This is a genomic window from Pseudomonas sp. JL3 (assembly GCF_031570575.1).
Lineage (GTDB): Bacteria > Pseudomonadota > Gammaproteobacteria > Pseudomonadales > Pseudomonadaceae > Aquipseudomonas > Aquipseudomonas cucumis.
The window spans coordinates 57,672-114,644 of the sequence record NZ_JAKWJK010000009.1 but is presented as its reverse complement, the minus strand read 5'-3'; the positions used below and the strand labels follow the sequence as shown (position 1 = coordinate 114,644).

The following is a 56,973-nucleotide window of genomic DNA, read 5'->3' as shown; positions in this document are numbered from 1 at the left end:
ATCGGCCGCTTCAGCGCTAGAAGCAACATTGGCGGCGACTTCGATGTGCAAACCATCAAGTGTCAGTGCCGGGGTGTGAGCCTGAGCCTGTTGCAGGGCGCGACGTTGTTTATGATCGAGTTGCGCCTGATGCACTTCGGCCAGGCGCGCGGCGTTGGGCGTCAGTTCGAGACGTCCGCCGTCGGCATCCAGCACTACCGCTTGACCTTGCTCCTGATCCAGCAGCGTCGAACCCAGCGCAACCATGCACGGCAAGCCTTTACCGCGGGCGAGAATCGCCACATGGGAAGTCGCGCCGCCCTCGGCCATGCACAACCCGGCCACACTTTGCTGGCTCAGTTGCAACAGGTCGGACGGGGTCAGTTCATGGGCCGCGACGATGGCGCCGGCCGGCACGTCGTACTGCCAGGTTTCACCGAGCAGAGCGCGTAGCACACGTTGTTTGAGATCGCGCAGGTCGTTGGCGCGTTCGGCCAGCAACGGGCTGCCGAGTTGCTGAAGCACCTCGCATTGCACGTCGATGGATTGGCTCCAGGCGTGAGTCGCCGCGATGCCCTGGTCGATGGACTGATGAGCCGCATCGAGCAACGCCGGGTCTTCGAGCAGCGCCAGATGCGCGGCGAAGATGGCTTCTTCGTCAGTATTCTTGTGCTTCTTCGCTTGGGCCAGCGTGGTGTCGATTTCACCCCGGACCTGGGTCCGCGCGGCGTCGAGAGCATGCCGTTGTTGCACCGGCTCATGATTGCCGACATCCATCGGCAGACTGATCGAGTTCAAACGAAACAACGGCCCAGCCACCAAACCGGAAGCGGCGCACACGCCATGCAACACGCCCGCTTCGGCAGGGCGATTGCGTTGGACGATCGGGGCTGGCACAGCGGCGTGGTTGTCTTCGGCCAGGGCTGTGGATAACGCCGCCAACAGAGCTTGCAGCGCGGCCTCGGCGTCCGGTCCCTGGCAGCTGACCCTGATTTCATCCTGCTCACCGACGGCCAGTCCCATCAGGCCGATCAAACTGTCGCAGGCCGCCGATTTGCCAGCGAAGTGCAGCCAGGATTTGCTCGTGAACTGTTGAGCGGTCTGGCGGATCAGCGCGGCAGGCCGGGCGTGCAGGCCGCCGCGATGGGCGACATGAATATGCCCCTGAACCTCGATGCCAACGACCTCAATGTCAATCTGCACACCGTTAGCCAGTTTCGGCACGATGTGCAGCAATGGATCGCCGACCTTCACCGATTTCAGCGTAATCGGCCGCGCCTGAAAGTCTTGGCTGTTAGTCAGGATCATCAGGCTGACCAGGCTTTTGCACTGCTGCGCGACCTGGTCAAGGTCATAACGCAGCAGCGGTTGACCGTTACTGACGCGCGCCCCTTCCTTGACCAGCATCGAGAAACCGACGCCCTGCAACTCGACCGTATCGAGGCCCAGGTGCAGCAGCAACTCGGCACCGTTATCGGCGCGCAAGGTGATGGCGTGGCCAGTGCGGGCGACGTGGGTCACCACAGCTTCACAGGGCGAGTACAAGGTGTCGTTCAGCGGATCGATGGCGATCCCGTCGCCCATGGCGCCGCTTGCGAACACCGGGTCCGGGACTTTGGCGAGTGTGAGCACCGGGCCGCTGAGCGGGGCGCTGAGGGTCAGCTCTTTATTGTTGTTGTGCATGGCTCGGTCTCATTTATAAAAAACGACGGTTCGGAGCAACTCAGGGTTGTTCGCTTGCCGTTCGACTAGTGCGTGCGCGTCACTTTGCTCAAATGACGCGGCTGGTCCGGGTCCATGCCTCGGGCGACGGCCAAGCCTGCAGCCATGACGTAGAAACTCTGGATCGCCAGAATCGGGTCCAGGGCCGGGTGTTCCGCGCGGCTCAGGGTCAGGTCGCGTTCGGCGACGTCATCAGGCGCGGCCAGTAGCACGCGGGCGCCGCGCTGGCGCATGTCAGCGGCCAGGCTCAGTAACCCGGCCTGCTCGGCGCCGCGCGGGGCGAAGATCAACAGCGGATAGTTCTCATCGATCAACGCCATCGGGCCGTGCCGGACTTCGGCGCTGCTGAAGGCTTCGGCCTGGATCGCCGAGGTTTCCTTGAATTTGAGGGCCGCTTCCTGGGCGATGGCGAAACCGGCGCCACGGCCGATTACCATCAAGCGTTGGCAATCGCGCAACGTATCGATGGCCAGGCTCCAGTCCTGTTTTGCCGCTTCGCGCAGACCTTCCGGCAGGGCAAGGCCTGCTTCCAGCAATTCCACGTCTTCTTTCCAGTGGGCGATCAGGCGGGCGCTGGCGGTGAGGGTGGCGATAAAACTCTTGGTCGCGGCGACGCTGCTTTCGGTGCCGGCGCACAGCGGCAGGCTGAATTCGCAGGCTGCTTCCAAAGGCGAGTTCTCAGCGTTGACCATGGAGATACTCAGGGCACCGCGCTTGCGCAACAGACGCAGGCTGTTCACCAGATCCGGGCTTTGCCCCGACTGCGAGAAGGCGAACGCGACCTGGCCACTGACCTTCAACGGTGCTTGCTGCATGGTCACCACCGACATCGGTAGCGATGCCACCGGAATGCCCAGTTGCTGCATGGTCAGGTAGGCAAAGTAGCTCGCCGCATGGTCGGAGCTGCCGCGAGCGACAGTCATCGCCACTTGCGGCGGCTGACGACGCAGGCGTCCGGCGATCTCGATCATCTGCGGGTCGAGTTGCTGCAATTGGGCTTGCACGGCCTCGAAGGAGGACAGCGCCTCTTCAAGCATTTTTGAAGTCAATGTCTTCTCCTTCGACCATGACGGCGGTCAGTGTGAGTGAGCGATCCAGCCGCACGCAGTCGGCCCAGGCGCCCGGTTGCAGGCGCCCGCGTTCTTGAAGGCCGAGGTAGTCGGCGGGGAATTGCGAAAGACGTTGCGAGGCTTCGCTGATCGGCAGACCGATCTTCACCAGGTTGCGCAGCGCCTGATCCATGGTCAGGGTGCTGCCAGCCAGCGTGCCGTCAGGCAGGCGCACGCCACCCAGACATTTGGTCACGGTGTGGCTGCCAAGCTTGTATTCGCCGTCCGGCATGCCGGCCGCGGCGGTGGAATCGGTGACGCAATACAGGCACGGGATCGAGCGCAGGGCCACGCGGATGGCGCCGGGATGCACGTGCAGCAGATCCGGAATCAGCTCGGCGTACTTGGCGTGGGCCAGCGCCGCGCCGACGATGCCCGGCTCGCGGTGGTGCAGCGGGCTCATGGCGTTGTAGAGGTGGGTGAAGCTGCTGGCACCGGCCGCAAGCGCAGCGACGCCTTCCTCGTAGCTGCCCAGCGTGTGGCCGATTTGCATGCGCACGCCGCGAGCGCTGAGGGCGCGGATCAAACCGTCGTGACCGGCGATTTCCGGGGCGATGGTGATCACCCGGATCGGCGCCAGCGCCAGGTATTCTTCGACTTCGACCATCAACGCGGTGTGGGCGAAATTCGGCTGAGCGCCGAGTTTGCCGGGGTTGATGTACGGGCCTTCGAGGTGCACGCCGAGGACTCGGGCGCTGCCTTTGGGCCGCTGCTCGCAGAACTCGCCGAGGTCCTTGAGCACTCGCGAGATTTCTTCGTTCGGTGCAGTCATGGTGGTCGCCAGCAGCGACGTAGTGCCAAACCGCACGTGGGTTTTAGTGATGGTTTCGAAGGCGGGCGCGCCTTCCATGATGTCTTTGCCACCGCCGCCGTGAACGTGCAGGTCGATGAAACCCGGCAGCAGGTAAGGCAAGTCGTTGTCCGCCGGATCGCACGGCTGGCCTTCGATGGACACGACCTTGCCGTGTTCGTGGATCAGCCGGCCGCGAACCCAGCCGTGAGCGGTGAGGATGTTGTCTTCGGACATGATCGGTTCTCTGGTTTAGCGGCGAAGCTCTGCGACAAAGTCGTAGTAGTCGTTGCGGCAATAGGTGTCGGTGACTTCGATCGGCGTGTTGTCTTCCATGTAGCCGACCCGGGTCATCAGCAGCATGGCGGTGCCAGGGGCGATGCCCACCAGCGCGGCGAATTCGTCCGAGGCGTTGATTGCCTGAATGTGTTGCAGGGCGCGGACCACCGGTTTGCCGATGCCGTCGAGGTATTCGTAGAGGGAGTCGCCCACCGCTTGCGGCTTGGGAATGATCGAGGCGGGCAGGGTGCTCATCTCGATCGCCATCACTGTGTCGTCGGCTTTGCGCAAGCGTTTGAGTCGCGCGACCTTGTCGTTGGGCGACAGGCCGAGACGGATCAATTCTTCGTGGGTCGGCGGGGTGATTTCCCGTTCCAGCCATTGCGAACCGGGGACGAAACCCTTGAGCCGGAGCATTTCGCTGAAGCCCGAGAGGCGCGACAGCGGTTGTTCCAGACGTGGCGTGATGAATGTGCCGGAGCCCTGATTTCGACGGATCAGGCCTTGCTCGAACAGCACTTCCAGCGCTTTACGCGCGGTGACGCGAGAGATGCCCAGCCGTTCGCTGAGATTGCGCTCCGACGGCATCGCCTGTTCGGCTTTCCACTGGCCGGCATGGATCGCCGCTTCCAGATTGCGCGCCAGTTGCAAGTACAGCGGCGTGGGCTGGGTGTCGTCAGGACGTAGGGCCTGGAGGTCATTCATGTAGGTTTGGTCCGATGCGGATGTAGGATTGTTGTCGCTCGGTGATGCGGCGAAACTAATACCACTTAAATACCATGTCAATGCCAGTACTTTGCTGTGGGCGCGTTAAAGCCTGCCCTGATTGATAGGGCTTAGAGGGTTTGTTTTTAAGTGGTATTAGAGGTTGGGGATTTGAAAGCAAAGATCGCAGTCTGCGGCAGCTCCTACAGGTGGCAATGGTATCTACCCTGTAGGAGCTGCCGCAGGCTGCGATCTTTTGAATTTATTTTTCGATACCGACCGAAGGTAGTCACTTGATCGTTCCCACGCTCTGCGTGGGAATGCCTCTACGGACGCTCCGCGTTCGGCTCTGGAGGGGGCGCGGAGCGTCCCGGGCTGCATTCCCACGCGGAGCGTGGGAACGATCATTACGGGGGGAGGTTACGGACGAATCTCAATCATCGTTCCATCCGGCACCAAGCCCCAAACCTCACGCATGTCCATATTACGCATGGCGATGCAGCCGTCGGTCCAGTCCAGCGTATGGAACAGGTCTTCCGGATTGTCTTCGGTGTCCGGGGTGCCGTGGATCATGATCATGCCGCCAGGCTCGACGCCTTCGCGCCGGGCACGGGCGGCGTCGCTGATGTTGGGGTAGGAGATGTGCATCGACAGGTTGAAACGGTCGCTGATCTTGCGCCAGTCCACCCAATAAAAGCCTTCGGGGGTGCGTTTGTCACCCTCCATCAGTTTTGGCCCCGTTGGGCGTTTGCCCAGGGAAATGCGATAGGTCTTGATCGGCTTGCCGTCATTGATTAATTGCAATTGATGGGCGGATTTGAGAACCAGAACTTTTTCGATGACTTTGCCGTCCAGCGTTTCCGTGGAGGAAGCCTGGCTGACAGCGACGAACGACAAGCAAAAAACGGCAAGCAACCAGCGCATTGAAACGATATCCCTAAGAGGTGTCGCGATTATTTATTTTATAGATGCTTTTACGTGTAGGCGCATTAAATGATGGCAGGCTGGACCAGCGGGGGGATCGATTCGGACCGCACGGGGTAGACCTCGGTCCGCCGGTCAGCGAAGAAGTATTCTAAGGTACGCCCCACCGTGCGGAAAGCCAGTTCGTCCCAAGGGATGTCGGCTTCTTCGAACAGTTGCACTTCCAGGCTCTCGGGACCCGCGGAAAAATCCAGGTCCACCAGCTCGGCGCGAAAGAACACATGCACCTGGCTGATGTGCGGCACGTCGATCAGCGTATAGATACTCAGGTTGCGCACCCGGGCACAGGCTTCTTCGGCGGTTTCGCGAATGGCGGCCTGTTCGATGGTCTCACCGTTTTCCATGAAGCCGGCGGGCAGGGTCCAGTAACCGAGCCGTGGCTCGATGGCGCGACGGCACAGCAACACCTTCGAACCCCAGATCGGCACGCAACCGGCGACGATATTGGGGTTCTGGTAATGGATGGTATGACAGCTGTCGCAGACAAAACGCAGGCGCGAATCGCCTTCGGGAATGCGCTGGGTTACCGGGTTGCCGCATTGGCTGCAAAATTTCATGCTTGGGTTCCTGAATGCTGCGCCTATCTTGGCGTGCAGCGGTGTCGGTCGGCAAGTTGTCGTTTCGCGACATGAGGCTGTTCGGGGCTTGGGCGGCCGGTGCGATTGGTGCATGATGCAGGGTAAGGCACAGATCGAGAAGACTCATGCTGGACGAGCTACTGCACCGGGTAAGCAATCACACGCCGCGTACGCTGGAAACCGACCTGCGTTTCCCCGAAGCCGCGGTATTGGTGCCTATCACGCGCAGTGACGAACCGGAATTGGTGCTAACCCTTCGCGCCAGCGGGCTCTCGACCCATGGCGGCGAAGTCGCCTTCCCCGGCGGTCGACGCGACCCCGAAGACCCTGACCTGATTTTTACCGCCCTGCGCGAAGCCGAAGAAGAAATCGGCCTGCCGCCGGGGCTGGTCGAAGTGATCGGCCCGCTGAGCCCACTGATCTCTCTGCACGGCATCAAGGTCACGCCCTATGTCGGCGTGATTCCGGATTTCGTCGAATACCTGGCCAACGATGCCGAGATTGCTGCCGTGTTCAGCGTGCCGCTGGAGTTCTTCCGCAAGGACCCGCGAGAGCACACTCACCGCATCGACTATCAGGGCCACAGTTGGTACGTGCCAAGCTACCGTTATGGCGAGTACAAGATCTGGGGGCTGACGGCGATCATGATTGTTGAGTTGATCAACCTGCTCTATGACGCGAAAATCAGCCTGCATCAACCCCCCAAGAATTTTATCAAAACCTGAAGCCATCGCGCGTATGGCGTGAACCCGTGAACCCGCGGCAGTCTGAGCCTTGAGGAAAACAAGATGAAATACCGCTTGGGCGACGCCCGCGTCGACACCCATCCGCAGAGTTGGGTCGCCCCCAATGCCGTGCTGGTGGGCAAGGTCAAACTGGAAGAGGGCGCCAACGTCTGGTTCAACGCCGTGTTGCGCGGCGACAACGAATTGATCCTGATCGGCAAGAACAGCAACGTGCAGGACGGCACCGTGATGCACACCGACATGGGCTACCCGCTGACCATTGGCACCGGCGTGACCATCGGCCACAACGCCATGCTCCACGGCTGCACGGTGGGCGATTACAGCCTGATCGGTATTAATGCGGTGATTCTCAATGGCGCGAAAATCGGCAAGAACTGCATCATCGGGGCCAATTCTCTGATCGGTGAGGGCAAGGAAATTCCGGACGGCTCATTGGTCATGGGCTCACCGGGCAAGGTCGTACGCGAATTGACCGAGCCGCAAAAGAAGATGCTCGAAGCCAGTGCGGCTCACTATGTGCACAACTCGCAGCGTTATGCCCGCGATCTGATCGAGCAGGAAGAATGAGCACCATTGAACGACCGGTTCCATCGCCGTGCGTGAACATTTGTGCGCTGGATGAGGATGACATTTGCACTGGGTGTCAGCGCACGGTGGAAGAAATCACCCGCTGGAGCCGGATGGACAACGCAGAGCGGCGCAAGGTGTTGGGGTTGTGTCATGAGCGGGCGAAGTCGAGCGGGTTGATCTGGATGTTGGGCAAAACGCCCGACCTGTAGCAGCTGCGATCTTTTGATTTATGCCGCTGCGTGACTGAAGTACCCTGTGCACCAAATTGACAGGTATCTCCCCGTCCCATGTTCTTCCTGATTGCCTACATCAGCAGCGTCGTGCTGATCAATTATGCCTTTTCCAGCGCCCCGCACCTGGACATCATCTGGTCGGCCTGGGGTGGGCTGGTGTTCGTGCTGCGGGACATGGTGCAAACCCGCTTCGGTCACGGCGCGATCGCGGCGATGCTGGTGGCGCTGGTGCTGTCCTATGTCACTTCCGATCCGTCCATTGCCCTGGCCAGCGCCATCGCATTCGCCGTGTCCGAGGGCATCGACTGGTTGGTGTTCAGCGCCACCAAGCGTCCATTGCACGATCGCCTGTGGATAAGTTCGGCGCTGAGCATCCCGCTGGACACCTTCATCTTCTTCGGCATGATCGATGCCTTCACTCCGGCCGTGATCCTCACCGCCATGGGCTCGAAGTTCGCAGGTGTGACGGTTGTATGGCTGATCATGGCCTGGCGCTTGCGTAATCAGGCCGTCGTCAGCTGAAGCCAAACCCTCAGGTTCATGTAAAATGCCGCGCTTTCTCCCCATGGGAAGCGTGCCAGGCACCGCATCCCTCGATGATCCGCTTCTTGAGGACCTGAGATGACCCGTATCGGAACTCCATTGTCGCCAACCGCGACCCGCGTATTGCTGTGTGGCTGTGGTGAGTTGGGCAAGGAAGTGGTGATCGAGCTGCAACGCTTGGGCGTTGAGGTGATTGCCGTCGATCGCTACGCCAATGCACCTGCCATGCAAGTCGCCCATCGCAGCCATGTGATCAACATGCTCGACGGCGCCGCCCTGCGTGCAGTGATCGAAGCCGAGAAGCCGGATTTCATCGTGCCGGAAATCGAAGCCATCGCCACCGCGACCCTGGTGGAGCTGGAGTCCGAAGGCTTCACTGTGATCCCGACCGCTCGCGCCGCGCAGTTGACCATGAACCGCGAAGGTATCCGTCGCCTGGCCGCCGAAGAGCTGGGCCTGCCGACGTCGCCGTACTACTTCGCCGACACCTTCGAAGACTACAGCAAGGCTGTCGAAGATTTGGGTTTCCCATGCGTGGTCAAGCCGGTCATGAGTTCCTCGGGCAAAGGCCAGAGCCTGCTGCGCAGCGTCGATGACGTACAGAAGGCCTGGGATTACGCTCAAGAAGGTGGCCGCGCCGGTAAAGGCCGCGTGATTATCGAAGGCTTTATCGACTTCGATTACGAAATCACCTTGCTGACCGTGCGTCACGTTGGCGGCACTACATTCTGTGCGCCAGTGGGTCACCGTCAGGAGAAGGGCGACTATCAGGAATCCTGGCAGCCACAAGCCATGAGCCCGGTTGCTCTGGCAGAATCCGAGCGCGTTGCCAAAGCAGTGACCGAAGCCTTGGGTGGCCGTGGTCTGTTTGGCGTCGAGCTGTTCATCAAGGGTGATCAGGTCTGGTTCAGCGAAGTCTCGCCGCGCCCGCATGACACCGGTCTGGTGACCCTGATTTCCCAGGACCTGTCGCAGTTCGCCCTGCACGCACGGGCGATCCTGGGCCTGCCGATTCCATTGATCCGTCAGTTCGGGCCTTCGGCTTCGGCGGTGATTCTGGTGGAAGGGCAGTCGACTCAGACCGCATTCGCCAATTTGGGCGCTGCGTTGAGTGAGCCGGATACGGCGTTGCGTCTGTTCGGCAAGCCTGAAGTCAATGGCCAGCGCCGGATGGGGGTGGCGTTGGCGCGTGATGAATCGATCGAGGCCGCACGGGCAAAAGCGACCCGTGCTTCCCAGGCTGTTGTGGTAGAGCTGTAACCGAGTCGCGGCTATCGCGGGCAAGCCCGCTCCCACAGGGTTTTCGGTTGATCACAAATTTTGTGTACACCTGAAATCCTGTGGGAGCGGGCTTGCCCGCGAAGGCGGTCTATCAGGCCACCCGATTCAAATCGTTATGCCGCGTCTCTTTCAGGCACAGCACCGCAATCAAACTCAACACCGCGGCCCCCGATACATACCCACCGACATAACTCAAACCGCCCATCGCCACCAGTTTTTGCGCAAAGAACGGCGCCGCCGAGGCTCCGACAATACCGCCCAGGTTGTAGGCGGCCGACGCGCCGGTGTAGCGCACGTGGGTCGGAAACAGCTCTGGCAGCAGTGCGCCCATCGGTGCAAACGTCACGCCCATCAGAAACAGTTCGATGCACAGGAACAGCGCCACGCCCCAGGTCGAACCTTGGGTCAGTAGCGGTTCCATCAGGAATCCGGACAGAATCGCCAGCACGCCACCGATGATCAGCACCGGTTTACGTCCGTAACGATCGCTTGCCCAAGCCGACAGCGGTGTTGCGGCCGCCATGAACAGCACCGCGAAACACAGCAGGGCGAGGAAGGTTTCGCGGGTGTAGCCGAGCGTCGACACGCCATAGCTCAGCGAAAACACCGTCGAGATGTAGAACAGCGCGTAACACACCACCATCGACCCGGCGCCCAGCAGCATCGGCGCCCAGTATTGGCTGAACAGCTCGACCAGCGGGATCTTCACCCGCTCCTGGCGAGCCATGGCATTGGCGAACACCGGGGTTTCGTGGAGCTTGAGGCGCACATACAGGCCGACCATCACCAGCGCGGCACTGAGCAGGAACGGAATCCGCCAGCCCCACGAACGGAACTGCTCGTCGTTCAGGCTCATGGCCAGGGTCAGGAACAGGCCGTTGGCCGCCAGAAACCCGATCGATGGACCGAGTTGCGGGAACATGCCGTACCAGGCGCGCTTGCCTTTGGGCGCGTTCTCCGTGGCCAGCAATGCGGCGCCGCCCCATTCACCGCCCAGCCCCAGGCCCTGGCCGAAGCGCAGCACACAAAGCAGGATCGGCGCCCAGGCGCCAATGCTGTCGTAACCCGGTAGCACGCCAATCAACGTGGTACACACGCCCATGAGCAGTAGGGAGGCGACCAGTGTCGATTTACGTCCGATGCGGTCACCGAAGTGGCCGAACAGCGCTGAACCCAGTGGCCGCGCAAGGAAGGCGATACCGAAAGTGAGGAACGCCGACAGCATCTGGGCGGTGCCGGAGGTCTGCGGAAAAAACACCGGCCCGATCACCAGCGCTGCTGCGGTGGCATAGACGTAAAAGTCGTAGAACTCGATGGCCGTGCCGATGAAACTCGCAGTGGCTACTCGAGTGGCGGAGTTGGTTGGTTGGACAGACGCTGCGTCGTTGAACGTTGTGCTGGTCGTCATGCGGTAATCCCTGACTGTCATGTGCCCCAGTGGAGCGAATTATTATGGTCGAATACCCAGGGATATGGGTTGAGATACGGTCGCTGTTCAAGGTAGGAACAGTCGTCGCAGTGATGCGGATATTGTCGATGATCTGGCCGGAACCTGCTGCGTGCGGGGTAAGCACGTGGTTCGGCGGGGGCTTGGGTAAGCGGCTCGATTATAGGAAGGCGGCTAACGATCTAACAAGAGGCCAAGCCCCCTCGCCACAGGGGATGGTGTCAGATTTTGGAAAGGGCAGGCACTGAGCTGGTATGCCAGATCAACACGCGCGTGACGCGATTGTCTTCCGTTTCCAGAATCTCCAGCCGATAACGCCCGATCTTCAGGCAAACCGCACTGTCTGGAATCGTTTCCAGCGCCTCGGTCACCAGTCCATTGAGCGTTTTCGGACCATCGCTGGGCAAGTGCCAGCCAAGGCTCTTGTTCAGTTCGCGAATCGACGCCGCACCTTCGATGACCAGGCGCCCATCGGTCTGGGGGTGGATGTGCGGGTTATCCAGGCTGTGCTGGCTTTCGAATTCACCGACGATTTCTTCGAGAATGTCTTCCAGGGTCACGATGCCCAGCACTTCGCCGTACTCGTCGACCACCATGCCCAAACGCCGCTGCTGCTTGTGGAAGTTCAGCAATTGCAGCTGCAGCGGGGTGCTTTCCGGTACGAAGTATGGTTCGTGACTGGCTGCCAGCAGCGCTTCCATGGTCAGGCTTGAATCCGGCAGCAGATGACGGATCTGCCGGGTGTTGAGCACCGCTTCGACCTGGTTGATGTCGCTGTGGAATACCGGCAGGCGGGTGCGTCTGTTGTGGCGCAATTGCTCGATGATTTCTTCGAGGGGGTCGTCCAGATTGATTCCGTCGACGTCACTGCGCGGCACAAGAATATCGTTGACCGTGATGTTATCCAGCGCGTGGATACCTGATAGCGGATGCGGGCGACTGGCGGCGTGTTCGTGATCGTCATGCCGATCGGCTGGCGCTTCGTCTTCGCTTTGTTGCACCACGTTGATTTTGCGAGCGAATGGCCGCGTCAGCAGCTGGCTGATGCCATTGAGTAGCCAGGCAGCCGGGTAGACGATTTTCAAGGGTATCCCGAGCAGCGTGTTGCCCAGGGCCAGAACGGCATCCGGATAGCGCACGGCAAGGGAGCGCGGCAGGTAATCGGCGAACACCAGCAGCAACGCGCTGGCGCCGAGGCAAGCAATCCATGGGCCGTTTTGCGCCCAGGTGAAAATCGCCAGCAGGGTGCTGATGACCACCACCAGCGCGCGGCACAGGGTGTTGCACAGGATCAGACTGTTGAGTGGAAAACTCAGCTTCGCCACGGGTTTGTCGCTGGAGCGCGAGGCCGTGCGTTGGGCCAGCAATTGCTGTTGTGCAGCTTCGATGGCGGTAAACAACCCCGACCATAAAATCAGCAGGGCCAGTACCGCGAGCATCGGCCCTATGGGCAAATCGTCCATTAATGCCGCCCGTCAGATATGCAGAATGTATTCGCGGACCAGCTTGCTGCCGAAATACGCCAGCATCAGCAGGCAAAAACCGGCAAGGGTCCAGCGGATGGCTTTGTGTCCGCGCCAGCCGAGGCGGTTGCGCCCCCATAGCAGCACGCTGAACACGATCCAGGCCAGGCACGCCAGCAGGGTTTTATGCACCAGGTGCTGGGCGAACAGGTTCTCGACGAACAGCCAGCCGGAGATCAGCGACAACGACAGCAGGCTCCAGCCGGCCCAGAGGAAACCAAACAGCAGGCTTTCCATGGTTTGCAGCGGCGGGAAATTCTTGATCAGCCCGGACGGATGCTTGTGTTTGAGCTGATGGTCCTGAACCAGCAGCAGCAAAGCCTGGAACACCGCGATGGTGAACATGCCGTAAGCGAGGATCGACAAGAGGATGTGGGCGAGAATGCCTGGCTCTTCGTCAATGATCTGCACCGTACCGGCGGGGGCGAACTGTGCCAGCAGCACGGTGGCGGCGCCCAGCGGGAACAGCAATAGCAGCAGGTTTTCCACCGGAATCCGCGAGCAGGCCAGCAGGGTCAGGGCAATAACCGCGGCGGCGATCAGGCTGGCGGCGCTGAAGAAGTCCAGGGCCAGGCCGATCGGTGTCAGCAGATAGGTGATCAGGCTGACACTGTGAGCCAGCACGGCCAGCACTCCGAGCGTGACCAACAGGCGCTTGTTCGCCTTGGCGCCGGTGGCCAGACGAGTGCCCTGATAGAGGGTCGCAGCGGCATATAAGCAGGCGGCGGCGAGGGTGGTAAGCAAACTGGGTGACAAGGGGAGCATAAATCCTGTTAGGCAAGCCCGAAAGGCGCTGAGTTTGGCATAGAACCCCCACGGCACGAAAGACCATGCAACCTGACGGCGAGGTGTCCGCCAGACGCAGTCTTCGCTATAATCCGCGACCTGCCCACGCCGCAGGCTCGCCGAGCACATGTTTATTCCGGTCTGGGCCGCCATTATCCCGGTCTACACAGGGCCTGAAAGGATCGCGCAATGTTTGAAAACTTAACCGACCGTCTCTCACAGACGCTGCGCCATGTCACCGGCAAGGCCAAGCTGACCGAAGACAACATCAAAGACACCCTGCGCGAAGTGCGCATGGCGTTGCTCGAAGCCGACGTCGCCTTGCCGGTGGTCAAAGACTTCGTCAACTCGGTCAAGGAGCGCGCTGTTGGCACCGAGGTGTCGCGCAGCCTGACGCCGGGCCAGGCCTTCGTGAAAATCGTCCAGGCCGAACTCGAAAGCCTGATGGGCGCGGCCAACGAAGACTTGAACCTGAGCGCCGTTCCTCCTGCCGTCGTGTTGATGGCGGGTTTGCAGGGCGCGGGTAAAACCACCACCGCCGGCAAACTCGCGCGCTTCCTTAAAGAGCGCAAGAAGAAGTCGGTCATGGTCGTGTCCGCGGACGTTTACCGTCCGGCGGCGATCAAGCAGCTTGAAATGCTTGCGGGTGAAGTTGGCGTAACCTTCTTCCCGTCCGACCTGAGCCAGAAGCCGGTCGACATCGCGCAAGCAGCTATAAAAGAAGCAAAGCTTAAGTTTATTGATGTGGTCATCGTCGATACCGCCGGTCGACTGCACATCGACGAAGAGATGATGAGCGAGATCAAGGCGCTGCATGCCGCGATCAACCCCGTTGAAACCCTGTTCGTGGTCGATGCCATGACCGGCCAGGACGCCGCCAACACGGCCAAGGCCTTCGGCGATGCGCTACCGCTGACCGGTGTGATCCTGACCAAGGTCGACGGCGATGCCCGTGGCGGTGCGGCGCTGTCGGTACGTGCCATCACCGGCAAGCCGATCAAGTTCATCGGTATGGGCGAGAAGAGCGAAGCGCTCGAACCGTTCCATCCTGAGCGTATTGCGTCGCGCATCCTCGGCATGGGCGACGTGCTCAGCCTGATCGAGCAGGCCGAGCAGACCCTCGACAAAGACAAGGCCGACAAACTGGCCAAGAAGCTGAAGAAGGGCAAGGGGTTCGACCTCGAAGACTTCCGCGATCAGCTGCAACAGATGAAAAACATGGGCGGCCTCGGCGGCCTCATGGACAAACTGCCGAACATGGGTGGTGTGAACCTGGCGCAAATGGGCAATGCCCAGGGCGCGGCAGAGAAACAGTTCAAGCAGATGGAAGCCATCATCAACTCCATGACCCCGGCCGAGCGCCGCGACCCTGAGCTGATCAGCGGTTCGCGCAAGCGTCGGATTGCCATGGGTTCCGGCACTCAGGTGCAGGACATCGGTCGCTTGATCAAGCAGCACAAGCAGATGCAGAAGATGATGAAGAAGTTCTCCGCGAAAGGCGGAATGGCCAAAATGATGCGCGGCATGGGCGGTATGTTGCCCGGCGGCGGCATGCCGAAAATGTAAAAGATTCGCGCCGGCAGTCATGTCGGCGCTACCCACATGGACGTGGGATCTCCAGCAAACCCGCACTTGGCGGGAGCTGACTGGCCGTTTTCAACGACGGCTCTATAGCAAATCTGGATGGCGGCTGGTAGAGCGCCGGAAAAAGACATTTGCAAAAGTCCGGATATTCCTTAGAATATGCGGCCTTTCGGGCACCTATGCCCGCTGTGCCTTTAGATTTGCAGCACCGACTACAGGAACGATGTTCACATGCTAACAATCCGTCTTGCCCTTGGCGGCTCCAAAAAGCGCCCGTTTTACCACTTGACCGTAACCGACAGCCGCAACCCGCGCGACGGTTCGCACAAGGAACAGGTTGGTTTCTTCAACCCTGTTGCTCGTGGTCAAGAAGTTCGTCTGTCCGTGAACCAAGAGCGCGTAGCCTACTGGCTGAGCGTTGGTGCACAACCTTCTGAGCGCGTTGCTCAGTTGTTGAAGGAATCTGCTAAGGCTGCGGCCTGAGCTATATGAGCGCGACGCCAGCTGTTGCCGATGATTTGATCGTTATTGGCAAAATTTATTCTGTTCATGGCGTTCGCGGCGAAGTGAAGGTGTATTCCTTTACTGATCCGACTGAAAACCTGTTGCAGTACAAAACCTGGACGCTCAAGCGCGAAGGCAATGTGAAGCAGGTCGAGCTGGTCAGCGGACGAGGGAGCGACAAGTTCCTGGTCGCAAAGCTCAAGGGTCTTGATGATCGTGAAGAAGCGCGTCTTCTGGCTGGTTATGAGATCTGTGTGCCGCGCAACCTGTTCCCTGAATTGACCGACGGCGAGTACTACTGGTACCAGCTGGAAGGTCTGAAGGTTATTGATCAACTCGGGCAATTGCTCGGGAAAATCGATCATCTTCTGGAAACCGGCGCCAATGATGTAATGGTGGTCAAGCCTTGCGCTGGCAGCCTGGATGATCGCGAACGCCTGTTGCCCTATACGGAGCAATGCGTGTTGGCTGTCGACCTTGCCGCAGGCGAGATGAAGGTGGAATGGGATGCGGACTTCTAAACGTGGCTAACCTGCGCGTAGAAGTGATCAGTTTGTTTCCCGAGATGTTCTCCGCCATCAGCGAGTACGGCATCACCAGTCGGGCGGTGAAGCAGGGGCTGTTGCAGCTCACCTGTTGGAATCCGCGAGACTACACGACGGATCGACATCACACTGTGGATGATCGCCCATTTGGCGGTGGTCCGGGCATGGTGATGAAGATCAAGCCCCTGGAAGATGCTCTGGTTCAGGCCAAGGCTGCAGCCGGGGAGGCGGCGAAGGTAATTTACCTGTCCCCCCAAGGCCGTCAACTGAATCAGTCGGCGGTACGCGAGTTGGCGAATCTGGATGCATTGATCCTGATTGCCGGCCGCTATGAAGGCATTGACGAGCGTTTTATTGATGCTCATGTCGATGAAGAGTGGTCGATTGGCGACTATGTACTGTCTGGCGGCGAGCTGCCGGCGATGGTCCTGATCGATGCGGTTACACGACTGCTGCCTGGAGCTTTAGGGCATGCGGACTCCGCCGAGGAAGATTCCTTTACGGATGGTTTGCTGGATTGCCCGCACTACACCCGACCGGAGGTGTATGCGGATCAGCGTGTTCCCGACGTATTGCTAAGTGGCAATCACGCGCACATCCGGCGTTGGCGTTTACAGCAGTCCCTTGGTAGGACCTTTGAACGACGCGCCGATCTTCTGGAAAGCCGCTCGCTTTCTGGAGAAGAGAAGAAGCTGCTCGAGGAATACATCCGCGAGCGGGACGATAGTTAACAACGTATCGATGGTAGATCCGACGATTTACCTTAGGAGCACAGCATGACTAACAAAATCATCCTTGCACTCGAAGCAGAGCAGATGACCAAAGAGATCCCTACCTTTGCCCCGGGCGACACCATTGTCGTTCAGGTGAAAGTGAAGGAAGGTGATCGTTCGCGTCTGCAAGCGTTCGAAGGCGTCGTTATCGCCAAGCGTAACCGCGGCGTAAACAGTGCTTTCACCGTTCGTAAAATCTCCAACGGTGTTGGCGTAGAGCGTACTTTCCAGACCTACAGCCCGCAAATCGACAGCATGGCCGTTAAGCGTCGCGGTGACGTACGTAAAGCCAAGCTGTACTACCTGCGTGACCTGTCCGGTAAAGCAGCTCGCATCAAGGAAAAACTGGCTTAAGTCCAGCTTCCGATGCCGAAACGCCAGCCTGTTCAGGCTGGCGATTCAAGAAAATGCCTCGTATCGAAAGATACGGGGCATTTTTCGTTATGGCATATAGGTTAAGGTGCGGAGCCTGTGGGGAGGCGGGCTTGCCCTCGAAGTCGGCATTGATGTTGTCTGGTACGCCGCCTTCGCGGGCAAGCCCGCTCCCACAGGGGGTTGCGACGTTGGGGGGGGGATTTTTTCTGTGCAAAAAAAACGCCCCGAACAAGTCGGGGCGTTTTCTTGAGTTGCTTTTGCGTTTAGCGCTTCAGCGAAGCTGGCAGGTGCGGCTGGATCGCCGTCAATACTGCCTTGAAGCACTTGGTGTTGCCGGCAACGATGTGGCCTTTCTCAAGGAAGTCATGACCGCCGGTGAAATCGCTCACCAAGCCGCCAGCTTCCTGGATCAGCAGGGCGCCTGCAGCCATGTCCCACTCGGACAGGCCTGACTCCCAGAACGCATCGAAACGGCCGGCGGCCACGTAGGCCAGGTCCAGACTCGCTGCGCCAGCGCGGCGGATGCCGGCGGTCTGGCCAACCAGGGCGCGGAACATGCCCAGGTAGTTGTCGAGGTTGTCCATTTGGTCGTCGCGGAACGGGAAGCCGGTACCCAGCAGGGCGCCGTCCAGGCTGGTGCGGCCGCTGACGCGCAGGCGACGACCGTTCAGTTGGGCGCCGCGACCACGGCTGGCGGTGAATTCTTCCTGGCGAACCGGGTCCAGAACAACAGCGTGCTCCAGGCGACCGCGGTATTTGCAGGCAATGCTGACAGCGAAGTGAGGAATGCCGCGCAGGAAGTTGGTGGTGCCGTCCAGTGGATCGATGATCCACAGGTACTCTTCGCCTTCGATGCCGCTACCGGCGTGCATGCCGGTTTCTTCACCCATGATCGAGTGATTAGGGTAAGCCTTGCGCAGCGCGTCGATGATTTTCTGTTCGGCGGCGCGATCCACCTCGGATACGTAATCCTTGGCGTCTTTTTCGTCGACCTTGATGGTATCCAGGCGCTCGATGGAGCGGAAAATCAATTCACTGGCGCTGCGGGCGGCGCGCAGCGCGATATTCAGCATGGGCTGCATGGATGTGTCACCTAAGGTTGTTAAAGAAAGCCGGGCATTCTATCAGAAAGTTTCTACAGGTGAAGGTCGGCGTTCGCTTTCATGGCTTAACGGTAGGATGGGATGTAAGATTCGGCTCCCCTTTTATGTTCGAGAGCGCCTCCCTTGCTGCAAAACATTCGTGTCGTCCTGGTCAATACCAGTCACCCCGGTAATATCGGCGGGGCTGCGCGTGCCATGAAGAACATGGGCCTGTCGCGGCTGGTGCTGGTCGAACCGCGGTTGTTCCCGCATCACGAAGCTGATGCGCGTGCGTCCGGCGCCGGTGACATCCTTGAAAATGCTCAGGTCGTCGCCACTCTGGAAGATGCCTTGGTCGGCTGCAATCTGGTGCTCGGTACCAGTGCTCGCGATCGTCGTATTCCCTGGCCGTTGCTCGATCCCCGCGAATGCGGTGTGAAGGTGGTTGAGGAAGCGGGGCAGGGGGCCGAGATTGCATTAGTGTTCGGTCGTGAAGATTCCGGCCTGACCAATGAAGAGCTACAGCGATGTCATTATCACGTGCACATCCCATCAGACCCCGAGTTCAGCTCGCTGAACCTTGGGGCGGCGGTGCAGGTGTTGAGCTATGAAGTGCGTATGTCCTGGTTGGCGGCCGCAGGTCAGCCGAGCAAGGTCGAGAAGGATGAAGTGGCGTCCACCAAGAGTGGTGAGCTGGCGACCATGGATGAGCTGGAGCGATTCTATGAGCACCTGGAGCAAACGCTGGTGGCCATCGAATTCCTCGACCCGGAAAAACCACGGCACTTGATGGCGCGTCTGCGCCGGTTGTACGGACGCAGCTCGGTCAGCCGGGCGGAAATGAATATATTGCGTGGCATCCTCACGGAAACCCAGAAAGCGGCCCGTGGCGAGCTTCTAAAGCGGAAGGATTAATGATGTTCGAGCGTTTGCGTGAAGATATCCAGAGTGTTTTCCATCGTGACCCGGCGGCGCGTAATGCTTTTGAGGTTCTGACGTGCTATCCGGGCATGCATGCCATCTGGATCCATCGCCTGTCGTCAGCGTTGTGGGGCATGGGCTGGAAATGGCTGGCGCGGCTGGTGTCGAATTTCGGTCGCTGGTTGACCGGGATCGAGATTCATCCGGGCGCCAAGGTTGGTCGTCGCTTCTTTATCGACCATGGCATGGGCATCGTTATCGGTGAGACCGCCGAGATCGGCAACGACGTCACCCTGTACCAAGGCGTGACCCTTGGCGGCACCAGCTGGAACAAGGGTAAGCGTCACCCGACGCTGGAAGACGGCGTAGTGGTCGGGGCGGGCGCCAAGGTGCTCGGCCCGTTTACTGTGGGTGCCGGGGCCAAGGTGGGTTCCAATGCCGTGGTCACCAAGGCGGTTCCGCCTGGGGCGACAGTGGTAGGGATTCCGGGGCGGATCATCGTCAAGTCCGATGAAGAGCAGGACGCCAAGCGCAAGGCCATGGCCGAGAAGATTGGTTTTGATGCCTACGGTGTCGGTGAAGACATGCCGGACCCGGTGGCTCGAGCCATTAACCAGTTGCTCGATCATCTGCAGGCGGTAGATGGTCGACTTGAAGGGATGTGCGGGGCGCTGAAGGACCTGGGTAGCAATTACTGTGCGAAAGATCTGCCTGAACTGCGCGAAGAAGACTTTGCCTGTGTGAAGGACAAGGATCAGAGCCAGGCCAGCTAAACCGAGTCAGTTTCTTCGCGGGCAAGCCTCGCTCCTGCATGGCTTGCGCGAATCCTGTAGGAGCGAGGCTTGCCCGTGATGAACGATAACGCGCAATTGCTGGCTGTGCGCCGCCAGCCTTTGCTATGATGCGCGCGCTCTTTTGCGGGTAAACCTGACTAAAGTACTAGGTCTTATAGTTGACTTAAATACTCGGGAATTGCATACTCGCCCCATTCCGAACTCCGTGGTAATTGTCCATGCGACTGACTACAAAAGGCCGATACGCCGTGACCGCCATGCTAGACCTGGCGTTGCACGCGCAGCACGGGCCGGTGTCCCTGGCCGATATCTCCGAGCGCCAAGGCATCTCCCTGTCCTACCTCGAGCAGCTTTTTGCCAAATTGCGCCGCAGCAATCTGGTTTCCAGCGTTCGTGGTCCGGGCGGTGGCTACCAATTGTCCCGCGACATGCAGGGCATCCAGGTCGCCCAGGTAATCGATGCGGTTAACGAATCGGTCGATGCAACCAAATGCCAGGGGCAAGGTGATTGCCATCAAGGCGACACCTGCTTGACCCACCACTTGTGGTGCGATCTGAGCCTGCAGATTCACGAATTTCTGAGCGGTATCAGCTTGGCTGACCTTGTAACTCGCCGTGAGGTGCAAGAAGTAGCCCAGCGTCAGGACCAGCGTCGTTGCAACAGCAAGGCGCCACGCCTGGACAAGATTGAAGCGTCCGCCGTCGAATAACAGCCAAAGAGCTAGCGGCACGCCAGCCAGCCTGATTTAGGAGATAGTCCATGAAATTGCCGATTTACCTTGATTACTCTGCGACGACCCCGGTTGATCCACGTGTCGCGCAAAAGATGAGTGAATGCCTGCTGGTCGACGGAAACTTCGGTAACCCGGCGTCCCGTTCCCACGTGTTCGGCTGGAAAGCTGAAGAGTCCGTCGAGAACGCTCGCCGTCAGGTGGCTGACCTGGTCAACGCCGACCCGCGTGAAATCGTCTGGACCTCCGGTGCCACCGAGTCCGACAACCTGGCAATCAAGGGTGCGGCGCATTTCTACTCCACCAAAGGCAAACACCTGATCACCACCAAGATTGAGCACAAGGCTGTCCTCGACACCATGCGCCAACTGGAGCGTGAAGGTTTCGAAGTGACTTACCTCGATCCTCGCGAAGATGGTCTGGTAACTCCAGAGATGGTTGAGGCAGCCCTGCGTGACGACACCATCCTGGTGTCGATCATGCACGTGAACAACGAAATCGGCACCATCAATGACATCGCAGCCATCGGCGAACTGACCCGCTCCAAGGGGATCCTGTTCCACGTCGACGCCGCTCAGTCCACCGGTAAGGTCGAGATCGACCTGTCGAAGCTGAAAGTCGACCTGATGTCGTTCTCTGCCCACAAAACCTACGGTCCTAAAGGCATCGGTGCACTGTACGTCAGCCGCAAGCCGCGTGTTCGCATCGAAGCGACCATGCACGGTGGCGGTCACGAGCGTGGCATGCGTTCCGGTACCCTGGCGACTCACCAGATCGTCGGCATGGGCGAAGCGTTCCGTGTGGCCAAGGAAGACATGGCTGCCGAGAATTCACGCATCAAAGCCCTGAGCGACCGTTTCTTCAAGCAGGTCGAAGGCCTGGAAGAGCTGTACGTCAATGGCAGCATGACCGCCCGCGTACCGCACAACCTGAACCTGAGCTTCAACTACGTTGAAGGCGAGTCGCTGATCATGGCGCTCAAGGATCTGGCGGTTTCGTCGGGTTCGGCCTGCACCTCGGCATCGCTTGAACCTTCGTACGTGCTGCGCGCCCTGGGCCGCAACGACGAACTGGCACACAGCTCGATTCGCTTCACCTTCGGCCGTTTCACCACCGAAGAAGAAATCGACTACGCCGCGCAGAAAGTCTGCGAGGCCGTTACCAAGCTGCGCACCTTGTCGCCGCTGTGGGACATGTACAAAGATGGCGTCGACATTTCGAAAATCGAGTGGGCGGCACACTGATATTCAAGTCGCCGCAACCGGGCCCTGCGAATCCACGATTTGCAGGGGTTCAAGAGCGACTCCTGATGAGTGAGGATTAAGAATCATGGCTTACAGCGAAAAGGTCATCGACCACTACGAGAACCCGCGCAACGTCGGCAAGATGGACGCGGAAGATCCTGATGTCGGCACCGGCATGGTCGGCGCTCCGGCGTGCGGCGACGTGATGCGTCTGCAGATCAAGGTCAACGAACAAGGCATCATCGAAGACGCCAAGTTCAAGACTTACGGTTGCGGTTCGGCGATCGCCTCCAGCTCCCTGGCGACCGAGTGGATGAAAGGCAAGACTCTGGATGAAGCAGAGACCATCAAGAACACTCAACTGGCCGAAGAACTGGCCCTGCCGCCAGTGAAAATTCACTGCTCCGTACTTGCTGAAGACGCTATCAAAGCGGCCGTTCGCGACTACAAGCAGAAGAAAGGCTTGATCTGACTTTCAAGATTTGGCGACGAGTAAGGAGTCACCGATGGCTATCAGCATGACAGAAGCGGCTGCTCAACACGTGCGACGCTCCCTCAACGGGCGCGGCAAAGGTGAAGGGATTCGTCTGGGTGTTCGCACCACAGGCTGTTCCGGCCTTGCCTACGTGCTGGAGTTTGTCGACGAGGTGGTGGCAGAGGATCAAGTGTTCGAAAGTCACGGCGAGAAAGTGATCATCGACCCGAAAAGCCTCGCCTACCTGGACGGCACCGAACTCGATTTCGTCAAGGAAGGGTTGAACGAAGGCTTCAAGTTCAACAACCCAAACGTACGCGGTGAATGTGGCTGCGGCGAAAGCTTCAACATCTGAGGCTGCGCGTGGGTACTCCTTGTCATTTCGCTTTATTTGAGCTGAAACCGAGCTTCCGTCTGGATCTCGATCAGTTGGCCACGCGCTACCGTGAGTTGGCGCGCGGTGTTCATCCGGACCGCTTTGCCGACGCTTCCGAGCGTGAGCAGCGGCTGGCGCTCGAGCAATCCGCGAGCCTCAACGAGGCCTACCAGACGCTCAAAAGTCCCCCCAAGCGCGCGCGCTACTTGCTCGCCATGGGCGGTCGTGAGCTGCCGCTGGAGGTCACGGTGCATGATCCGGAGTTTCTTCTGCAGCAGATGGAGTTGCGTGAGGAACTCGAAGACCTGCAAGACAGCGCCGACCTGGCGGGTGTTGCAGTGTTCAAGCGTCGCCTGAAGACCGCGCAGGATGAACTGAACGAAAGCTTCGCAGCCTGTTGGGATGATGCAGCGCAACGTGAACAGGCCGAACGCCTGATGCGGCGCATGCAGTTCCTCGACAAGCTCACCTACGAAGTGCGCCAGTTAGAAGAGCGCCTCGACGATTAACCCAGTGCCGCTCCGGTCGCACGCCTGATATACAGATAAGTCCTGATAACGATGGCCCTACTGCAGATCGCCGAACCCGGCCAAAGTCCTCAACCGCACCAGCGTCGTCTGGCTGTGGGGATCGACTTGGGCACTACCAATTCGCTGGTCGCTGCGTTGCGCAGTGGTCTTTCCGAGCCTCTGGCCGACGCGCAAGGGCAGGTCATCCTGCCGTCTGCCGTGCGCTATCACGCCGATCGCGTCGAAGTCGGCGAATCGGCCAAACTGGCCGCCGCGTCCGATCCTTTGAACACTGTGCTGTCGGTCAAGCGCTTGATGGGTCGTGGTTTGTCCGACGTCAAGCAATTGGGCGATCAGTTGCCGTACCGTTTTGTCGACGGCGAGTCGCACATGCCGTTCATCGACACGATTCAGGGCCCGAAAAGCCCGGTCGAAGTCTCCGCCGATATCCTCAAGGTGCTGCGTCAGCGCGCTGAAGAGACCTTGGGTGGTGAGCTGGTGGGGGCGGTGATCACCGTTCCGGCCTACTTCGACGATGCTCAGCGTCAAGCCACCAAGGATGCGGCCAAACTGGCCGGTCTGAACGTGCTGCGTTTGCTCAATGAGCCAACCGCCGCCGCTGTGGCTTACGGTCTGGATCAGCACGCTGAAGGCCTGGTCGCGATTTATGACCTGGGCGGCGGTACTTTCGATATATCGATTCTGCGCCTGACCGGCGGTGTCTTCGAAGTGCTGGCTACCGGCGGCGACAGTGCCCTGGGTGGCGATGACTTCGATCACGCCATTGCGGGCTGGATTATCGAGGGCGCCGGTCTGTCCGCCGACCTCGATCCGGGTACGCAACGTAATCTGCTGCAAACCGCGTGCGCAGCCAAAGAAGCCCTGACCCATTGCTCGTCCGTCGAAGTCGCTTATGGCAACTGGAAGGCCGAGTTGACCCGTGAAGCCTTCAATGCGCTGATCGAGCCGATGGTTGCTCGCAGCCTGAAAGCCTGCCGCCGCGCGGTGCGTGATTCCGGTATCGAGCTGGAAGACGTTCACGCTGTGGTCATGGTCGGCGGCTCGACGCGCGTGCCTCGCGTCCGCGAAGCCGTTGCGCACGCCTTCGGTCGCGAACCACTGACCGAAATCGATCCGGATCAAGTCGTCGCCATCGGTGCCGCGATCCAGGCCGATACCCTGGCCGGCAACAAGCGTGACGGCGGCGAACTGCTGTTGCTCGACGTGATTCCGCTGTCCCTGGGGCTGGAAACCATGGGCGGCCTGATGGAGAAGGTGATTCCGCGCAACACCACCATCCCCGTCGCCCGGGCTCAGGACTTCACCACGTATAAAGATGGCCAGTCGGCCATGGCGATCCACGTATTGCAGGGTGAGCGCGAGCTGATCAGCGACTGCCGCTCCCTGGCGCGCTTCGAATTGCGCGGTATTCCGGCGATGGTGGCCGGTGCGGCGAAGATTCGCGTGACCTTCCAGGTCGATGCCGACGGTCTGCTCAGTGTCTCGGCCCGCGAGTTGGGTTCGGGCGTCGAAGCCAGCATCCAGGTCAAGCCGTCCTATGGCCTGACCGACGGCGAAATCGCCAAAATGCTCAAGGATTCGTTCCAGCACGCCAACGACGACAAGGTCGCCCGGGTATTGCGTGAGCAGCAGGTCGATGCCCAACGCCTGATTGAGGCGGTGCAGGGCGCCCTGGATGTCGACGGTGAACGCCTGCTCGACGCCGAAGAGCGCATGGTCATCGAATTGCAGATGCAGGAGCTGACCGAATTGATGAAAGGCACCGATGGCTACGCCATCGAGCAGCAGACCAAGCGTCTGTCGCAAGTGACCGATGCCTTTGCTGCCCGCCGCCTGGACTCGACGGTGAAAGCCGCTCTGGCGGGGCGCAATCTGAATGAAATCGAGGAATAATTGATGCCGCAGGTCATTTTTCTGCCACACGAGAAGTTCTGCCCGGAAGGCATGGTTGTAGAGGCTGAGCCTGGCATATCCATTCTCGAACTGGCCCATGAACACCATATCGAGATGGAAAGCGCCTGTGGCGGCGTCTGCGCGTGCACCACTTGTCACTGCATCATTCGTGAGGGTTTCGACTCGCTGGAAGAGGCTGATGAGCTGGAGGAAGACTATCTTGATAAGGCTTGGGGGCTGGAAGCCCAGTCACGTCTGGCCTGTCAGGCAAAAGTCGGCACTGAAGACCTGACCGTCGAAATTCCGAAATACTCGCTCAACCATGCCGCCGAAGCGCCGCACTGATTCAAGGAACCGACATGAGTCTGAAATGGGTTGATGTGCTGGAAATCGCGATCCAGCTGGCTGAGTCAAAGCCGGATGTGGACCCGCGTTACGTGAACTTCGTCGATCTGCACAAATGGGTGCTGGCATTGCCGGAGTTCAGTGATGATCCGACCCGCGGTGGCGAGAAGGTGCTTGAAGCCATTCAGGCCGCCTGGATCGAAGAAGCAGACTGAGTCTGCACCGTACGCAGTTAGGCAATACCCAAGAACCCGCGTATAATTCGCGGGTTTAATTTTTCGCAAATTACCGTTTCTGGAGTTACACCATGGCTGTTCAACGTACTTTCTCCATCATCAAGCCTGACGCCGTTGCTAAAAACGTGATCGGCAAGATCGTTTCCCGTTTCGAAGACGCTGGCCTGCGCGTTGTAGCTTCGAAAATGAAGCAACTGTCCAAAGCCGAAGCTGAAGGCTTCTACGCTGAGCACAGCGCTCGTGGTTTCTTCAACGACCTGGTTGCTTTCATGATCTCCGGTCCGGTTGTCGTTCAGGTTCTGGAAGGCGAAAACGCTATCGCTCTGAACCGTGAGCTGATGGGCGCTACCAACCCTAAAGAAGCTGCTGCCGGCACCATCCGTGCTGACTTCGCTGATTCCATCGACGCCAACGCCGTACACGGTTCGGACTCCGAAGCCGCTGCTGCTCGCGAAATCTCGTACTTCTTCGCAGCTACTGAAGTAACCACTCGCTAAGCATTGGCTTAAGAGTGAAGGTGAATCCATGACTACATCGACTGTAAAAACCAACCTGCTGGGTCTGACTCAACAGGAAATGGAAAAATTCTTCGACTCGATCGGGGAGAAGCGTTTCCGTGCCGGTCAGGTAATGAAATGGATTCACCACCTTGGCGTCGATGATTTCGACGCCATGACGAACGTCAGCAAGGCCTTGCGCGACAAGCTCAAGGCTATTGCCGAAGTTCGTGGTCCTGAAGTGGTCAGCGAGGACATCTCCACCGACGGCACCCGTAAGTGGGTAGTGCGCGTGGCGTCCGGCAGCTGCGTCGAGACCGTCTACATTCCCCAGGGCAAACGTGGCACGTTGTGCGTTTCGTCCCAGGCAGGCTGTGCCCTGGATTGCAGTTTCTGCTCCACCGGCAAGCAAGGTTTCAACAGCAACCTCACCGCCGCCGAAGTCATCGGCCAGGTGTGGATTGCCAATAAATCATTCGGCAGCATCCCGGCGACCGCCGACCGTGCCATCACCAACGTGGTGATGATGGGCATGGGCGAGCCGCTGCTAAACTTCGACAACGTCGTGGCCGCCATGCATCTGATGATGGATGACTTGGGCTACGGGATCTCCAAGCGCCGCGTAACCCTGTCTACTTCGGGCGTGGTGCCGATGATCGATGAGCTGTCCAAGCACATCGACGTGTCCCTCGCGTTGTCGCTGCACGCACCAAACGACGCATTGCGTAACCAATTGGTGCCGATCAACAAGAAATATCCGCTTAAGATGCTGCTCGAGTCGTGCCAGCGCTACATGTCGTCCCTGGGCGAAAAACGCGTGCTGACCATCGAGTACACCTTGCTCAAGGACATCAACGACAAGGTTGAACATGCCGTTGAAATGATCGAATTGCTCAAGAACATCCCGTGCAAGATCAACCTGATTCCATTCAATCCGTTCCCGCATTCCGGTTACGAGCGCCCGAGCAACAACGCGATTCGCCGGTTCCAGGATCAGCTTCACCATGCAGGCTTCAATGTCACCGTACGCACCACCCGCGGTGAAGACATCGATGCCGCGTGTGGCCAATTGGTAGGGCAGGTGCTGGATCGCACCCGTCGCAGCGAACGTTATATCGCCGTACGCGAGTTGAGCGCCGAAAACGATATCGCAACAAACGCCGCGAACAATAATTAAGAGAGGATCTCTATGTCCCTGCGCTTCGCGCTGCTTGTGCTGTTGGCCAGTCTTTGTGCTGGTTGTGTCCTGTCGGGCGATTTCAACCCGATGAAGACCAGCAAGGGCCGTGATGAAGCGCGTGCCGCCTACGTGCAGCTGGGCCTGGGGTATCTGCAGCAAGGCATGAACGAACGTGCCAAAGTCCCGTTGAAGAAGGCTTTGGACCTGGACAGCTCGGATCCTGACGCCAACGCGGCACTGGGGCTGGTGTTCCACGCCGAGATGGAGCCGGAACTGGCCGATCAGCACTTTCGCAAGGCGCTGTCTTCCCGTCCCGCCGATGCGCGAATCCTGAACAACTACGGCAGCTTTCTTTTCGAAGAGAAACGTTACAAAGAGGCGTACGAGCGCTTCGAACAGGCCGCCGCCGATACCCTGTATCCTGAGCGTTCACGGGTTTTCGAAAACCTGGGCATGACCGCTTCAAAGCTTGGTCAGCGTGATCTGGCTCGCCAGCAACTGCAAAAAGCACTGCGTTTGAATCGCCAACAGCCACGTGCATTGCTGGAAATGGCTGAGTTGTCTTACGAAGACAGGCATTATGTGCCCGCGCGTGACTATTACGACCGTTTTAGCCTGCTCACCGAGCAAAATGCACGTAGTCTATTGCTCGGCGTTCGGCTGGCAAAAGTGTTCGAAGATCGCGACAAGGCCGCCAGTTTTGGCCTGCAATTAAAACGACTCTATCCCGGTACGCCGGAATATCAGCAATACCTGTCGGAGCAATGATGAAAGCGGCGCATCCCGAAGTTGTAGCAGCGAATCGCGTTAACCCCGGTGAGACTTTGCGCCAGGCCCGCGAAAGCAATGGCTGGTCGCTGGCCGAAGTGGCCCTCAAGCTCAACCTCACCGTCAATTCCCTGAGTAATCTGGAAGCCGGCGCTTTCGACAAGCTGCCTGGGCACACCTTTGCTCGTGGCTATATTCGCGCGTATGCCAAATTGCTCGGCATGGACCAAACCGTTCTGGTCCAGCAGTTCGACCAATCCACCGGTACCGACTCCCAAGGCAGCAACGTCCATAGCCTGGGGCGTATCGAAGAGCCGGTTCGGGTTTCCCACACCATTTTGCGAATTGTCAGCCTGCTGTTGCTGCTCGCGGTGATTGGCGGTGGTTTTATCTGGTGGCAGGATCAAACCTCATTGCGCACCAAGGACCTGATCAGCCTGGCGCCGGAACACGTTGAAGTCGAAGGCGCCGACGGCACCACCCAGATTCACCCATTGGACGAGCCGGAAGATCAGGCCGTTGCACAAGGTCAGGTTGAAGGTGAAACGCCTCTTGCGCTGCCTCAGGCCGAGACTTCGGCCGAGGAGCCAATCAGTGCCGAAACGAGCGCACCGGTTCCAGCGCCAGCGGCTCCAGCAGTAACGCCAGCGGCTGCGGCCCACAGCACTGCTCCGGTTGTTGCGACACCGGCAACACCAGCCCCGGCTGTACCCGCTGTACCTGCACCGGTTATCACGGCTCCGATCGCTCCGACCGCCCCGGCTCCAGCCCCAGCAGCTCCGGTGGCCGGCCAAGGCCAGGTTCAACTGCAATTCACCGCCGATTGCTGGACGCAAGTAACCGATGGCACGGGTAAGGTGCTGTTGAGTGGTCTCAAGCGTAAAGGCGAAAATGTTACTGTCAGCGGCAAACCGCCTTTTTCCCTGCGTCTGGGCTTCGCCCGTGGCGCACAGGTCAGTTACAACGGGCAGGTGGTTGATGTCGCTCCGTTCACCAGTGGCGAGACTGCTCGCCTGAAGTTGGGTCAATAAGTCATGCACGGCGAATCTCCAATCAAACGTCGCGAATCCCGCAAGATCTGGGTCGGTAACGTGCCCGTGGGCGGCGATGCGCCTATCGCTGTGCAGAGCATGACCAACAGCGACACCAATGACGTGGCCGCCACCGTGGCCCAGATCAATCGTCTGGAAGCCGCCGGCGTCGATATCGTGCGGGTTTCGGTGCCGGACATGGACGCCGCCGAAGCCTTCGGCAAGATCAAGCAACTGGTCAAAGTACCGTTGGTGGCCGACATCCACTTCGACTACAAGATCGCTTTGCGCGTCGCCGAACTGGGCGTCGATTGCCTGCGGATCAACCCGGGCAACATCGGTCGTGAAGACCGCGTGCGTGCGGTGGTCGATGCTGCCCGTGATCGCGGGATTCCGATCCGCATCGGCGTCAACGCCGGTTCCCTGGAAAAAGACCTGCAAAAGAAATATGGCGAGCCGACTCCCGCTGCACTGGTCGAGTCCGCCTTGCGTCACGTTGAACACCTCGAGCGCCTGAATTTCCAAGACTTCAAGGTCAGCGTGAAAGCCTCCGACGTGTTCATGGCCGTCGCCGCCTACCGCTTGCTGGCCAAGGAAATCGTCCAGCCGCTGCACTTGGGTATCACCGAAGCCGGTGGTTTGCGTTCAGGCACGGTGAAATCCGCCGTGGGCCTCGGTATGCTGCTCGCCGAAGGGATTGGCGATACTATTCGCATCTCGTTGGCGGCTGACCCGGTCGAGGAAGTGAAAGTCGGCTACGACATTCTCAAATCCCTGCACCTGCGTTCCCGTGGCATCAACTTCATCGCCTGCCCGAGCTGCTCGCGGCAGAACTTCGATGTGGTCAAAACCATGAACGAGCTGGAAGGGCGTCTCGAAGACCTGTTGGTGCCGCTGGATGTCGCGGTCATCGGTTGCGTGGTCAACGGCCCGGGCGAAGCCAAGGAAGCCCATATCGGCTTGACCGGCGGCACGCCAAACCTGATTTACATCGACGGCAAGCCGTCGCAGAAACTGACTAATGACAATCTGGTGGATGAGCTTGAACGCTTGATCCGCCAGAAAGCGGCCGAAAAGGTCGAAGCCGACGCGGCTGTAATCGCTCGCGGCTGAGCCTGACTGAAGAGCCGAACGAATTTAAGGATTTATAGTGAGCAAGTCTCTGCAAGCCATTCGTGGCATGAACGACATCCTGCCCGAACAGACTCCCCTGTGGCGTCATTTCGAGGGCACTGTTTCGCGTTTGCTGGATAACTACGGTTACAAGCAGATTCGCATGCCGATCGTCGAGTTCACCGAGCTGTTCAAACGCTCCATCGGTGAAGTGACCGACATCGTCGAAAAAGAGATGTACACCTTCGAGGACCGCAACGGCGATTCCCTGACCCTGCGCCCTGAAGGCACCGCGGCCTGCGTGCGTGCGGTGCTCGAGCACGGCATCACCGGCGGCGGCCAGGTGCAGAAACTCTGGTACATCGGCCCGATGTTCCGTCACGAGCGTCCGCAGAAAGGTCGTTATCGCCAGTTCCACCAGATTGGTTGCGAAGTCTTCAATCTCGACGGTCCGGACATCGACGCCGAGCTGATCGTGCTGACCTGGCGCCTGTGGGGCGAGCTGGGTATCCGCGATGCGGTCAAGCTCGAACTCAATAGCCTGGGCACCAGCGAGTCCCGTGGTCGTTATCGTGAAGCCTTGGTCGAATACCTGTCTGCTCGCCTGGATCAACTGGACGAAGACAGCCAGCGCCGTCTGAAGACCAACCCGCTGCGGGTTCTGGATACCAAGAACCCTGACACTCAAGCGGCGTTGGCCGACGCGCCAAAAATGGCCGATTACCTCGACGAAGAATCCCGCGTGCACTTCGAGGGCCTCAAGGCTCGTCTGGACGCTGCCGGCATTCCTTATGTGATCAACCCGAAGCTGGTTCGCGGGCTGGATTACTACAGCAAGACCGTTTTCGAATGGGTCACCGACAAGTTGGGCGCCCAGGGCACCGTATGTGCCGGTGGTCGTTACGACGGTCTGGTGGAGCAGATGGGCGGCAAGCCGACCACGGGCGTTGGCTTCGCCATGGGCATCGAGCGTCTGGTGCTGCTGCTTGAAACCCTGGAACAGATTCCCGAAGAGATTTCCCGTCAGGTCGATGTCTACCTCTGCGCCTTTGGTGAAGCCGCCGAGCTGGCCGGTCTGGCCCTGAGCGAGCGTGTTCGTGATCAATTGCCCAACCTGCGCCTGCAAGTCAATGCCGGCGCCGGCAGCTTCAAAAGCCAGTTCAAGAAAGCCGACAAGAGCGGTGCGCTGTACGCATTGATTCTCGGTGAGGACGAAATGGCCCAGCAAGTGGTAGGTTTCAAACCCCTGCGTGGCCAGGGCGAACAACAAAGCATTGCCTGGGATGCGCTTGCTGCACACCTGGCCACCTGCGTCGTGCAGGGTTGAAGCTGTCAAACAGCCGATTTAGCGATTAAGGAGTATTGGGGTGTCGAGTACCGAAGACGAACATCTGGCGGAGTTGAAGGACTGGTGGACACGCAACGGCAAGCCCCTGGTCACTGGCGGCCTGTTGGCGCTGGTCATCGTGTTCGGCTGGCAGGCCTTTCAGAAGTATCAGAGCAATCAGTCGCAAGGCGCCTCGATTCTCTATCAGCAATTGCTCGAAACCACGCTGACGCCTGACGGCAAGCCTGATGCTGCACGTGTTTCGGATCTGGCCGGCAAGCTCAACAGCGAGTTCGGCGGCACCGCTTACGCACAATACGGCAGCCTGTTCATGGCGAAAGTCGCGGTCGACAGCGGCAAGCTGGATGACGCAGCCACCGAGCTGAAAGCCATTGTCGACAAACCGGCCAACCCGGCACTCGGCGAAATTGCCCGTCAGCGCCTGGCGCAGGTGCTGGCCGCGCAGAACAAGGTCGAGGAAGCCCTGAAACTGCTCGAAGGCGATGCCGACAAAGCGTTCCTGGCCACTCGCGAAGAACTCAAAGGCGACCTGCTGGTGCAGTTGGGTCGTACCGACGAAGCGAACACGGCGTATCAAAAAGCCAAGGCGGCACTGTCGGATGAAGCGGCGGTCGGTGGCCTACAAATCAAGCTGGACGACCTGGCCAAAGGGGATGCGTGACGTGATCCGTTGGAAACATGCAGCATTGCTGGCTCTGGCCATATTGGCCGCGGGTTGCAGCAGCAACAGCAAAAAAGAATTGCCACCGGCCGAGTTGACCGACTTCAAAGAAGAAGTGGTTCTGCAAAAGCAGTGGAGTCGTTCGATCGGTGACGGTCAGGGCGAAACCTACAACATGCTGGTTCCGGCGATAGATGGCGATACCATCTATGCCGCCGACGTCACCGGTGTGGTAATGGCGATGGATCGCAGCAATGGCGACGTCAAATGGAAGAAAGATCTCGAACTGCCTGTTTCCGGTGCCGTTGGCGTGGGTTACGGTCTGGTCATGATCGGCACGCTCAAGGGCGAAATCGTTGCCCTGGATGCCAGCAGCGGTGAAGAGAAGTGGCGCGCTCGCGTGACCAGCGAAGTGCTCGCGCCGCCGGCCACCAACGGTGACGTTGTTGTGGTTCAGACCCAGGATGACCGTCTGATCGGTCTGGATGCTGCTACCGGCAACCAGCGCTGGTTGTATGACAGCACGCCAGCGGTTCTGACCCTGCGCGGCACCAGCGCACCGATCGTCACCAACCGCCTCGCGGTGGCTGGCCTGTCGACTGGTAAAGTGGTCGCTCTGGATGTTTCCAACGGCGTGCCGGTGTGGGAACAGCGCGTAGCGATTCCACAAGGTCGTTCGGAACTGGAGCGAGTGGTCGATATCGACGGTGGCTTGCTGCTGTCCGGCGGCACGCTGTATGTCGCCAGCTACCAGGGTCGCGTTGCGGCACTGGACCTGGAAAGCGGTCGTCAGCTCTGGCAGCGCGATGCTTCCAGCTATGCCGGCGTTGCTCAGGGTTTCGGCAGCGTCTACGTGAGCCTGTCTGCGGGCACCGTTGAAGGCGTCGACGAACGTTCTACCACTGCTTTGTGGAGCAACGATTCGCTGGCCCGCCGTCAACTGTCGGCTCCGGAAGTGTTCTCCAGCTATGTTGCAGTCGGTGATATGGAAGGTTACCTGCACCTGCTGAGTCAGGTGGACGGTCGTTTCGTCGGCCGCGAGCGCATCGACAGTGACGGCCTGCGTGCCCGTCCGCTGGTGGTGGGTGACACGATTTATCTGTATGGCAACAGCGGCAAACTGGAAGCCCTGACCATTAAGTAAAGGTTTGACTATGCTTGGGGTTTAACCCCCAAGCGGCCCCGTTCTGCGGGGCTCGCAGCGCTTACAGGCGCTGCCCCGAGCACCAGCCGCTGCCTCGCAGCGGCTTTTGTATTTTCTGAAATAACGAAGTGGAGAGCCGCATGGTTCCCGTAATCGCCCTGGTGGGCCGACCGAACGTCGGCAAGTCCACCTTGTTCAACCGCCTGACCAGGACTCGCGACGCCATCGTCGGCGACCTGTCCGGTCTGACCCGTGATCGCCAGTACGGTGAGGCCAAGTGGCAAGGGCGTTCCTACATTCTGGTCGACACCGGCGGTATCTCCGGTGACGAGCACGGTATGGACGAAAAAATGGCCGAGCAGTCGCTGCTGGCCATTGAAGAAGCGGATGTCGTTTTATTCCTGGTAGATGCCAAGGCCGGTTTTACCGCCGCCGACCAGATGATCGCCGAGCACTTGCGCAAGCGTAACAAGCGTTCTTACGTGGTTGCCAACAAGGTCGACAACATCGACCCTGAAATGGCCCGCGCCGAATTCGCCCCGTTGGGCATGGGCCACGCGATCCCGATCGCCGGTGCTCATGGTCGTGGTATCACCCAGATGCTGGAAATCGCCCTCAGCGACTTCCCGAAAGACGACGAAGAGCCGGAAGAAGGCGAAGAAGAGATCGTTGCCGAAGGTGAGGAAGCCAAGCGCATTCCTGGCCCAAGCGAAAAAGACGGTATCAAGATCGCCATCATCGGCCGTCCGAACGTCGGCAAGTCGACCCTGGTCAACCGTATGCTCGGTGAAGACCGGGTTATCGTTTATGACCAGCCCGGCACCACCCGCGACAGCATCTACATCCCGTTTGAACGTAACGACGAGAAGTACACGCTGATCGACACCGCTGGTGTGCGCAAGCGCGGCAAGATCCACGAAGAAGTCGAAAAGTTCTCCGTGGTCAAAACCCTGCAAGCGATCAAAGACGCCAACGTGGTGATCTTCGTGATGGACGCCCGCGAAGGCGTGGTGGACCACGACCTCAACCTGCTGGGCTTTGCCCTTGAAGCCGGTCGTGCGCTGGTGATCGCGATCAACAAGTGGGACGGCATGACGCCGAGCGAGCGCGACTTCGTGAAGGTTGAGCTGCAACGTCGACTGTTCTTCGTTGACTTCGCCGATATCCACTTCATCTCGGCCCTGCACGGCACTGGCGTAGGCAACCTCTACGCGTCGGTACAGAACTCGTTCAAGTCCGCTGTCACCCGCTGGCCGACCAACCGCCTGACCCAGATTCTGGAAGATGCGGTCGGTGAGCACGCGCCACCGATGGTCAACAACCGCCGGATCAAGCTGCGTTATGCTCACTTGGGTGGTGCCAACCCGCCGATCATCGTGATCCACGGTAACCAGATCGAGAAGGTTCCGAAGTCTTACGTCCGTTACCTGGAAAACACTTACCGTCGTGTGCTCAAGCTGGTCGGTACGCCGATCCGTATCGAGTTCAAGGGCGGCGAGAACCCGTACGAAGGCAACAAGAACTCGCTTACCGACCGCCAGGTCAACAAGAAACGCCGCATGATGTCGCACCACAAAAAGGCCGACAAAAAGCGCCGCGACAAGCGCTGATTCACGGCTGCCGCTGATCGTTCCCACGCAGAGCGTGGGAGCGATAAAAATAGAGAAGGGCGCCGGTTGGCGCCCTTTTTTTATGGGCGCCGTTTGGGCTATTCTCGAGCTCTCCCGTGCCGTCGTAGAGCCGGGTGTAGAGCCAGGGAATCACCGATGATCACCAGTAAGCTGCCGAATGTCGGCATCACTATCTTCACGCAGATGTCTCAGCTCGCGGCGCAAACCGGGGCGATCAATCTGTCTCAGGGGTTTCCCGATTTCGACGGCCCGCAGGCCCTGCGCGATGCAGTCGGTCGGCATATCGCCAGTGGCCACAACCAGTATTCGCCGATGACTGGCTTGCCGGTGTTGCGTCAGCAGATTGCGACGAAGATCGCTCGCAGCTATGGCGCCCATGTCGATGCCGACAGCGAAGTGACGGTCACTCCCGGCGCGACTCAGGCAATCTTCTGCGCCATTCAGGCGGTGATCCACAGCGGTGACGAAGTCATCGTGTTTGATCCGGCCTACGACAGTTATGAACCTTCGGTGGAGCTGGCCGGTGGCCGTTGCGTGCATGTGCAACTGGGGCTGAAAGACTTTTCCATCGACTTCCAGAAGCTTGCTGAAGCCATTACACCGCGCACGCGGATGATTATCCTCAATACCCCGCACAACCCCAGCGGCGCACTGATCAGCCGTGCCGAGCTGGATCAACTGGCGGCGTTGATCCGTGACCGCGATATCTATGTGATCAGCGACGAGGTCTACGAACACCTGGTATTCGACGGCGTGCCTCACGTCAGCGTATTGGCCCACGAAGAGCTCTATCAACGCGCATTTGTGGTCAGTTCGTTCGGCAAGACCTACCACGTCACTGGTTGGAAAACCGGCTATGTAGTGGCCCCGCCGGCCCTTAGCGCCGAGCTGCGCAAGGTTCACCAATATGTCAGTTTCTGTGGCGTGACGCCGTTGCAATATGCCTTGGCCGATTACATGGCCGAGCACCCGGAACACGTCGAAGAATTGCCGGACTTCTATCAGGCCAAGCGCGATCTGTTCTGCGATCTGCTGACGCCGTCGCGCTTCAGATTCACCCGCGTGGCCGGTACTTACTTCCAGCTGGTCGATTACTCGCAGATTCGCCCGGACCTCAATGACGTCGAGATGGCGCTGTGGATGACCCGCGAACATGGCGTCGCGAGCATCCCGATCTCGGTGTTCTACCAGACTCCACCGGTCGGCCAGCGCCTGGTGCGCCTGTGCTTTGCCAAACGCGAGGAGACCCTGCGTGAAGCAGCGGCAAAATTATGCGTGATCTGAGTGCTCTGCCCAATCTGAATGTCGCGCTGATCCAGACCACCCTGGCCTGGCATGATCGTCAGGCCAATCTGGAGCATTTCGAGCCTTTGCTGGAACAGGCTCGCGGCGCGGACCTGATCATCCTTCCAGAGATGTTCACCACCGGTTTCTCCATGGAATCGGAAACCCTCGCCGAGCCGGAAAATGGCCCCACCAGTAAATGGCTGCGGGTTCAGGCGGCGAAACTGGATGCGGTGATTACCGGCAGCATCATCGTCCAGGTGGCTGACGGCAGTCATCGCAATCGTCTGTTGTGGGCGCGGCCGGACGGGGAGGTGTGGCACTACGACAAGCGTCACCTGTTCCGCATGGCGGGCGAGCACAACCATTTCACCCCGGGCGAGCGTCAGGTGCAGTTCGAATTGAAGGGTTGGCGAGTACGGCCGCTGATTTGCTACGACTTGCGTTTCCCGGTCTGGAGCCGCGATCCCCAAGACACCGACTTGTTGCTGTACACCGCCAATTGGCCGGGCGCCCGGCGCCAGCACTGGAACCGTTTGCTACCGGCACGGGCGATTGAAAACCTCTGCTATGTGGCGGCGGTGAACCGCGTCGGTACCGATGGCAAAGGCTTTGCGTATACCGGTGACAGTCAGGTGCTGGATTTTCAGGGTGAGACATTGCTCAGCGCAAGCGATGCCGATGGGGTCTTCAAGGTTGTTCTGGATGCGGCGGAACTGGCGGCTTATCGCACGCGGTTTCCGGCGAATCTGGATGCGGATACCTTCGAGTTCACGTAACCGATCGTTCCCACGCTCTGCGTGGGAATGCAGCCTGTGACGCTCTGCGTCACTGGACGCGGAGCGTCCCTTGAGGCATTCCCACGCGGAGCTTGGGAACGATCAACAAAAAGGCCCCAAGGTTCACACCCCGGGGCCTTTTACATTGCAGCGCAGGCTTACGCCGCTTTCGCTTCCGGCTGGCTCAGGGAGCGGTTCAGCGCGCTGAACAGCGCCTTGAAGCTGGCAGTTGTGATGTTTTCATCGATGCCGACGCCGTGCACCGCACGCTCACCGTTTACGCGCAGTTCAATGTAGGCCGCAGCCTTGGCATTGGTACCCGCGCCGATGGCGTGTTCGTTGTAGTCCATGATTTCCACCGGAATCGGCAGACCGGCCACCAGTGCTTCCAGAGCGCCGTTGCCCTTGCCACGCCAGTGCAGGTTGGTTTCGCCCTGACCTTTGCTGGAGACTTCCACTTCCACGGCGCTGTGACCGTTTTCTTCCTGCAAGCGATGGCTGACCAGCGCATACGGGGTGTTGGCCTGCAAGTACTCGCTGTGCAGCAGCGCATGGATCTGCTGGGCCGTCATCTCAAGGCCCAGGCGATCGGTTTCACGCTGCACGACCTGGCTGAACTCGATCTGCATGCGGCGCGGCAAGTTGATGCCGTATTCCTGTTCCAGCAGGTAAGCGATACCGCCCTTGCCCGACTGGCTGTTGACGCGAATCACCGCCTCGTAGCTGCGGCCGATGTCCGCCGGGTCGATCGGCAGGTACGGCACTTCCCACAGCTCGTCCGGTTTCTGCTGGGCGAAGCCCTTGCGGATCGCATCCTGGTGGGAGCCGGAGAACGCGGTGTGGACCAGGTCGCCGACGTACGGGTGACGTGGGTGCACAGGAATCTGGTTGCACTCTTCGACGACTTTGCGCACGCCATCGATGTCGGAGAAGTCCAGCTCAGGATCGACGCCCTGGGTGTAGAGGTTCAATGCCACAGTCACCAGATCGACGTTACCGGTACGCTCGCCGTTGCCGAACAGGCAGCCTTCGACACGGTCGGCGCCGGCCATCAGGCCCAGCTCGGTGGCGGCCACGCCAGTGCCACGGTCGTTGTGGGTGTGCAGGCTGATGATCACGCTGTCACGACGATTGATGTGACGGCCGAACCATTCGATCTGGTCGGCATAGATGTTCGGGGTGGCGCATTCGACGGTCGCAGGCAGGTTGAGGATCACCTTGTGCTCAGGCGTCGGGTTCCACACTTCGATGACCGCGTCGCAGACTTCTTTGGCGAATTCCAGTTCGGTGGCGCTGAAAGTTTCTGGCGAGTACTCGAAGGTCCACTGGGTTTCCGGCTGCTGGGCGGCGTATTTGACGAACAGCTTGGCGGCGTTCACGGCGATGGCCTTGATCCCGTCCTTGTCCTGATTGAAGACAATGCGGCGGAAGGAAGGGGAGGTCGCGTTGTACAGGTGAACGATGGCTTTCTTGGCGCCGCGCAGGGATTCGAAGGTACGTGCGATCAAGTCTTCACGACCCTGGGTCAGCACCTGAATGGTGGTGTCGTCCGGGATGTGGCCGTCTTCGATCAGGGTACGCACGAAGTCGAAGTCGGTTTGCGAAGCGGCCGGGAACGAGGCTTCGATTTCTTTCACGCCGACTTGCACCAGGGTTTTCCAGAAACGCAGCTTCTTGACCGCGTCCATGGGCTCGATCAGCGACTGGTTGCCGTCACGAAGGTCCGAGCTGCACCAGATCGGCGCTGCGGTAATGGTCTTCGATGGCCAGGTGCGGTCCGGGATATCGATGGTCGGGAACGCGCGGTATTTCGAAGACGGGTCTTTGAGCATGCTCATCGGAAAATCCTTATTGTGTGGGCCGAAAAAAGGCGGCCTGCCGGTGGATCAAATGTTCTGGGGATAAAGCGTAAGACGAGGCACCGCGACTCAGCCTGGCAGTCGTGCACTGACAAGGCACAGGCTGCGGTGCTGGCGGAGCTGAATGAGGGTGTGAGAGGTTTTCATGCCTTCAACCCTAACCGCGAGGGGAAAGGATGGCAAGCAGTCGAAAAACTTTGAGAGGAATAGTCGAAAAAGACTATTTGTCGCGATTTTATTGCTTGGAATGGCAGTGATTGTTTTTATATTTGCGTGAGGTTTGAGCGATGCGCAATTAGAGGTTGGCGGTGAAATGCCAAGTCAATGTAGCTAACCCAAGTGCCTCAACAACTATTTAAGGCTGAAACGCCCCAATAAAAATCGCCGGATCCACCCGCGCATCATTCAGGCTGATGTTCCAGTGCATATGCGGCCCGGTCGCGCGCCCCGTGGAGCCGACTTTGCCGACCACGCCACCACGGGCCAATTGCTGCCCGACTTTCACGTCGATCTTCGACATGTGGCAGAACATGCTGATAAAGCCCTGGCCGTGGTCGACGAATACCGTATTACCATTGAAGAAGTAATTACCGATCAGGATCACTTTGCCGGCGGCCGGGGTTTTGATCGGCGTGCCGGCGGGCACTGCGAAGTCGAGGCCCGCGTGGGGATTGCGTTCTTCGCCATTGAAAAAGCGGCGCACGCCGAACTTGCTCGACAACGGCCCGTTGACCGGTTTGTCCAGCAGCAGATTGCTCGGGGTGTTCGGGCTGAAGCTGCGGTAGGCCTGGATCTGCTCGGCCAACTCACCTTCGATGCGCTTGAGATTCGCCGGGTTCGGATTGACCTGCTGGGTATTTTTCAGGGTGATGTGCTGTTCCGGGTATTTCTTGCTGCCGACGGTGAAGTTCAGGTTTCGACCGCCGCTGCTAAGCGACTGGCTGCCCGGTTTGACAGTCAGCGGCACGCCGACGATGGCCAGCCAGTTGTTCTGTTCCTTGACCACCAATACGGGCTTGCCTTGATAACTGGCTTTCGGCGCCTGGGCGGAGCTGCCCAGATCGACCACCGCCACGCCACCCGGCACCGGTTTGTTCAAAAGGCGGGTGATGTAGCTGTCGGCGTGGGCGTTGAAGGTCAGGCACAGCAACAGCAGCGGAGCTAAAAAACGCGGCATGGATCAATCCAGTAAAGAAAGGGTGACAGGCGTCAGGTGATTGTCTTCGACCCGCACTTGCAGCTCGCCTTCACCCAGTTTGGCTTTCAGGCGCTGGCCGGTATGGGTCTGCGCGGCGCTGCGAATCGCGTTGCCGCGCTCGTCCAGCAAAATGCTGTAGCCACGCGCGAGGGTCGCCAATGGGCTGACCACGTGCAGCGTCTGCATCTGACTTTGCAGTTGCAGGCGACGGGATTTAAGCCCTTCCCGCATGGCCCGGGGCAGGCGTTCGGCGAGGCTGTCGAGGCGCTGGCGGAGCATCGCCAGTTGCCGGCCGGGATGTTGCCCGGCGAGGCGGGTTTCCAGGCGAATCAAACGTTCGCGACGGGTATTGAGGCTGCGCTCGAACGCCCGGCGCATGCGCATGTCCAGATCATCCAGACGTTGTGCTTGCTGACGCAGGCGTTCGCCGGGATGGCGCAGGCGCCGGGCCATGCCTTCCAGACGCAGACGATCACGCATCAAACGGTCGCGGATGCGCATCACCAGGCGTCGATGCAGACTTTCGACTCGACGTACCAGATCACTGGAATCCGGCGCGAGCAGTTCGGCGGCGGCGGAGGGTGTCGGGGCGCGGACGTCGGCGACGAAGTCACTGATCGACACGTCGGTTTCGTGGCCGACGGCGCTGACAATCGGCGTCACGCAGGCGTCCACGGCGCGAGCCACGGCTTCTTCGTTGAAACACCAGAGGTCTTCCAGCGAACCGCCACCACGGGCCAGGATCAGCGCGTCGAAACCGCGGGCGTCCGCCAGTTTCAGAGCACGGACAATTTGCGCGGTGGCTTCGCGACCTTGCACGGCGGTGGGGATCAGCGTCAGTTGGATCTGCGGCGCGCGGCGGCGGAACACACTGATGATGTCGCGGATCACCGCGCCGGTGGGCGAGCTGATGATGCCGATGCGTTGCGGGTGCGCCGGCAGCGGCACTTTGCGCTCGGCACTGAACAGGCCTTCGGCGCTGAGCTTTTCCTTCAACGCATCGAAAGCCAGACGCAGGGCGCCGTCACCGGCCGGTTCCACGGTATCGAGAATCAGTTGGTAGTCACCACGGCCTTCAAACAGCGAAACCTTGCCGCGAACCTTGACCGCCAAGCCGTCCTTCAGCGCCTGGCGAACCCGTGCGGCGTTCTGCCGAAACAGCGCGCAACGCACCTGGGCGCCGCTGTCTTTGAGGGTGAAATACACATGGCCGGACGCCGGGCGGGCGAGGTTGGAGATTTCGCCTTCGACCCAGATGTTGCTGAATACGTCTTCGAGCAACACCCGCGCGCGGCCGTTGAGCTGGCTGACAGTCAGGACTTCCCGGTCCAGGCCGAGTCTTGCAAAGGGATCTTTAATCATGGGGCGCAGTTTAAAGGCATTCGGCGATCAATCTCCATGAGTCAGCGTAAATCCCTTGTGGGAGCGGGCTTGCTACGGCGATTGGGTGAAGTGCTGAATGAATTGCTGAACCAGCGCAGGGGGACTCTGCCGATAGGCGAGGGCGACGGTGCTGTGGCAATCCGGGTCGGCCAAGGGCAGAAAGTGGATATCCGGCGGCGCGATGTCCTGCATCGATTCAGGTAGCAGCGCGATGCCAAACCCGGCCTGGATTAATTGCAGTTGCGTGGTTTTGCGCGACACCACTCGAGCTGGCCGGGGAAAGAACCCCTGGCGCATGCACAACTCGGCGGACAGATAGCTCAGGCCCCCACGCTGTGGATGAGGAATGGAAATAAACGCTTCATTCTTCAACTGCGCCAGATCGATACCTTGCGCGGACTTATCCACAGCCAGCCGATGATTCGGCGGCACCGCCAGCAACAGGCGCTCGCTGTATAGCGGAACAATCTGCACCCCTTCACGCTGACGCAGCACCGGCAGGCGCAACAACCCCACATCAAGGCGACCTTCGGCCAATTCCTCCAGTTGCGCCTCGGAGGACAGCTTGACGATGTCCATCGACACACCGGCGTGCTGATCGAGATAAGCGCTGATGCCGCGCAGCAGCCGACCGCTCATGGGCACGGTGCTGGAGTGGCTCAGGCGCAAAACGCCCAGTTGACCGGTGCCCACTTGAGTGGCCATTTCGCTGGCCTTGGTCAGTTCGTTCAGCAGATTTCTGGCCCGAGGCAAAAACGCTTCACCCGCCGCCGTCAGTCGGGGTTGGCGCGCGGTACGTTCGAACAGCGGCGTTTGCAGCCGGATTTCCATGTCCTTGATCTGCCGGCTCAAGGCAGATTGAGCAATAAACAGTCGTTCGGCTGCAGCGCTGAAGCTGCCGCTCTCGGCGATTTCCACGAAGTAGCGCAATTGACGGGTTGAAAGCACCAGATATGCCTTTTTGAGATGGGTAGTCGACCTTGAAGATATTAGTCGCAACGCTAGGCGCTGGCTAAAGTCCTCACAGGAATTAAAGGAAGCCGTATCGATGAGTGTGCTGGAGTTGTTAAACCAATGGCCGTGGGGGGCGGTGGATTGGCTGGTGATCGGGTTGGGCGTTGCCCTGGCCTACATCGTGTTCGGCATCGCTGGTTTTGGCACTGCGCTGGTGGCCGGGCCGATTCTGATCCTGTTCATGCCGCTGTCGAAAATCGTGCCGCTGCTAGTGCTGCTGGATTTCGTCGCGGCGTTCGGCAATCTGCTGCCCTCGCGACGGGATGTGGCGAGGCCCGAATTGCTGCGACTGCTGCCGTGCATGGCGGTGGGCTGCACGTTGGGGGTGATTTTTCTGTTGAACCTGAAATCCGATGTATTGCTGCTGTTGATGGGGCTGTTTATCAGCGCCTATGCGGTTTACAGCCTGTGGATTAAAACCCGCCCGGCGCAATTGTCCGCCGGGTGGGTGGTGCCGATGGGCACGGTGGGCGGGATGTTCGGGGCGCTGTTTGGCAGTGGTGGTTTCTTATATGCAATCTATTTGAACAGTCGGTTGACCAAGGATGCGGCCCGGGCAACTCAGAGTGCGCTGATCAGTTGCAGCACCGTGGTGCGTTTGAGCCTGTTTGCCATCGCCGGTGTGTATGCCGAGCTACCCTTATTGGTATTGGCGCTGTGTTTGTTGCCGGCGATGGCGATGGGGTTGTGGATCGGCCGGCGGTTGACCATGAAATTGTCCCGCGAGGCATTCGTGCGGCTGGTGACCTGGCTGGTGCTGGCCTGCGGGATTGCCTTGATCGGGCGTTATTTGAGTACTTGACCGGATTTCGTCAGGGATTAAGCTGCCGGCCGTCCTGACGCCGTAGAAATATCCATTTGACGCAGTAGGCTTGCACCATGAATTCCCAAAGCATCATCGTCCCGAAAATCTCCACCCTGCCGGTACACGAACCCCGGGCCCGGGCGGTCGTGCGGTGGCTGGTGCGCAAGAACATCATTAAAGAAGAACTGACCACCTGTGGCCGCACCGGCAATCGCATGGCCCACGCCATCGCCGACGGCGCCCGTGCCGTGGTCCTGCACCCTGACGCGCTGCCGTTCGGCGAGCCAGTCAATGGCCTGGAGATCATCACCAAGCGCTGCATCTATACACCGGCCAAGGGGTTTCTCGAAGAAGCCGGCTGCGCCGAGTGCCGCAAGGAAATAGGCGAAGCGCTGTTCGAGAGCCTGGAAGACTGGATGCCGGGACGCACCGATAATTTCACCTGTCCTGAATGCGGGCATGAAGACGACATCAACGGGTTTCTGTTCTTGCAGGAATGCGGCTTTTCCAACCTGGGGTTCATCTTCAATAACTGGCTCGAAGCCGGGTTCAAGCAGAGCTTTATCGATGAGTTTGCCGAATGGCTGGATCACCCCGTGAGTTGGGTCAAAGTCGAACTCTGATTGCCAGCGCCGTTCCCTTCCGTGGACGGCGTTTTCTCCGTATGTCAGTAATGCCAATAATAGACAGAGTTTTACGTTGAACCCGAGGGGGTGTCTGACTATAATGGCGCGCTTCCATTTTCCCGCTCGGGAGCCCCCGCGATGCTGCGTATCAGCCAAGAAGCTCTGACCTTCGACGACATTCTTTTAGTGCCCGGTTATTCCGAGGTTCTTCCTAACGAAGTCAGTCTCAAGACCCGCCTTACCCGTGGCATCGAGCTGAACATTCCTCTGGTTTCTGCCGCCATGGACACCGTTACTGAAGCCCGTCTGGCAATTGCCATGGCTCAGGAAGGTGGCATCGGTATCATCCACAAGAACATGACCATCGAGCAGCAAGCTGCCGAAGTGCGTAAGGTCAAGCGTTACGAAGCCGGCGTGGTCAAGGACCCGATCACCATCGAGGCTGACGCCACGGTTCGTGAACTGTTCGAACTCACCCGCCTGCACAACATCTCCGGCGTTCCGGTACTGCACGATGGCGACCTGGTCGGCATCGTCACTTCCCGTGACGTGCGTTTCGAAAACCGCATGGACGCCAGCGTCCGTGAAGTGATGACGCCTAAAGAGCGTCTGGTCACGGTCAAGGAAGGCGCCGACAAGAACGACGTCCGTGAGTTGTTGCACAAGCACCGCATCGAACGCGTACTGATCGTCGACGACAAATTCGCCCTCAAAGGCATGATGACCGTCAACGACATCGAAAAAGCCAAGGCTTACCCGCTGGCCAGCAAGGACGACCAAGGTCGTCTGCGCGTTGGTGCTGCAGTCGGTACCGGTAAAGACACCGGTGACCGCGTAGCTGCCCTGGTCCATGCCGGTGTTGACGTAGTAGTGGTCGACACTGCTCACGGCCACTCCAAAGGCGTGATCGACCGCGTTCGCTGGGTCAAACAGAACTTCCCTGAAGTGCAGGTCATCGGCGGCAACATCGCCACCGGCGCTGCCGCCAAGGCCCTGGCCGAAGCCGGCGCTGACGCAGTCAAGGTCGGTATCGGTCCTGGCTCGATCTGCACCACCCGTATCGTCGCCGGTGTCGGCGTCCCGCAAATCAGTGCCATCGCCAACGTCGCCGCTGCCCTTGAAGGCACTGGCGTTCCGTTGATCGCCGACGGCGGTATCCGTTTCTCCGGTGACCTGTCCAAGGCCATCGTTGCCGGTGCCTCCTGCGTGATGATGGGCTCGATGTTCGCCGGTACTGAAGAAGCGCCAGGCGAGATCGAACTGTTCCAGGGCCGTTCGTACAAGGCTTATCGCGGCATGGGTTCGCTGGGCGCCATGTCCCAGGCTCAAGGTTCCTCCGACCGTTACTTCCAGGACTCCTCCGCGGGTGCCGAGAAACTGGTTCCGGAAGGCATCGAAGGGCGTGTTCCGTACAAGGGCACCCTGAGCGCCATCATCCATCAACTGATGGGCGGCCTGCGTTCTTCCATGGGCTACACCGGTAGCGCCGATATCGAAGAAATGCGCACCAAGCCTGAGTTCGTGCGGATCACCGGCGCTGGCATGGCCGAGTCCCATGTTCACGACGTGCAAATCACCAAAGAAGCGCCAAACTACCGCGTAGGTTGAGGCTTCAAGCAAATCGTTAAGCAACCGGGGCTGTTCTATTCAGCCCCGAGTTGTTTCTGAATCACGACTGTTTCTGAATTACTTAGACGAGACTGAATCATGGCCCTCGACATTCACGCCCACCGCATCCTGATCCTCGACTTCGGTTCCCAGTACACCCAGCTGATCGCTCGCCGCGTGCGTGAAATCGGCGTGTATTGCGAACTGCATCCGTTCGACATGGACGACGAAGCGATTCGCGAATTCGCTCCAAAAGGCGTCATTCTCGCCGGCGGCCCCGAGTCCGTGCACGTAGCCGACAGCCCGCGCTGCCCGCAAGCGGTGTTTGACCTGGGCGTACCGGTCTTCGGTATTTGCTACGGCATGCAGACCATGGCTGAACAGCTGGGTGGCAAGGTCGAAGGTTCCGAGCTGCGTGAGTTCGGTTATGCCCGCGTTGACGTGGTCGGCAAGAGCCGTCTGCTCGATGGCATCGAAGACCACATCGACGCCGATGGCCTGTTCGGTCTCGACGTGTGGATGAGCCACGGTGACAAGGTCACCAAGATGCCGGAAGACTTCCACATCCTGGCCAGCACCCCGAGCTGCCCGATTGCCGGCATGTTCAACGATGCTCGTGGCTACTACGGCGTGCAGTTCCACCCGGAAGTGACCCACACCAAGCAGGGCGGTCGCATCCTCTCGCGCTTCATCCTCGACATCTGCGGCTGCGAAGCCTTGTGGACACCTTCGAAGATTGCTGAAGACGCCATCGCCCAGGTCCGTGCCCAGGTTGGCACCGACAACGTGTTGCTCGGTCTGTCCGGCGGCGTTGACTCCTCGGTGGTTGCCGCGCTGCTGCACAAGGCCATCGGCGACCAGCTGACCTGCGTGTTCGTCGACAACGGCCTGCTGCGCCTGCACGAAGGCGAGCAAGTGATGGCCATGTTCGCCGAGAACATGGGCGTCAAGGTGATTCGCGCCAACGCCGAGGACCAGTTCCTCGACAACCTGGCAGGCGAAAGCGACCCAGAGAAGAAGCGCAAGATCATCGGCCGTACCTTCATCGACGTATTCGATGCCCAGTCCAACAAACTGGATAACATCAAGTACCTCGCCCAAGGCACCATTTACCCGGACGTGATCGAGTCGGCTGGCGCGAAAAGCGGCAAGGCGCACGTGATCAAGTCGCACCACAACGTGGGCGGCCTGCCGGAAGAAATGAACCTCAAGCTGGTTGAACCCCTGCGCGAGCTGTTCAAGGACGAAGTCCGTCGTCTGGGTCTGGAGCTGGGCCTGCCGTACGACATGGTCTACCGTCACCCATTCCCGGGCCCGGGCCTGGGCGTGCGGATCCTCGGTGAAGTGAAGAAGGAATACGCCGACCTGTTGCGTCGCGCGGACCACATCTTCATCGAAGAACTGCGTAAAGCCGACTGGTACCACAAGGTCAGCCAGGCGTTCGTGGTGTTCCAGCCGGTGAAATCGGTTGGCGTTGTCGGCGATGGCCGTCGTTACGCCTGGGTCGTTGCCCTGCGTGCCGTGGAAACCATCGACTTCATGACCGCGCGTTGGGCACACCTGCCTTACGAACTGCTGGAAACCGTCAGCGGCCGCATCATCAATGAAATCGAAGGCATCTCCCGCGTCACCTACGACGTGTCGAGCAAGCCGCCAGCGACGATTGAGTGGGAATGATCCCGTTGCACGCGTAGCAATGACGTACCGAAGAAAACCCTGGCCTTGGCCAGGGTTTTTTTTGGGGGCTGCCGCCGCGATGGTTTCGCTTGTACTCGGGGTCAGGCCGGAATACGGCTTTGCAGGCTCAAACCGGTCTGATTTAGAGCCGAAGACAATTGTTCCAGACTGGCGTAGGGAACCTCGCTGACCTGGGCCCATGATGGACGATGGATAGAATAGCGCCCGTCGGCCGTTTTAGTGTTGGCGCGGGGCCATGGTCGAAAAACGACAGTGGGTCAGTGACACTGAAAAAGGCCCCGTGAACGCGAGTTCACGGGGCCTTTTTGCATTTCAGGAATTTGCCACCTGGACCGATCTGAGACCCAAAAGCCGTAGCGCTGCCGAGAACTCCCCGAGGCTGGCATAGCGCCGTCCGCTGATGGAGGGCCAGTTTGCCCGCTCAATATAGAACGCGCCATGGTCACGCTGGACCGGTGTGCGAATGATAGAGCCGTCGCTGCTTTTATGAATGAGCATGGCTTTGCCGTCGATGTTCATCACCGTGCAATTACCTGGTTCGAGCAGGGCTTTTTCCAGGGTTTCGGCCAGCGTGACACTGCGCGGCATATCCATTTGCAGGCGCAGATCGCTTTTAACGCTGGGCAAAGGTCGGCCGAAGTTATCTGTAGGAATGCGCCCCGGATCCACCTCGACTCCTCTCGCTGTGCCCGCCGGAGTGCTTTCGATACGCAAGCTGATGCCACCTTCCAGTTCGCTCACACCGGGCACGCCTTCCCATGTGCTGGCATGGCTGTCGCCCACCAGAGCGACCCAGCGATGGGCGCCGCGGGTGGTCTGATCGGCCTTGATGACTTCGTGGGCGAAGAAATTCATCATATTCTGCCGAAAGTTGCTGCTCACACTGCGCATTCCGGTGCTCTGGTAACTGGCCATGCAGTCAATGGCCTGAAGACGAACATGGCTTTTGCGAGCGGCCTTGACCACTTCAAGAAAGGTGTACTGGCCACTGGGATCGGTGCGGTGCCCTCTATCCAGGTTTTTCAGATAACGCTCCAGTTTATCGGACAACGTACCGGTTCGATTGAAGGCGTCCAGGTCGGCCTGATGGAAGTCTGTAAGCAGGTGCTCCATATAGAGCGTTTTGACTTTTTGCTTGCTCAGCACCTCCATGTTTTCAATCAGAAACTGTTTGCTGGCCACGCTGGAGTGGCTCTCGCCCACCACCAGGCCCGATGTGTTGCGCAGCAATTTCTTGATGATGTCCTTAGTGGGCAGGCGTGCCGACAGGGAAGGTATCTCGGGTCTGGCGGGCAATGGGTTCGATTCGAAAAAAGCGGTGGCATCCCGGTACAGGGTTTGCCTCATGGCTTTGAAGTCTTCGATTGGATTGCTGCCGTCAGCTTTGGGCAGGCTCATCAGGTAGTCTTTGAGGTCGTACTTAACGCCACCCCCCTGAGCGATGCCATCAAGGTCTTCACGCAACGTCTGGGGCATATCGTAGGCGGTCGGCGGGCTGTCGATGTCCGGCAACGGGTCGCTGGCGCGCCCCCAGGGCCACAGTCCGTCGAACTTGCCGCCGCCAAAGAGGCCGGGTCGATTGATGGGCTGCCACTCGCCAGCCTCGTCCAGGCGTATGGGCAAGTTGCGATAGAACGAGTAAGGATTGGTCGGATCGATGATGGCCCAGGTTTTCAGTTCGTTGACGTAACGCACAAGGTAGTAGCCGTCGTTGATCTGCACATAGTTGCCACCACTTGGCGGTTGGTAGATGCCTTGGAATTTGCCTTCGGAAGCAATGGGGGACAAACCGTCCAGAATTTCGTTGGTTTCAAACGCCGACAGCAGTGCTGTGCCTTCCTCGGCGTACGCAGGCCCGGGGGCGAATCGGGCAATCGCCGGAGCACCGGAGGCGTCTTCGAGCACTGGCTCGGCGATGTCTTCGTCGAGCGTGAAGGTTTCGCTGGCTTCACCTGCTTCAGCGAGTTCCGACGCGCCGAGCAAGAATGGCAAGTTGAACAGGGTTTCGATACCGCTGCCGATGGCGCCTGCGACGCCGGCCTTGCGATCAGCCTTGGTGCTGCCGTTGATCGCCTGATCGATGTTCAAACCCATGGAGGCAATACCTGCGCCGACGGCGGCCAATGCCACCGGCCAACCTACAGCGGCCATGGAACCAAAGACGTGGACGAAGGCATTCAGATAGCCGATCCACATCTTTTCTCGCAGATCGCCGTTGGAATGCAGCGACAGGTCCGCATCGCTGGCCATGCGTGCTTTCACAGCGTCGCGCAGCCAGGTGAAGGCATCCCCGGAAATGGGCGTGGCCTTTTGATTGATCAGATGGTGATCGTTTCTGCCCCATGTGGAATACAGCAGATCGATCATGGCGTTCAAGCCGATGTGGTCTCCATCCTGCTGCTGCGCGGCCAAGGGGAAGTGAGCCATGAAACGTGCCCGGTTCTGCGCCTGATTGTTCTGCATCAGCAGCCACCAATGCAGATCGGATTGAGTGGCAAAAATATGGAAGCTATCGAGTTCGCCCGGTGTATAGAGAATCTGCACGCCGTTGCGGTCGGTGATGCAAAGAATATCAGTGGCTGTGTAGCCCCCGATGTCCAGGGCGCAGACGCGCAATTGAGCGTCGGTGGACGCTTGAGCCTCCAGCATCTCGCGGCTGATCGGCCACGTGACGTTGCCGGCTACCGCTTTGATCACGGTCTTGAGATTCTCGTTGTTCAGCCGTGAGTCATCGTGTTCGTCCAGCGCCCGGGCCAGGAAGTTGAGCTTGGCGAGGGTCCGGAAGTCGTCCGAATGGAGCGTCCAGAAACGCTGCATTTTTTCCCGGTACAGGACGCTGAAGTTGATGTTCCAGAGATCTTTCACTACTTCGCTGGGGTACATCCGCACTTCATTGGTTTCGTTGTAAATGGCAGCGTGGGGCCCTTCGTTGTAGAAGCCACCGTAGGCATCCAGAAGATCGGCGTTGTCCTGATCATGGGCGCGAAAACGTTTGGCCAGCAGTTGCGGCAGGGTCAGGGACTCGGACGGTTCGGGGTAATGCTCCCAAAGGAGGAAGGCCTTGGTACTGCTGACCGATGTGTTGTTGAAGCGATGCCACCAGACCTTGTCCGGGTCGATGCCCTTGACCGAATGTTTGTCGAGGAGGCCTTGAGCCGCTTCATGGGCCATGGCATGCAGATCGGGGCAGGCTTCGGTGAAGGGCAGGACGAGGGCCTGGAGATCCTGTTCGTCCGCAGGATTGGGGAGGAGGGATGCAGAGGGGGGTTGAGGTGTGTTCGTGTTCACTTCTCGCTCCTTGAGAAATGTGGATGAAATCGTATGATGAGCCATCCACTCAAGGGCCGTGCACTACATAGTTATGCCATTGACGCTTCAATAATGTGTATCGGTCAGCGCCTGGCGACATCCGAAAAATAGAACTTGTCCAGGGTATGCCTTGATTCGGTGTACTCGAACTGCCTCCCATCCTGCAAAAACGTCTGGTTACTGACCACGATCACATGACTCTGACCGTCGAGGTCCAGGTGTTGCTGGTCGTCCTTGCTCCGCGGCACCGCTTCGATGGTGCGCTGGGCATAGGCGATTTGCAGTTGCAGGGTCTGCTCGATAAAGGCGTAGATCGAGTGCTCGGCGATGTCGCGGGACAGGCCGGGAATCACGTCGCTGACGAAATGGTTGATGTCGAGGATCACCCGCTTTCCATCGATCCGGCGCACGCGCTTGATCCGCGTGATCAGGCTGCCTGCTTCAGCCTTGATGTGTTCGAGCAGCGGGCCTTCAAGGGGGATCTGGGTGAATTCAACCACCTCGGTACTGACGTCGTTGCCCAGTCGCGGGTAGGTTTCCTGAAAGCTGACGATGCCGCCGAGCTGAAATTCGATCGGGTTGGTCGATAGTACGAAAGTGCCTTTACCGTGGACTTTCTGGGCGAAACCGCGCTCCTGCAATTGCTCGATGGCCTTGCGCACCGTGCCGCGACTGGCCTGATAGCTGTCCATCAGTTCGGTTTCGGAAGGCAGTCGTGCGCCGCGTTCCAGACGTTCGGTCGTGATGCTGGCAAGCAGATCGCTGTAGATCTGGTTGTATTTACTCATGGGGATGGCTCTGTGCCGCGTTGTGCTCAAGGTTTTGAACCTTAAGGGCAGGGTAGGGGTTTGTCCATGCGGCTTTGGGTTTCTTTGACTTCGAAGGTAGGAAATGTCGCCGCCTGTCGGGTTCAGGATAAACAAAACCAAACTCGTCTGTACGAGTTGTTGCTTTAACTCGTACAGACGAGTATTTTTCGCTTCGGCGTGCTGCCAATAACAAAAAACTACAGCGGAAGATCAAGCATGAGCCACGACTATCCGAACATCGTTACCGAGCTGCTGCACAGCCTTGGTGGCAGCGACAACCTCGAGCAGGCCGCGCATTGCGTCACTCGCCTGCGCCTGGCCTTGAAGAACCCGAAACTGGTCAACAGTGCCACGCTGAACCAGATCGATCTGGTCAAAGGTTCGTTCTTTACCGGCGGCCTGTTCCAGGTCGTCATCGGCCCCGGCGAAGTGGAAAAGGTCTACGCCGAGCTGCGTCGGCAAACCGGTCTTGCCGCCTCGACCATCGCCGACGTTAAACAAAAAAGCGCCGACAAGATCAACCCGATGCAGCGATTGGTGCGGGTGTTTTCCGACGTGTTCATGCCAATCCTCCCGGCGTTGATCATTGCCGGCCTGCTGATGGGCATCAACAACCTGCTCGGCGCCAAGGGCATGTTCATCGAGGGCAAGACCCTGCTGGATGCCTACCCCAGGCTTGACGGGCTCTGGAGCCTGATCAACCTGATGGCCAACACCTCTTTCGTGTTCCTCCCGGCGCTGGTGGGCTGGTCGGCGGCCAAGCGCTTTGGCGGCAGCGAAATCCTCGGCATCGTCCTCGGCCTGATGCTGGTACACCCGGATCTGCTCAACGCCTGGAACTACGGCAAAGCGGTGGCCGGACTGGAGGGGCAGAGCCTGCCGTACTTCGACATCCTGGGTATTTTTCAGATCGAGAAGGTGGGTTATCAGGGGCAAATCCTGCCGATCCTGCTGGCGGCCTATGTGATGAGCGTCATCGAAAAATGGCTGCGGGCGCGAGTGCCTAACGCGGTGCAATTGTTGGTGGTGCCGATCACCACCATCGTCGTCACCGGCGTGCTGGCGCTGGCGGTGATTGGTCCGGTGACCCGCCATCTGGGGATCCTCATCACCGAAGGCGTGGTCACCCTGTTCGACCTCGCGCCCATGATCGGCGGCGCGATTTTCGGCCTGCTCTACGCACCGCTGGTGATCACCGGCATGCACCACATGTTTCTCGCGGTCGACCTGCAACTGATCTCCACCCAGGGCGGCACTTTCATCTGGCCGATGATCGTCATGTCCAACCTCGCCCAAGGCAGCGCGGCACTGGCGGTGTTCTACATGACCCGCAGTGTGCGGGACAAAAGCATGGCCTCGACCTCGGCGATTTCTGCCTACTTCGGCATTACCGAACCGGCCATGTTTGGGGTCAACCTGCGCTACAAATTTCCGTTTTATGCGGCCCTGATCGGATCGGCCCTAGGCTGCATCTTCCTGTCGCTTAACAAGGTCCAGGCCTCGGCGATTGGCGTCGGTGGTTTGCCCGGTTTCATCTCGATCATTCCGCAGTTCATCCCGATGTTCGTGGTCGGAATGGTGATTGCCATGGTCGTGCCGTTTGTTCTGACCTGCGGGTTGAGCTTGAAAATTGTCCGGCCTGGGTACCGGGTCGCCTCATAGATCGCATTCGCGAGCAAGCCAGCTCCCACATTGGAATGCGATCAACTGTGGGAGCGAGCCTGCTCGCGAAGGGGCCCTCAAGCCCAATACAAAACTTATCGAAGGAATCCCGCCATGCAAGACTGGCAACGTTCGGTGATCTACCAGATCTACCCGAAGAGTTTTCACAGCCACGCCGGCAACCCCACGGGGGACTTGCTCGGCGTCGTGGCCAAGCTCGATTACCTGCACTGGCTGGGTGTCGATTGCCTGTGGATCACACCGTTCCTGCGTTCGCCCCAGCGTGACAACGGCTACGACATCAGCGACTACTACGCCATCGACCCGAGCTACGGGACCATGGCCGACTGCGAATTGCTGATCGCCGAGGCCTGCAAGCGCGGGATCAAATTGATGCTCGACATCGTGGTCAATCACACCTCGATCGAGCACACCTGGTTTCAGCAGGCCCGCAGTAGCCTCGACAACCCTTATCGCGATTTCTACATCTGGCGCGACCAGCCGAACAACTGGGAATCCAAGTTCGGCGGTTCGGCCTGGGAGTACGAAGCTCAGACCGGTCAGTATTACCTGCACTTGTTCGACCACACGCAGGCGGACCTGAACTGGGACAACCCCCAGGTGCGCGCCGAAGTCTTCAAGATGATGCGTTTCTGGCGTGACAAAGGTGTGGGCGGCTTCCGGCTGGACGTGATCAACCTGATTTCCAAACCGGCGGATTTCCCCGAGGACAACAGCGACGGTCGGCGCTTTTACACCGACGGCCCGAACGTCCATGAATACTTGCAGCAGATGCACCGTGAAGTGTTCGAAGGTCATGATCTGATCAACGTCGGCGAGATGTCGTCCACCAGCCTGGAACACTGCATCCGCTATTCGCGGCCGGAGTCAAAAGAACTGTCGATGACCTTCAACTTTCATCACTTGAAGGTGGATTACCCGAACCTGCAAAAGTGGATTCGTGCCGAATTCGACTTCCTTGCACTCAAGCGCATCCTCTCCGACTGGCAAACCGGCATGCAGGCCGGCGGTGGCTGGAACGCGCTGTTCTGGTGTAACCACGACCAGCCGCGTGTGGTTTCGCGTTTTGGTCATGATGGCGAGCATCGGGTGGTGTCGGCGAAGATGCTCGGTACGGCGCTGCATTTCCTGCAGGGCACGCCGTTCGTGTATCAAGGTGAAGAGCTGGGCATGACCAATCCGGGGTTCGATCACATCGACCAGTACCGCGATGTCGAAACCCTGAACATCTTCCGGCTCAAGCGCGAAGCCGGTAGCAGTGACGTCGACAACATGGCGGCGATCATGCAGAAGTCTCGGGACAACGGTCGCACGCCTATGCACTGGAACGCCGAGCCGAACGCCGGTTTCAGCGCTGCCGAACCATGGATCGGCGTGCCGGCCAACGCGGCGCAGATCAACGTCGCACATCAACTCGACGATCCGGATTCGGTGCTGCATCACTACCGTCAGCTGATTGCCCTACGCCGCACCGAAATGCTGATGTCCGACGGTGTGTATCGGCAGTTGTTGCCTGAGCACACGCGAATCTGGGCGTATGTGCGTGAAGGCCATGGCGAGCGTTTACTGGTGCTGAACAACTTCTATGGCACGCCGTGCGAAGTCGAACTGCCGCCAGACGTGATCAACGAATCGATGACTCAACGTCTGGTGATCAGCAACTACCCGGACTGTCCGCCACGAAACAGGCAGGTGTTTCTACGGCCCTATGAGTCGTTCGTTCTGCACCTGACCAATCACTAAAAAAACACCGTTTCAAAAAACACGCAGAACGCTGCGCGGGGGAGTTTTGCGCGCCGATTTTGCTGCATCACACAATAAAAATAATGAGGTGGTTCTTGAAAACAACAATAAATCGCAGCCTTGTAGCGGCGGGCGTGTGCCTGGCATTACCACTGTCGGCCCAGGCGCTGGAGTTCGCCGGTTATTTACGCAGCGGCGTCGGCACCTCGGTCAACAGCGGTAAACAGCAGTGTTTCCAGCTGCCGGGAGCGCAGACCAAATACCGCTTGGGTAACGAATGTGAGCAGTACGCTGAACTTGAATTGCGCCAGGATCTGTACATCCTGGACGATGGTTCGGTGCTCAGCGTCGACGGCATGGCATCGCTGTATAACCAGTACGACAAGGACCTGACGTTCAACGGCGACAACGGCTCGGTGCGCCTGCCGCAGCTGTACGCGCAATGGTCGAACATGCCCAGCCTCAACGGCGGTTCGCTGTGGGCCGGTCGGCGTTACTACAAGCGGAACGATATCCACATTTCCGACTTCTACTACTGGAACCAGAGCGCCACCGGCGGCGGTATCGAAGATGTGCTGATCGGCGATCTGAAGTACAGCTACGCCTTCTCGCGCAAGGACAACCTGTACCAGAAGGACTATATCAACCGTCACGATTTCAACGTCGCCGGCTTCAACACCAACCCTGGCGGTGAGCTGGAATTCGGCTTGAGCTACATCGACAAACCCGACAGCCGCGACGCTCATCGCGGTTGGGCAATTACCACCCAGCATGTGCAGAAGGGCTTTCTTGGCGGCAAGAATAAATTGGCCTTTCAGTATGGCGAAGGCCCCGGCACCGGGTTGGGCTATACCGGTAACGTGAGGCTGGATGACAGCAGCAAAAGCTACCGCGTGGTGGAGTTCTTCGACTGGCAAGTGACGCCGCGTTTCGGCGGGCAAATCGAAGCGGTCTACCAGAAAGACATTCGCCCGGACGGCGCTGACCAGAACTGGATTTCCCTCGGGATTCGCCCGGCGTATGCGATCACCGAGCAGTTCAAGCTGGTGACCGAACTGGGGCACGATCAGGTTGAAGCCACGGGCGGGACGCGCAAGCTGAGCAAGTTCACCTTCGCCCCGACCTGGTCGCCCAAGGGCCCGGAATTCTGGGCGCGCCCCGAGGTGCGTCTGTATTACACCTATGCCAGTTGGAACGAGGCGGCCAAACGGGCGGCCAATGAACTGGCGGCGGGTTCGGCATTGTCCGACACCGGCGCCTTCGGCACGGCGCGACACGGTTCGAACGTCGGATTGCAGGTCGAGTATTGGTGGAAATAAGCGATGCTGTCGGAGCCTCGCGCTCCATCAGCACTTCAAAGAACAAAACAGCAGGTGACGTCATGGCCACACCCCAACAATTGCAGCTGCTGGCACCTTTGTCCGGCGTGCTGATGCCGCTGGACCAAGTGCCCGATCAGGTGTTTTCCAGTCGCGTGATCGGCGACGGTCTGTGCATCGATCCGACTTCGCAAACCTTGTGCGCACCGCTGGCCGGGGTGATCAGCAATGTGCAGGCCAGTGGGCATGCCGTCAGCATCACTGACGACAATGGCGTGCAGGTGCTGATGCACATCGGCCTCGACACCGTGAACCTGGCTGGAAAGGGGTTCACCCGGTTGGTGGAGGAAGGTCAGCGGGTAGCGGTGGGGCAGGCGCTGATCGAGTTCGATGCCGATTACATTGCCTTGAACGCCCGCAGTTTGTTGACCTTGATGCTGGTGGTCAGCGGTGAGCCGTTCACCTGGCTGACGCCCGAAACGGGAGTTGTGGAAAGCGGCCAACTGCTGCTGAGTCTGAATCCATCCGAAGTGGTGGCCGATGAAGGGGTTGTGGAGGAGGGCGAAGCGCTGTTTTCCAAACCGGTGACACTGCCCAATGCCAACGGCTTGCACGCGCGCCCTGCGGCAGTGTTTGCCCAAGCCGCGAAAAACTTTTCGGCGAGCATTTGCCTGCATAAACAGCAGGGCAGCGCAAACGCCAAATCCCTGGTGGCGATCATGGCTTTGCAGACCGCCCATGGTGACGTCCTGCAGGTCAGCGCGGCGGGCGCGGATGCCGAAGTGGCGATCAAGACGTTG

At 59.3% G+C, this 56,973-nt stretch carries 55 protein-coding genes (2 of these 55 running past the window's edge); 39 read left to right on the top strand and 16 right to left on the bottom strand.

Going from position 1 to position 56,973, the window contains the following annotated elements; translation table 11 throughout:
• From ptsP (MMG91_RS17020) to MMG91_RS16995, 6 genes are all read right to left on the bottom strand, one after another.
• On the bottom strand, positions 1–1,662 hold the 5' portion of the coding sequence (ptsP, locus tag MMG91_RS17020; RefSeq protein ID WP_310660214.1) for a phosphoenolpyruvate--protein phosphotransferase. The gene continues 855 nt to the left of window position 1, outside the view; 1,662 of the gene's 2,517 nt are visible here — the first part of the coding sequence; the start codon lies at positions 1,660–1,662; the stop codon falls past the left edge of the window.
• A 65-nt stretch (positions 1,663–1,727) separates the two neighbouring features.
• Positions 1,728–2,750, bottom strand: coding sequence for an SIS domain-containing protein (locus MMG91_RS17015; protein ID WP_305446793.1), 1,023 nt, complete (start codon positions 2,748–2,750; stop codon positions 1,728–1,730).
• Positions 2,731–3,837 carry an N-acetylglucosamine-6-phosphate deacetylase gene (nagA, locus tag MMG91_RS17010; protein WP_310660213.1) on the bottom strand — a complete coding sequence of 369 codons (1,107 nt, stop codon included), beginning with the start codon at positions 3,835–3,837 and terminating at the stop codon, positions 2,731–2,733. Before nagA ends, MMG91_RS17015 begins: the two co-directional genes overlap by 20 nt.
• A 15-nt stretch (positions 3,838–3,852) precedes the next feature.
• Positions 3,853–4,584, bottom strand: a complete 732-nt coding sequence (locus MMG91_RS17005) for a GntR family transcriptional regulator (protein WP_305503168.1) — start codon at positions 4,582–4,584, stop codon at positions 3,853–3,855.
• Positions 4,585–5,004: 420 nt separating this feature from the next.
• A complete protein-coding gene (locus tag MMG91_RS17000) occupies positions 5,005–5,508 on the bottom strand; it encodes a murein L,D-transpeptidase family protein (RefSeq protein ID WP_305503167.1) in 504 nt (167 codons plus the stop codon).
• A 65-nt stretch (positions 5,509–5,573) separates the two neighbouring features.
• Positions 5,574–6,125, bottom strand: coding sequence for an NUDIX hydrolase (locus MMG91_RS16995; protein ID WP_305503165.1), 552 nt, complete (start codon positions 6,123–6,125; stop codon positions 5,574–5,576).
• Between the two features lie 146 nt (positions 6,126–6,271).
• On the opposite strand from MMG91_RS16995, the gene MMG91_RS16990 reads away from it, so the two are divergent.
• From MMG91_RS16990 to purT, 5 genes are all read left to right on the top strand, one after another.
• Positions 6,272–6,871 carry a CoA pyrophosphatase gene (locus MMG91_RS16990; RefSeq protein WP_305503164.1) on the top strand — a complete coding sequence of 200 codons (600 nt, stop codon included), beginning with the start codon at positions 6,272–6,274 and terminating at the stop codon, positions 6,869–6,871.
• Positions 6,872–6,934: 63 nt separating this feature from the next.
• Positions 6,935–7,459, top strand: a complete 525-nt coding sequence (locus MMG91_RS16985) for a gamma carbonic anhydrase family protein (RefSeq protein ID WP_310660212.1) — start codon at positions 6,935–6,937, stop codon at positions 7,457–7,459.
• Positions 7,456–7,671 (top strand): DUF1289 domain-containing protein, encoded by a 216-nt coding sequence (locus MMG91_RS16980; RefSeq protein WP_048395449.1) that lies wholly within the window; start codon positions 7,456–7,458, stop codon positions 7,669–7,671. Before MMG91_RS16985 ends, MMG91_RS16980 begins: the two co-directional genes overlap by 4 nt.
• A gap of 78 nt (positions 7,672–7,749) precedes the next feature.
• Positions 7,750–8,217: a preQ0 transporter gene (locus tag MMG91_RS16975; RefSeq protein WP_310660211.1), complete on the top strand. Its 468-nt coding sequence runs from the start codon at positions 7,750–7,752 to the stop codon at positions 8,215–8,217.
• Between the two features lie 99 nt (positions 8,218–8,316).
• The gene (purT, locus tag MMG91_RS16970) at positions 8,317–9,498 is read left to right on the top strand and encodes a formate-dependent phosphoribosylglycinamide formyltransferase (RefSeq protein ID WP_123719429.1); all 1,182 of its coding nucleotides are present in this window, start codon (positions 8,317–8,319) and stop codon (positions 9,496–9,498) included.
• A 112-nt stretch (positions 9,499–9,610) separates the two neighbouring features.
• Here purT and MMG91_RS16965 read toward each other — a convergent pair whose 3' ends face one another.
• The 3 genes from MMG91_RS16965 to MMG91_RS16955 form a co-directional block, all read right to left on the bottom strand.
• Positions 9,611–10,927 (bottom strand): MFS transporter, encoded by a 1,317-nt coding sequence (locus tag MMG91_RS16965; RefSeq protein ID WP_305503158.1) that lies wholly within the window; start codon positions 10,925–10,927, stop codon positions 9,611–9,613.
• Positions 10,928–11,187: 260 nt separating this feature from the next.
• Entirely contained in the window at positions 11,188–12,429 is a 1,242-nt protein-coding gene (locus MMG91_RS16960; protein ID WP_310660210.1) for a transporter associated domain-containing protein, read from the bottom strand.
• A gap of 12 nt (positions 12,430–12,441) precedes the next feature.
• Complete coding sequence (locus MMG91_RS16955; RefSeq protein ID WP_030129838.1) at positions 12,442–13,254, bottom strand: inner membrane protein YpjD; 813 nt, start codon at positions 13,252–13,254, stop codon at positions 12,442–12,444.
• A 210-nt stretch (positions 13,255–13,464) separates the two neighbouring features.
• Between MMG91_RS16955 and ffh the strand changes: the two genes are divergently transcribed.
• The 5 genes from ffh to rplS all read left to right on the top strand — a co-directional run bounded on the left by ffh (position 13,465) and on the right by rplS (position 17,035).
• Positions 13,465–14,841, top strand: a complete 1,377-nt coding sequence (gene ffh, locus MMG91_RS16950) for a signal recognition particle protein (protein ID WP_305446785.1) — start codon at positions 13,465–13,467, stop codon at positions 14,839–14,841.
• A 249-nt stretch (positions 14,842–15,090) separates the two neighbouring features.
• On the top strand, positions 15,091–15,342 hold the full coding sequence (gene rpsP, locus MMG91_RS16945; protein WP_003198088.1) for a 30S ribosomal protein S16: 252 nt from the start codon (positions 15,091–15,093) through the stop codon (positions 15,340–15,342).
• Positions 15,343–15,347: 5 nt separating this feature from the next.
• Positions 15,348–15,884, top strand: coding sequence for a ribosome maturation factor RimM (gene rimM, locus MMG91_RS16940; RefSeq protein ID WP_305446784.1), 537 nt, complete (start codon positions 15,348–15,350; stop codon positions 15,882–15,884).
• Positions 15,866–16,639 (top strand): tRNA (guanosine(37)-N1)-methyltransferase TrmD, encoded by a 774-nt coding sequence (gene trmD / locus MMG91_RS16935; RefSeq protein WP_310660209.1) that lies wholly within the window; start codon positions 15,866–15,868, stop codon positions 16,637–16,639. The genes rimM and trmD overlap by 19 nt, the downstream gene beginning before the upstream one ends.
• Before the next feature lie 45 nt (positions 16,640–16,684).
• A complete protein-coding gene (gene rplS, locus MMG91_RS16930) occupies positions 16,685–17,035 on the top strand; it encodes a 50S ribosomal protein L19 (protein WP_003175895.1) in 351 nt (116 codons plus the stop codon).
• A gap of 284 nt (positions 17,036–17,319) precedes the next feature.
• Here the strand turns inward: rplS and suhB are convergent, their stop codons facing one another.
• The gene (gene suhB, locus MMG91_RS16925; RefSeq protein ID WP_038981724.1) at positions 17,320–18,138 is read right to left on the bottom strand and encodes an inositol-phosphate phosphatase; all 819 of its coding nucleotides are present in this window, start codon (positions 18,136–18,138) and stop codon (positions 17,320–17,322) included.
• 144 nt (positions 18,139–18,282) lie between these two features.
• Between suhB and trmJ the strand changes: the two genes are divergently transcribed.
• The 21 genes from trmJ (at position 18,283) to MMG91_RS16820 (ending at position 37,119) form a co-directional block, all read left to right on the top strand.
• Positions 18,283–19,053: a tRNA (cytosine(32)/uridine(32)-2'-O)-methyltransferase TrmJ gene (gene trmJ, locus MMG91_RS16920; RefSeq protein ID WP_052967502.1), complete on the top strand. Its 771-nt coding sequence runs from the start codon at positions 18,283–18,285 to the stop codon at positions 19,051–19,053.
• Between the two features lie 2 nt (positions 19,054–19,055).
• Positions 19,056–19,832, top strand: coding sequence for a serine O-acetyltransferase (gene cysE, locus MMG91_RS16915; protein ID WP_007903579.1), 777 nt, complete (start codon positions 19,056–19,058; stop codon positions 19,830–19,832).
• A gap of 239 nt (positions 19,833–20,071) precedes the next feature.
• Positions 20,072–20,563 carry a Fe-S cluster assembly transcriptional regulator IscR gene (gene iscR / locus MMG91_RS16910; RefSeq protein WP_007903581.1) on the top strand — a complete coding sequence of 164 codons (492 nt, stop codon included), beginning with the start codon at positions 20,072–20,074 and terminating at the stop codon, positions 20,561–20,563.
• Between the two features lie 50 nt (positions 20,564–20,613).
• Positions 20,614–21,828 carry an IscS subfamily cysteine desulfurase gene (locus MMG91_RS16905; RefSeq protein ID WP_310660208.1) on the top strand — a complete coding sequence of 405 codons (1,215 nt, stop codon included), beginning with the start codon at positions 20,614–20,616 and terminating at the stop codon, positions 21,826–21,828.
• Positions 21,829–21,913: 85 nt separating this feature from the next.
• A complete protein-coding gene (gene iscU / locus MMG91_RS16900; protein WP_003443374.1) occupies positions 21,914–22,300 on the top strand; it encodes a Fe-S cluster assembly scaffold IscU in 387 nt (128 codons plus the stop codon).
• Positions 22,301–22,334: 34 nt separating this feature from the next.
• Positions 22,335–22,658, top strand: a complete 324-nt coding sequence (gene iscA / locus MMG91_RS16895; protein ID WP_007903589.1) for an iron-sulfur cluster assembly protein IscA — start codon at positions 22,335–22,337, stop codon at positions 22,656–22,658.
• Positions 22,659–22,666: 8 nt separating this feature from the next.
• Complete coding sequence (gene hscB / locus MMG91_RS16890; RefSeq protein ID WP_008070981.1) at positions 22,667–23,188, top strand: co-chaperone HscB; 522 nt, start codon at positions 22,667–22,669, stop codon at positions 23,186–23,188.
• A 51-nt stretch (positions 23,189–23,239) separates the two neighbouring features.
• Entirely contained in the window at positions 23,240–25,102 is a 1,863-nt protein-coding gene (gene hscA, locus MMG91_RS16885) for a Fe-S protein assembly chaperone HscA (RefSeq protein WP_310660207.1), read from the top strand.
• 3 nt (positions 25,103–25,105) lie between these two features.
• Entirely contained in the window at positions 25,106–25,447 is a 342-nt protein-coding gene (gene fdx / locus MMG91_RS16880) for an ISC system 2Fe-2S type ferredoxin (protein WP_018927066.1), read from the top strand.
• Between the two features lie 14 nt (positions 25,448–25,461).
• The gene (gene iscX, locus MMG91_RS16875) at positions 25,462–25,662 is read left to right on the top strand and encodes a Fe-S cluster assembly protein IscX (protein WP_008147746.1); all 201 of its coding nucleotides are present in this window, start codon (positions 25,462–25,464) and stop codon (positions 25,660–25,662) included.
• Between the two features lie 92 nt (positions 25,663–25,754).
• Positions 25,755–26,180 carry a nucleoside-diphosphate kinase gene (gene ndk, locus MMG91_RS16870; protein WP_305425344.1) on the top strand — a complete coding sequence of 142 codons (426 nt, stop codon included), beginning with the start codon at positions 25,755–25,757 and terminating at the stop codon, positions 26,178–26,180.
• Between the two features lie 28 nt (positions 26,181–26,208).
• Positions 26,209–27,357: a 23S rRNA (adenine(2503)-C(2))-methyltransferase RlmN gene (gene rlmN / locus MMG91_RS16865; protein ID WP_007903600.1), complete on the top strand. Its 1,149-nt coding sequence runs from the start codon at positions 26,209–26,211 to the stop codon at positions 27,355–27,357.
• A gap of 12 nt (positions 27,358–27,369) precedes the next feature.
• Positions 27,370–28,128 (top strand): type IV pilus biogenesis/stability protein PilW, encoded by a 759-nt coding sequence (gene pilW, locus MMG91_RS16860; RefSeq protein ID WP_310660206.1) that lies wholly within the window; start codon positions 27,370–27,372, stop codon positions 28,126–28,128.
• Positions 28,128–29,159 carry a helix-turn-helix domain-containing protein gene (locus MMG91_RS16855; protein WP_310660205.1) on the top strand — a complete coding sequence of 344 codons (1,032 nt, stop codon included), beginning with the start codon at positions 28,128–28,130 and terminating at the stop codon, positions 29,157–29,159. Before pilW ends, MMG91_RS16855 begins: the two co-directional genes overlap by 1 nt.
• A 3-nt stretch (positions 29,160–29,162) precedes the next feature.
• A complete protein-coding gene (gene ispG / locus MMG91_RS16850) occupies positions 29,163–30,272 on the top strand; it encodes a flavodoxin-dependent (E)-4-hydroxy-3-methylbut-2-enyl-diphosphate synthase (protein ID WP_007903603.1) in 1,110 nt (369 codons plus the stop codon).
• Positions 30,273–30,309: 37 nt separating this feature from the next.
• On the top strand, positions 30,310–31,599 hold the full coding sequence (gene hisS / locus MMG91_RS16845; RefSeq protein ID WP_305446779.1) for a histidine--tRNA ligase: 1,290 nt from the start codon (positions 30,310–30,312) through the stop codon (positions 31,597–31,599).
• Between the two features lie 40 nt (positions 31,600–31,639).
• Positions 31,640–32,281, top strand: coding sequence for a tetratricopeptide repeat protein (locus tag MMG91_RS16840; protein WP_305446778.1), 642 nt, complete (start codon positions 31,640–31,642; stop codon positions 32,279–32,281).
• Positions 32,274–33,425 (top strand): outer membrane protein assembly factor BamB, encoded by a 1,152-nt coding sequence (gene bamB / locus MMG91_RS16835; protein WP_032830306.1) that lies wholly within the window; start codon positions 32,274–32,276, stop codon positions 33,423–33,425. The genes MMG91_RS16840 and bamB overlap by 8 nt, the downstream gene beginning before the upstream one ends.
• Before the next feature lie 140 nt (positions 33,426–33,565).
• Entirely contained in the window at positions 33,566–35,035 is a 1,470-nt protein-coding gene (gene der / locus MMG91_RS16830; protein ID WP_008070964.1) for a ribosome biogenesis GTPase Der, read from the top strand.
• Between the two features lie 156 nt (positions 35,036–35,191).
• Positions 35,192–36,340 carry a pyridoxal phosphate-dependent aminotransferase gene (locus MMG91_RS16825; RefSeq protein WP_310660204.1) on the top strand — a complete coding sequence of 383 codons (1,149 nt, stop codon included), beginning with the start codon at positions 35,192–35,194 and terminating at the stop codon, positions 36,338–36,340.
• Positions 36,328–37,119 (top strand): amidohydrolase, encoded by a 792-nt coding sequence (locus tag MMG91_RS16820; RefSeq protein ID WP_310660203.1) that lies wholly within the window; start codon positions 36,328–36,330, stop codon positions 37,117–37,119. Before MMG91_RS16825 ends, MMG91_RS16820 begins: the two co-directional genes overlap by 13 nt.
• A gap of 158 nt (positions 37,120–37,277) precedes the next feature.
• Here MMG91_RS16820 and leuA read toward each other — a convergent pair whose 3' ends face one another.
• The 4 genes from leuA to MMG91_RS16800 form a co-directional block, all read right to left on the bottom strand.
• Entirely contained in the window at positions 37,278–38,957 is a 1,680-nt protein-coding gene (gene leuA, locus MMG91_RS16815; protein WP_305446775.1) for a 2-isopropylmalate synthase, read from the bottom strand.
• 376 nt (positions 38,958–39,333) lie between these two features.
• Positions 39,334–40,155 carry a peptidoglycan DD-metalloendopeptidase family protein gene (locus MMG91_RS16810; RefSeq protein ID WP_310660202.1) on the bottom strand — a complete coding sequence of 274 codons (822 nt, stop codon included), beginning with the start codon at positions 40,153–40,155 and terminating at the stop codon, positions 39,334–39,336.
• Between the two features lie 3 nt (positions 40,156–40,158).
• Entirely contained in the window at positions 40,159–41,538 is a 1,380-nt protein-coding gene (gene xseA, locus MMG91_RS16805) for an exodeoxyribonuclease VII large subunit (protein WP_038981755.1), read from the bottom strand.
• A 72-nt stretch (positions 41,539–41,610) separates the two neighbouring features.
• Positions 41,611–42,507: a LysR family transcriptional regulator gene (locus tag MMG91_RS16800; protein ID WP_305503143.1), complete on the bottom strand. Its 897-nt coding sequence runs from the start codon at positions 42,505–42,507 to the stop codon at positions 41,611–41,613.
• 100 nt (positions 42,508–42,607) lie between these two features.
• On the opposite strand from MMG91_RS16800, the gene MMG91_RS16795 reads away from it, so the two are divergent.
• From MMG91_RS16795 to guaA, 4 genes are all read left to right on the top strand, one after another.
• A complete protein-coding gene (locus MMG91_RS16795) occupies positions 42,608–43,375 on the top strand; it encodes a sulfite exporter TauE/SafE family protein (protein ID WP_310660201.1) in 768 nt (255 codons plus the stop codon).
• Positions 43,376–43,452: 77 nt separating this feature from the next.
• The gene (locus MMG91_RS16790) at positions 43,453–44,001 is read left to right on the top strand and encodes a sugar ABC transporter ATPase (RefSeq protein WP_305446771.1); all 549 of its coding nucleotides are present in this window, start codon (positions 43,453–43,455) and stop codon (positions 43,999–44,001) included.
• Positions 44,002–44,142: 141 nt separating this feature from the next.
• On the top strand, positions 44,143–45,612 hold the full coding sequence (gene guaB / locus MMG91_RS16785; RefSeq protein ID WP_123358100.1) for an IMP dehydrogenase: 1,470 nt from the start codon (positions 44,143–44,145) through the stop codon (positions 45,610–45,612).
• Between the two features lie 99 nt (positions 45,613–45,711).
• Positions 45,712–47,289 carry a glutamine-hydrolyzing GMP synthase gene (gene guaA / locus MMG91_RS16780; RefSeq protein ID WP_007903619.1) on the top strand — a complete coding sequence of 526 codons (1,578 nt, stop codon included), beginning with the start codon at positions 45,712–45,714 and terminating at the stop codon, positions 47,287–47,289.
• 333 nt (positions 47,290–47,622) lie between these two features.
• On the opposite strand, the gene MMG91_RS16775 is transcribed toward guaA, so the two are convergent.
• Together MMG91_RS16775 and treR are read right to left on the bottom strand one after the other, a co-directional pair.
• The gene (locus MMG91_RS16775) at positions 47,623–50,598 is read right to left on the bottom strand and encodes a membrane-targeted effector domain-containing toxin (protein WP_310660200.1); all 2,976 of its coding nucleotides are present in this window, start codon (positions 50,596–50,598) and stop codon (positions 47,623–47,625) included.
• 104 nt (positions 50,599–50,702) lie between these two features.
• On the bottom strand, positions 50,703–51,407 hold the full coding sequence (gene treR / locus MMG91_RS16770; protein WP_305503140.1) for a trehalose operon repressor: 705 nt from the start codon (positions 51,405–51,407) through the stop codon (positions 50,703–50,705).
• A gap of 237 nt (positions 51,408–51,644) precedes the next feature.
• Between treR and treP the strand changes: the two genes are divergently transcribed.
• The 4 genes from treP to ptsP (MMG91_RS16750) all read left to right on the top strand — a co-directional run.
• Complete coding sequence (gene treP / locus MMG91_RS16765) at positions 51,645–53,090, top strand: PTS system trehalose-specific EIIBC component (RefSeq protein WP_310660199.1); 1,446 nt, start codon at positions 51,645–51,647, stop codon at positions 53,088–53,090.
• A gap of 114 nt (positions 53,091–53,204) precedes the next feature.
• Positions 53,205–54,854, top strand: coding sequence for an alpha,alpha-phosphotrehalase (treC, locus tag MMG91_RS16760; RefSeq protein WP_310660198.1), 1,650 nt, complete (start codon positions 53,205–53,207; stop codon positions 54,852–54,854).
• A 95-nt stretch (positions 54,855–54,949) separates the two neighbouring features.
• Positions 54,950–56,173 (top strand): carbohydrate porin, encoded by a 1,224-nt coding sequence (locus tag MMG91_RS16755; RefSeq protein ID WP_310660197.1) that lies wholly within the window; start codon positions 54,950–54,952, stop codon positions 56,171–56,173.
• A gap of 62 nt (positions 56,174–56,235) precedes the next feature.
• Positions 56,236–56,973: the beginning of a phosphoenolpyruvate--protein phosphotransferase gene (ptsP, locus tag MMG91_RS16750; RefSeq protein ID WP_310660196.1), read on the top strand. The gene runs 1,797 nt beyond the window's last position; the window shows 738 of its 2,535 coding nt (coding positions 1–738); the start codon lies at positions 56,236–56,238; the stop codon falls past the right edge of the window.

Excerpts from the sequence above, each read along its gene's own strand:
- MMG91_RS16990 (WP_305503164.1), top strand. The coding sequence starts at position 6,272 with ATGCTGGACGAGCTACTGCACCGGGTAAGCAATCACACGCCGCGTACG.
- pilW (WP_310660206.1), top strand. The coding sequence starts at position 27,370 with ATGTCCCTGCGCTTCGCGCTGCTTGTGCTGTTGGCCAGTCTTTGTGCT.
- suhB (WP_038981724.1), bottom strand. The coding sequence starts at position 18,138 with ATGCAGCCCATGCTGAATATCGCGCTGCGCGCCGCCCGCAGCGCCAGT.
- MMG91_RS16855 (WP_310660205.1), top strand. The coding sequence starts at position 28,128 with ATGAAAGCGGCGCATCCCGAAGTTGTAGCAGCGAATCGCGTTAACCCC.
- MMG91_RS16965 (WP_305503158.1), bottom strand. The coding sequence starts at position 10,927 with ATGACGACCAGCACAACGTTCAACGACGCAGCGTCTGTCCAACCAACC.
- MMG91_RS16960 (WP_310660210.1), bottom strand. The coding sequence starts at position 12,429 with ATGGACGATTTGCCCATAGGGCCGATGCTCGCGGTACTGGCCCTGCTG.
- iscU (WP_003443374.1), top strand. The coding sequence starts at position 21,914 with ATGGCTTACAGCGAAAAGGTCATCGACCACTACGAGAACCCGCGCAAC.
- purT (WP_123719429.1), top strand. The coding sequence starts at position 8,317 with ATGACCCGTATCGGAACTCCATTGTCGCCAACCGCGACCCGCGTATTG.
- MMG91_RS16975 (WP_310660211.1), top strand. The coding sequence starts at position 7,750 with ATGTTCTTCCTGATTGCCTACATCAGCAGCGTCGTGCTGATCAATTAT.
- der (WP_008070964.1), top strand. The coding sequence starts at position 33,566 with ATGGTTCCCGTAATCGCCCTGGTGGGCCGACCGAACGTCGGCAAGTCC.
- guaA (WP_007903619.1), top strand. The coding sequence starts at position 45,712 with ATGGCCCTCGACATTCACGCCCACCGCATCCTGATCCTCGACTTCGGT.
- MMG91_RS16905 (WP_310660208.1), top strand. The coding sequence starts at position 20,614 with ATGAAATTGCCGATTTACCTTGATTACTCTGCGACGACCCCGGTTGAT.
- MMG91_RS16810 (WP_310660202.1), bottom strand. The coding sequence starts at position 40,155 with ATGCCGCGTTTTTTAGCTCCGCTGCTGTTGCTGTGCCTGACCTTCAAC.
- rpsP (WP_003198088.1), top strand. The coding sequence starts at position 15,091 with ATGCTAACAATCCGTCTTGCCCTTGGCGGCTCCAAAAAGCGCCCGTTT.
- rplS (WP_003175895.1), top strand. The coding sequence starts at position 16,685 with ATGACTAACAAAATCATCCTTGCACTCGAAGCAGAGCAGATGACCAAA.
- nagA (WP_310660213.1), bottom strand. The coding sequence starts at position 3,837 with ATGTCCGAAGACAACATCCTCACCGCTCACGGCTGGGTTCGCGGCCGG.
- MMG91_RS16790 (WP_305446771.1), top strand. The coding sequence starts at position 43,453 with ATGAATTCCCAAAGCATCATCGTCCCGAAAATCTCCACCCTGCCGGTA.
- guaB (WP_123358100.1), top strand. The coding sequence starts at position 44,143 with ATGCTGCGTATCAGCCAAGAAGCTCTGACCTTCGACGACATTCTTTTA.
- iscX (WP_008147746.1), top strand. The coding sequence starts at position 25,462 with ATGAGTCTGAAATGGGTTGATGTGCTGGAAATCGCGATCCAGCTGGCT.
- MMG91_RS16795 (WP_310660201.1), top strand. The coding sequence starts at position 42,608 with ATGAGTGTGCTGGAGTTGTTAAACCAATGGCCGTGGGGGGCGGTGGAT.
- hscA (WP_310660207.1), top strand. The coding sequence starts at position 23,240 with ATGGCCCTACTGCAGATCGCCGAACCCGGCCAAAGTCCTCAACCGCAC.
- trmD (WP_310660209.1), top strand. The coding sequence starts at position 15,866 with ATGGGATGCGGACTTCTAAACGTGGCTAACCTGCGCGTAGAAGTGATC.
- leuA (WP_305446775.1), bottom strand. The coding sequence starts at position 38,957 with ATGAGCATGCTCAAAGACCCGTCTTCGAAATACCGCGCGTTCCCGACC.
- xseA (WP_038981755.1), bottom strand. The coding sequence starts at position 41,538 with ATGATTAAAGATCCCTTTGCAAGACTCGGCCTGGACCGGGAAGTCCTG.
- iscA (WP_007903589.1), top strand. The coding sequence starts at position 22,335 with ATGGCTATCAGCATGACAGAAGCGGCTGCTCAACACGTGCGACGCTCC.
- ispG (WP_007903603.1), top strand. The coding sequence starts at position 29,163 with ATGCACGGCGAATCTCCAATCAAACGTCGCGAATCCCGCAAGATCTGG.
- MMG91_RS16985 (WP_310660212.1), top strand. The coding sequence starts at position 6,935 with ATGAAATACCGCTTGGGCGACGCCCGCGTCGACACCCATCCGCAGAGT.
- treR (WP_305503140.1), bottom strand. The coding sequence starts at position 51,407 with ATGAGTAAATACAACCAGATCTACAGCGATCTGCTTGCCAGCATCACG.
- rlmN (WP_007903600.1), top strand. The coding sequence starts at position 26,209 with ATGACTACATCGACTGTAAAAACCAACCTGCTGGGTCTGACTCAACAG.
- rimM (WP_305446784.1), top strand. The coding sequence starts at position 15,348 with ATGAGCGCGACGCCAGCTGTTGCCGATGATTTGATCGTTATTGGCAAA.
- MMG91_RS16825 (WP_310660204.1), top strand. The coding sequence starts at position 35,192 with ATGATCACCAGTAAGCTGCCGAATGTCGGCATCACTATCTTCACGCAG.
- treC (WP_310660198.1), top strand. The coding sequence starts at position 53,205 with ATGCAAGACTGGCAACGTTCGGTGATCTACCAGATCTACCCGAAGAGT.
- treP (WP_310660199.1), top strand. The coding sequence starts at position 51,645 with ATGAGCCACGACTATCCGAACATCGTTACCGAGCTGCTGCACAGCCTT.
- ffh (WP_305446785.1), top strand. The coding sequence starts at position 13,465 with ATGTTTGAAAACTTAACCGACCGTCTCTCACAGACGCTGCGCCATGTC.
- ndk (WP_305425344.1), top strand. The coding sequence starts at position 25,755 with ATGGCTGTTCAACGTACTTTCTCCATCATCAAGCCTGACGCCGTTGCT.
- iscR (WP_007903581.1), top strand. The coding sequence starts at position 20,072 with ATGCGACTGACTACAAAAGGCCGATACGCCGTGACCGCCATGCTAGAC.
- bamB (WP_032830306.1), top strand. The coding sequence starts at position 32,274 with ATGCGTGACGTGATCCGTTGGAAACATGCAGCATTGCTGGCTCTGGCC.
- MMG91_RS16955 (WP_030129838.1), bottom strand. The coding sequence starts at position 13,254 with ATGCTCCCCTTGTCACCCAGTTTGCTTACCACCCTCGCCGCCGCCTGC.
- MMG91_RS16995 (WP_305503165.1), bottom strand. The coding sequence starts at position 6,125 with ATGAAATTTTGCAGCCAATGCGGCAACCCGGTAACCCAGCGCATTCCC.
- MMG91_RS17005 (WP_305503168.1), bottom strand. The coding sequence starts at position 4,584 with ATGAATGACCTCCAGGCCCTACGTCCTGACGACACCCAGCCCACGCCG.
- cysE (WP_007903579.1), top strand. The coding sequence starts at position 19,056 with ATGTTCGAGCGTTTGCGTGAAGATATCCAGAGTGTTTTCCATCGTGAC.
- MMG91_RS17000 (WP_305503167.1), bottom strand. The coding sequence starts at position 5,508 with ATGCGCTGGTTGCTTGCCGTTTTTTGCTTGTCGTTCGTCGCTGTCAGC.
- fdx (WP_018927066.1), top strand. The coding sequence starts at position 25,106 with ATGCCGCAGGTCATTTTTCTGCCACACGAGAAGTTCTGCCCGGAAGGC.
- MMG91_RS16980 (WP_048395449.1), top strand. The coding sequence starts at position 7,456 with ATGAGCACCATTGAACGACCGGTTCCATCGCCGTGCGTGAACATTTGT.
- MMG91_RS16820 (WP_310660203.1), top strand. The coding sequence starts at position 36,328 with ATGCGTGATCTGAGTGCTCTGCCCAATCTGAATGTCGCGCTGATCCAG.